This is a genomic window from Nostoc sp. (genome assembly GCF_036917815.1).
Taxonomy (GTDB): domain Bacteria; phylum Cyanobacteriota; class Cyanobacteriia; order Cyanobacteriales; family Nostocaceae; genus Nostoc.
Genome location: NZ_JBALEK010000010.1, coordinates 57672 through 115342 on the forward strand (window position 1 = coordinate 57672; position 57671 = coordinate 115342).

The window sequence follows — 57671 nt, forward strand, 5'->3', positions numbered from 1 at the left end:
CGTCTAAGAACGCTGATGGAAGGAGAAAGTTTATTTAATGATGGTATGGCGGTTGTGGCTTTTGGCTTATTAGTTGCTCTGCCATTAGGTAATGCCAAACTTGATTTACAGTCTGCTTTATTAGAATTTTTTCAAGTAGTAGGCATTGGTATCAGCGTTGGCGGATTAATTGGGTTTGGTATTTCCTATCTAACCCAACGTTTCGACTTACCATTAGTAGAACAATCTCTTACCCTAGTTTCTGCCTACAGCACTTACCTAATTACAGAATATTTGGGTGGTTCTGGAGTGATTGGAGTTGTCACCACAGCTTTAATTTTAGGCAACTTTGGCTCGCGCATCGGCATGAATCCGCGCACACGGATTATTGTTACTGAATTTTGGGAATTTCTAGCTTTTTTTGTAAATTCGATTGTTTTTCTCTTAATTGGCGATCAAATTCGCTTTGCTGTCTTAGGAGATAACCTGAAAACTATTGCCGTGACGATCGCAGCGATGATTGTGGCACGGGCAGTATCTATTTATGCTTTAAGTAGTCTCAGCAACTGGTTAGCTAAATCCCAAATTCCTTTATCTGAACAAACTGTCTTGACGTGGGGTGGGCTACGCGGCTCTGTCTCCATCGCCCTGGCCTTGAGTGTACCAGCCATACTCCCCCAAAGAGAAGAAATTATTGCCACTGTATTTGGAGTAGTTTTATTTACCCTGTTAGTACAAGGCTTAACCATCCAACCATTGTTAGAGAAACTCCAACTTTTAGGTTCGCAACCGCTAAGTCAAAAATACACCGAAGCAATTGCCCGTCAAGTTGCTCTCCAAAGGGTGCTGGAATATTTAGAAACAGCGCAAAAGCGTCCCGGCATTCAGCCAGAGTTTTATGACTACCAGAAGACGCTACTTTCAGGAGAAATTACCTTTTTGCAAGAAGAAATTGACAAGTTACTTGATGAATACCCAAATTTGCAAGAATTTTCAACCGAAGAACTGCGAAGGGAACTACTGGCAATTGAAGCTGATACTTATGCTGAGTTTGTCCGCGCAGGTAAGTTAAATAAAGAACTGTCACCTTTTTTACAAACAAACTATGACAGAGCAGATGGGAGGGAATAAGTGTATGCCTTTATAGACTCAAGTTTATTCCGCAACATGGTCGAATTCCTAAAGAAGAAAAACTCAGGCGTGTACTTGAAAATTTACTAACTGGCAATAATAGTTTCGAGGCGAAAACGCTTAAATGCTCTAGCTGCTTCAGGAATTAGCTCAATGTACCAATACCCATTCGTTTCATCAAAATTAATATAAATTTTTCCTGAGTTTATCCTAGATTTTTATTTATCAATTCACCTAGCAAATTTTAATCAAAATATCAGCCCCATCTTTCATAAAAACGTGATACTCAATATAGCAAATTAATTAAAATCAAGTGCAGATATGCAGAGGGTGAGATGATGACAACTCCAACCCAAGAAGAAATCAGATTAGCAGAAGCCCAAAATCAGATAGCCCATTGGCGCAGATGGGGACCTTATTTAAGCGATCGCTATCTAAATGACAAAATAGCCGAATAAACTCGGTTCTTCATCTATTAAATAAAGGAGTTCACAACCTCATGTCAATTCATAAGTTTACTCTCTCCCGCCAGTTATTACGCAACTTGTCCATCTTTTCGCTGACTGTTGTACTCCTATACAGTGCATCTCGTGTGATACTTCCTGCTCCCGCCACTGATATCTCGAATGCTGCACCGAAGGGAAAGCAAGTAGCGGTTTTCGCTGGTGGGTGCTACTGGGGAATGTCAGCAGTTTTTGAGCATCTCAAAGGTGTTTCTGATGTCGTTTCTGGCTTTTCTGGAGGCGATGCAAAAACCGCAGACTACGCAATTGTCAGTACTGGATTAACCAATCACGCTGAATCAGTGAAAATCACCTACGATCCATCAAAAATATCATATAATCAGCTTCTGAAGGTCTACTTTTTGGTAGCGCATGACCCAACAGAGTTAAATCGACAAGGCCCCGACTCAGGTAAGCAATATCGTTCGGCGATCTTTTTTGCTAACGATGAGCAGAAACAGGCTGCACAAAAATATATCGATCAACTCAGCAAATCGCGAATCTTCGACAAGCCGATTGTGACGGAATTAGATCCTTTGAAAGGTTTTTATCAGGCTGCGGCATACCATCAGAATTATATAGTGCATCATCCGAGCGATCCCTATGTGGTAGTGAATGACTTGCCGAAGCTGGCTAAACTTCAAGCAAAGTTCCCTGATATGTATAGCAAGTAAGGGGATTTACAACATTTGACTTTTAATAGATCCAACGTTTGTCACCGCAATTTCGTAAAAATTTAAAATAATAGCGGTATAAATTATTTACTTAAGTAAAAGACTAGAGAAACATACATTAGTGTGTCTCTCTAGCCTGGGGAACGCATAAATCATCTTTAAGATTTTCAAATAAAACCTGTAATAATACGTACAATATTTTGTCTGCTATAAACTTACTACCTCTTTGCCTGTTTGGGATAATCACAGAATAAATGTTTTAAACCAAGTCTTACCTCACCCAATCAGAGTAATTATTGATTACCCAGATGGTTCACCCGATTGGAGGAAGACAAATGATAAACATAACCTCAGATTGATAAGATTAGGAAAAGGTAAAGATTTGTACTATGACTATTCTTAACATTGCTTCTCCCCTAATTGCGATCGCAGCACAAACCCGCCAAGCTGCAAGTAAGCTAGCTATTCTCTCCACTGAGTCCAAAAATCAAGCACTTGCTGCGATCGCTCAAGCTTTAGAATCAGCTCAGGATGAAATTTTACAAGCAAATGTTGCTGATTGTGAAGCTGCTACTGCCGAAGGAATTCCCAAACCACTTTATAAGCGCTTGCAGTTGGATGAACATAAATTAAGAGATGCGATCGCTGGGGTACGAGATGTTGGTAAGCTAGCTGATCCTATTGGTAAAATACAAATTCACCGTGAAATTGACACTGGTTTAATTCTCAAGCGAATCACTTGTCCTTTAGGCGTTTTGGGGATTATTTTTGAAGCCCGTCCAGAGGCGGCGATTCAAATTGTTTCTTTAGCTATCAAATCAGGAAATGGTGTAATCCTCAAATGTGGAAAGGAAGCGGTGCGTTCTTGCGAAGCAATAGTTAAGGCAATTAAACAAGGATTATCTCATACTGCTGTTAACCCTGATGCAGTACAGTTACTCACAACTAGAGAAGAAACTCTGGAACTTTTGAAGTTAGATAAATATGTGGATTTAATTATTCCTAGAGGTTCTAATTCATTTGTTAGATTTGTTCAGGAAAATACACGCATTCCGGTACTAGGACACGCCGATGGAATTTGTCATATCTATATAGATAAAGCTGCTGATATTTCTAAAGCAGTTCCGATTACAGTCGATGCTAAAGCCCAATATCCTGCTGTTTGTAATGCGATTGAAACTTTGCTAGTTCACCAGTCGATTGCTACAGAATTTTTACCAAAAGTTGCCGAGGCTTTGCAAGAACGCCATGTAGAATTAAGAGGTGATAAACGCACCTTAGGAATCTTGCCTAATATTACAACTGCAACAGAAATAGATTGGGAAACAGAATATAGCGATTTTATTTTGTCGATAAAGATTGTAGACTCTATAGAAGATGCGATCGCTCATATTAACGAATACGGTTCTCGTCATACTGACGCGATTATTACTGAAGATTCAACATCTGTTGAAACTTTCTTTGGACTTATTAATTCAGCCAATATATTCCACAACTGTTCTACCAGATTTGCTGATGGTTTCCGCTATGGTTTCGGTGCAGAAGTAGGGATTAGTACACAAAAAATGCCTCCCCGCGGCCCCGTTGGTTTAGAAGGATTAGTCACATACAAATATCAAATGACTGGTGATGGTCATATTGTAGCTACTTACACCGGAGAGAATGCTAAGGCTTTTACTCATCAGGATTTAGTGTAAAACATTCTCAAAATTATATGCTCTAGTAATGCTAGAAATACACCGGATAAATCGGTGTATTTTTTATATTAATAGTTTTTCTGAGTTGTCAAAAGTTTGAATTTATCCATGCCATCGATATTACGGTTTGAACTATCTTAGGACTTACGCAAACAATAGCTAAAACCCCGATTTTTAGGTAGGGACAATTCATGAATTGCCCCTACAGCGTGTAGTTTTGCATAAGTCCCATATCTGTTAAACTAATGCTTTCAACAAAGCCTGAAGTTTAAGTTGTACCTCTGCAAATTCTTTGTCAGGATCAGAGCCAGCGACTATACCAGCACCAGCATACAATCTCGCGCGATCGCCATCAATTAATGCTGAACGAATTCCTACAATAAACTCGCAGTTTCCCTCAGAATCTATCCAACCTAGAGGCGCAGCATATAAACCTCTCTCAAAGCTTTCGTAACGACGAATTTCGGCACAAGCAACATCTCGTGCTGCCCCAGCAACGGCTGGTGTAGGATGCAATTGTCCGACAATCTTTAAGGGGTGGATGTTAGCAGGAACCACAGCACTTATTGGGGTCCATAAATGCTGGATGTTAGATAATTGTCGCAGTCGGGGTGCTAATATTTGGGGTAACAAACCTAGCTGAGATAAACGTTGAGTGATAAAATCAAGTACTAGTGAATGTTCGTGCTTTTCTTTTTCGCTATTGAGTAAGCGATTGGCATTAGCTGCATCTTCAGCAGGGGTTTTACCTCGTGGTGCAGAACCAGCCAAAGCATCTGTGATTAACTGTTGATTATTAATACTAATTAATCGTTCTGGACTGGCACCAATAAAGTTTTGTCCTTTGCCATTACTTGTAGAAAAAATATAACAATTAGGATGTATTTGCCTAAGATTATTTAATGATTTAACTAAGTCAAAGTGTTTTTTTGACTTGACATCTAATATATCTGCTAACACAATCTTACTTAAATGACTAGACCGAATTTTTTCCAAAGCAGACACTACTGAACGTTTAAATTGAGCAGCATTCGTGGCGGATTTTTTGTATAATTTTGCTGGGAAACAATCAAGACTAGCAGAGTAATATTCTAAAGATTGGATAAATTCAATTTTATTTTGCAGATTCTCCAATAATGTTTGAATATTGACATTTGCATTGATAATTATATTTGTTACTAATACACAACGTTGATTTTTTACAGCTACTTGCCAATGTGGAAGAAAGATGGTAGCAGATGGAAAGGGATAATCTATTTGGGCATTTTTATCAAAAAAGCTGAAATAACAAAAAAAGTGAGGCCCAGAAAAAGGTTGGTTAGCGTTACCAAAATTAATTATATTTGTTAGACAAGATTTGATAAAATGTTCTGCTTGGCTAAAACGGTCTGCGCCATCAATCTGTAATTTTGCTACAGAATCAATTGCCGCGATCGCTTCTCCTTTACCTTTGTCCTCAAAGTAAAAATTTATTTCATTTGCTTGTGTAAGTTGATCCAATACAAGTAAAGGGTCAACTAAATCAATCTCTTGGGAGATACTGACAATTTGCTTGCAATTATTTTTGAGACACTTTTGTTGCACTGCTACCAGAAATTGATATAAATCTTTGTGCTGTACAAATAAGTTACTACGACATGGTGAAACTGTCATGGATCTAAACGATAGTAAATTTTTTTTAAGTTAACTTCCTAAAGTGTAATTAATCGTGGTCGTATTTCTACAGGTAACATATTAAGTTGTCATTTCACCAGCGTAGGATTTGCCTTGTTTGTGGTGTTCTTAGACCCTCACAAGCCAGTTCCAGCCTTGGGCTGCAACATGAGGGTGGAGTGTTAACAACACCAGGTTAACGAGCCACACTAAAAGTGAGAGTTATTTTTAGCTCATGAATATCTAGCGTCTATTTAATTATAAAATCTTAAGTGTGAGTAATATTCCAGTAATTTAATTAATCACAACTGATGACTACCAAGCAAATTTTATATCCTAACAGTAAGTTATGGATGGCAGCGATTAAACCGCCAATGTATAGCGTTGCCATTATGCCCATTTGGGTAGGAACAGCAGTGGCATTTGCCGAAACTAAAACTTTCAATAGTGTAGTATTTTCTACTTTTGTAACTGCGGCAATCTTAATTCTTGCCTGGGAAAATATTAGTAATGATGTCTTTGATTCGGAAACAGGTATTGATCAAAATAAGCACCATTCTCTGGTGAACTTAACAGGCAATAAGCCATTAATATTTTGGATAGGAAATTTGTGTTTAGGTTTGGGGTTGCTGGGCATACTAGCGATCGCCTTTTGGCAACAAGACTTAACTGTGATCGGTATAATTTTGCTGTGCTGCGGTTTAGGCTACACGTACCAAGGTCCTCCCTTTCGCTTAGGATATCAGGGTTTAGGCGAGATTATTTGCTTTTTTGCCTTTGGTCCCTTAGCAGTGGAGGCAGCCTACTACAGCCAAACCCAAACTTGGTCAATAACGAGTTTAGCAGCTTCAGTGATTGTCGGCATTGCCACAACCTTAATTTTGTTTTGCTCACACTTTCACCAAGTTAAGGATGACATAGCCGCAGGTAAGCGATCGCCTATTGTCCGTCTGGGAACCCAAAAAGGTGCCCAACTCCTAGTTTGGTTCACGGGTAGTATTTATCCCCTCACCTTGCTATTTGTACTATTGGGAATTTCTCCAGTTTGGACATTGTTGAGTTGGGTGAGTTTACCCTTTGCTGTCAAATTATGCCGCCACGTCCAAGAAAATCACAACCAGCCGGATAAAGTTAGTAACTGTAAATTCATCGCTGTAGCTGTGCATTTCTGGGCTTGCTTGCTGTTGGGATTGGGATTTATGATTTAGCGCATTGGGCATGGGGCCTGGGGCATTGGAACAGAGGAAAATGACTAATGACTACAAATTGGAATTTCGTCCTTATCAGCGAAGATTTTTGCGATCGCTTACCACCAATCATGGTAAGTGGGATATTCGTGAAGGTATTATCCTCCGTCTTACCGATGAATCAGGTAAAGTCGGCTGGGGAGAAATCGCCCCCATTAGCTGGTTCGGTTCGGAAACCCTAGAACAAGCCTTAGATTTTTGTCGCCAACTCCCAGTGCAAATCACAGACGAGATAATTTTCTCCATCCCAGATGAGTTACCTGCTTGTCAATTTGGCTTTGAGTCAGCACAAGGGTGGGGGAGTGGGGGAGATAATTTTATAACTCCTAACTCCTCACTCCTCTTGTACAGCGCCTTGCTAGCATCAGGGGAAGCGGCTTTAAATCAATGGGAAACATTGTGGCAGCAAGGATATCGCACGTTTAAGTGGAAAATTGGTGTGGATGCGATCGCTCATGAACTAAAAATTTTTGAGTCACTGATACACACCTTACCAGCCTCTACGAAACTGCGATTAGATGCCAACGGTGGACTTAGCTATGAAGAAGCTAACTTATGGCTGTGGACTTGCGATAATCTCAAGGCAAATGGAGAACTACCCCTAGAAATTGAATTTATCGAACAACCGCTAGCTGTTGAGCAATTTCAGCAGATGTTGGAATTGAGTCTGAGTTATGAAACTGCGATCGCTTTAGATGAATCTGTCGCCACACTTAGGCAACTCGCTGCTTGTTATCAACAAGGTTGGCGAGGGATTTTTGTCATAAAGCCTGGGATAGTTGGATCACCATCTCGTCTGAGGAAGTTTTGCCACCAGCATCAAATTGATACTGTATTTTCATCAGTATTTGAAACTGCGATCGCTAGACTTGCAGCACTCCAGCTAGCAGCAGAATTATCCCGAAACAACAGGGCAATTGGTTTTGGCATCAACCATTTTTTTGAACAAGAAGAAACCTGGCTTCAAAGTTTATGGAAAGACCTTTAGACTGTCTTAATAACCTGATTCATGATGATTGGCTTATCGGTTACAACAGTCGTCACTTTCATCAAATAGCTCAAGAATTATATTTAGAACTAATACAATTATCAGCGTGTGGAACACCACCAAAAATCATCTTAGCTGAACGCGAGCCATTACGATTTTTAGCAAGCTTTATTGCAGCTTGTGCAGCCAACTGTCCAGTTTTTCTTTGTAACCCCGACTGGGGAATACAAGAATGGCAACAAGTATTTGATTTAGTACAGCCAGACATTATTTTGGGAAAACTCCCCCACTCCCCCACTCTCCCACTCCCCCACTCCCCACTCCCTACTCCCCACTCCCCACTGATTCTGATTCCCACAGGTGGTTCATCGGGACAAATTAAATTTGCCATCCACACTTGGGAAACTCTCGTAGCATCTGTACAAGGATTTACAGAATACTTTCAACTCAAGGAAGTCAATTCATTTTGTGTATTACCGCTATATCACGTTAGCGGTTTAATGCAATTTTTGCGCTCTTTCACCACTGAAAGTAAACTGGCTATTCTGCCATTCAAAGCAGTAGAAGCAGGTCAAATATTGAATATTAAACAATCAGAATTTTTCATATCTTTAGTACCAACGCAGTTACAACGACTCCTAGAAAATCCAGAATTAACTGAATGGCTCTCCCAATTTAATACTGTACTTCTGGGAGGTGCGCCAGCATGGAACGAACTACTAGAAAAAGCCAGATTTCATGGCATTCGGTTAGCGCTTACCTATGGTATGACAGAAACCGCATCTCAAATTGCTGCCCTAAAACCAGATGATTTTCTGAGTGGTAAAATTAGCAGTGGTCAAATTCTTCCCCATGCAAAAGTAACTATTCGCAATCAGGAAGGCGAAATTTTAAATTCCAATCAAATCGGAAATATCACCATTCATGCTAAATCTTTAGCCCTTGGTTACTATCCTATAACTAGAGAAAACCAAACTTATTTCCAAGTAGATGATTTAGGCTTTTTAGATGATGAAGGTCATTTAAACATAGTTGGACGTGACAGCGACAAAATTATTACAGGTGGCGAAAATATTTACCCAGCAGAGATTGAGTCCGCAATACAAGCAACTCAAATGGTTGCTGATATTTGTGTCATCGGCATTCCAGATAAACATTGGGGACAAGCCCTAACAGCAATTTACATTCCCAAACAATCAGATACCTCTGCCTTAAACATCCAAACCCTACTCAAAGACAGACTCAGCAAATTTAAAATCCCTAAATATTGGATTCCCCAGCAAAATTTACCCCGTAACTCTCAAGGTAAAATTAACCGCCAACAGTTACAGCAAATAGCCACAGAATTCCTTCAAAATTCCATCAAATAACTTCTCTAGACTTTCTTCTCTCTGCGCCCTCAGCGCCTCTGTGGTTCGTCTCCAACCACTGAACTATCTCATCAGGTAATTCCCGCTTACTTCTACTACTCACATCAATACAAACATGACGAGTAATAGCCTTAGCAACTACCACCTCACCCACAGTAATTTCATAAGTTATTTCAAACTTCTCAACACCTATTTTTTGGGGAATTAAGCTAATCAGCAACTTGTCCCCAACAAACATAGGGCGCAAAAAATCGACACTAGCATGAACAATGGGAAACCCCACAGATGGATTAATAAAAAAATCTTTGAGAATAATACTTGATGCTTCTAAAGATTCTTCATAAGCTTCATGGCAAATAGCCAAAACATTAGCAAAATAAACTACCCCAGCAGCATCAGTATCTTGAAAGCGAACCGTGCGGTTATAAGTAAAAGGCATTTTTGATAATTGAATATTAAATTGACTCCAACGGCGGAACCTCAAAGTCATTAAATGAGGAAACATTGTAAGACGAAGCGGCTATTGCTTTCACTAGCTTACCGTCGAGAGTCAGCAAAGTAGCACCTACCTGCTGTGAAAGTGCAACATAAGAGCCATCGTAGGCGGAGATTCCATAATTTAATGCGATCGCAACTGCATCCGCCATCAAGTCAGCCGTAGAGACGATTATTGCTCTTAAGAAGCAAAACCATAGATGTGCTTCCTGCGGGTTAAAGTTCATCGATGAAGAACGGGTTCACCTGCATCACATCGACGGAAATCACGCCAACTGGAAGAAGAATAATCTCGAAGCAATTCATCAGAGCTGCCACGATTACAAACACATGAGCAAAAGCGCAAGCTGAGAACATCGGAAGCTGGGTGCGATGAAAGTCGCACGCCCAGATTTAACTGAGAGGTGCGGGGAATAATATCCCCCATCGACTCAACCCAACAGCAAGTCTTCCAAGCAGGAATAGAACAAAAACCCGATGGCAGTTGGGGCAGCAAATTTACCATAGCCGCCCGCGACGGGATTTTCGAGGCAGTAATGCAAGTGCCTGGTTTTACAATTTTGCTTGACACCCCTGCCCTATTCGTCCAGCCAGAACAAGGACTGAATCGCCAAGATTGGCAAATCCAACCATACAAAACCCATCTTAAAAACTTACGTATCTGCCAAGTTCCCGGCAATCATTGGCCGTTTTTGACACAACCAGAGGCATTTAACCAAACTGTAGCAGGTTTCTTGGCAGAACACAGATAAAAAATCTCATGATTATTACACGGGATTATCATACAGCAACAGAAGAATTAATAGGGGTATTGGGCATTGGGCATGGGGCATTGGGCATTGGTTATTCTCCCTCGTCTCCCCCATCTCCCCCACTCCCTATTCCCCACTCCCTACTCCCCACTCACCATTCATGAGCCTTTGTATCAATCCCGTTTGCCCTAAACCAAATCACCCGAATAATCATCAAAACCGCTTTTGTCAAAGTTGTGGTTCCCATCTGGAATTGCTAGGGCGTTATCGGGTGGCGTGCCTGTTGAGTGAAAAAACAGGTTTTAGTAAAGTTTATGAGGCATACGAACAAGATACCCCCAAAATCCTCAAAATACTCAAAGAGAATTTATCAGGCGACGCCAAAGCAGTAGAACTATTTCAGCAAGAAGTAACCGTGTTGGGACAATTGAAGCATCCCGGCATTCCTAAAGAGGATAGTTACTTCCAGTATCAAACCCGAAATGGTTTAGTGTTGCATTGCATTGCAATGGAAAAAATCGAGGGCTATAACTTAGAAGAGTGGTTAAAACAGCAGAATCGCCCTATATCTCAAGAACAAGCCATAGACTGGTTAAGACAGTTGATAGAAATTTTGGATGTAGTGCATGGTAAAAAGTATCTACATCGAGATATTAAGCCATCTAACATCATGATTAGATCCCCCATTGAGAATGGTTGGGGAAAGCTAGTACTGATTGATTTTGGCACCGCCAGTGAAATTACTAAAACTTACCAAAACCAACTCAGCAACGGCGACAAGATGACAGCACTTATGTCATCTGGCTACAGCGCCGCAGAACAAATGAATGGTCAAGCAGCACCGCAATCAGATTTATTTGCTTTGGGACGCACCTTTATATTTTTGCTAACGGGATACCATCCTTTGGAAATGTATGATGTCCAGCACAATTTGCTGCACTGGCAGAACAATGCTATTGATATTTCACCCTTGCTGTTAAATTTCATTGATTGGCTAACAGCATCAGATATAGAAAAACGCCCTGCCAATACCCAGGAGATTTTGAATTACCTAGAAGAAATTGAAGCTCAACTTAGAGGAATCAATCATAAAGATCCTAATCCGCCAGAATTATCTCAAAGTGAACATTTAACTACGCCGATTAATAATAATTTATTATCTACACATAAGCAACCGGAAAAAGTGCCCCTAGTGGCATTTTTTGCAGCACTTCTACTGGCTTTAGGATTATTTAGCATCCTGGCTTTGACAGCGCAAACATCAGAAGTTTCTGGAATGTCAAATTACAAACAATATCCAATGAGAAAAGGCGGAATAGATTATTTCTCCTATCAAGAAGGCAGGGATAATCAGGGAAGGATAGCTAAGTTTAATATAGCAGTTTTATCACTAAAATATAAATGGCTTTTAGGTAGCAATTTTCAAATTAAAGATAATGATGAAATTATTAGTATTGACCTTTTGAAATTGAGCTTAGAACAAGAAAATATAGAGAAGATAATGGAAGCTCCTAGTGAGATTATCTCTTTAGGCACAGCTTCTTGTAAAGGTGATACAGCAGCTGAAGAACGTGTGGCTCTAGAACGTTCTCAACAAATACAACTTTTAGTGAAAAAATTATTTATTAATACACCAAGCGTCAAAAATTATCGCTTATTAAATTTGGGTCAATTTCAGCGCAGTAATTGTCAGGCAAATGAGGATGTAACTACATATCAAAGAAGTATTATAATTATTGGTGTTAAAAGAGAATCATCAGGTGTGATTATCGATGAGGCGCTACGGGATAGGTTAGAAAAAAAGCCTTTTGCTGATTTTAAACTAGAAGATTATTCTTTAGGTTCGGCACAGAAGTTTAAGACGATACCGAGCAATCTATAAAATCTCTAAGAGCATGTCTGAGAAGTATCAAATATTTGTTGATCCCCCCTAACCCCCCTTAAAAAAGCAGGGTGGTTTCATACGGAAAAAGAAAAATACATAAGTCTTGATTTCTCATGTATAACCATAGATTTTGACCCCTCTCCAAACCTCTCCCCGAAGCGGAGAGAGGCTTTAAAACCCAGTTTTAGTTTTTTTCTCTCGTTCTATGAAACCACCCTGCCTAACCCCCCTTAAAAAAGCAGGGCTGTTTCATTCGATCTCTTAGAGATTTTGTCAATAGTATAAGTCAGAAATTTGCTTGATTTGGTTATCGAAAAGATACCACCTCAACGAGTAAATTTCAGTGCGATGTCTACGACGGGCTACGCCTACGCGATTTTCTCGCCCAATCAGATTTTTTAGTCACCTGACTTTTTTGCTTGAAACGCTTGTAAATCAGAGCCTTTTAGGGAATGAATCAGCCCTGCCTTAAAAAAGGGGGAAATAAGAGTCTTAAAGTCCCCCTTTTTAAGGGGGATTTAGGGGGATCTCCAAGGGTTAGGTGTATACAAAAAAACTTTTCAGACATCCTCTAATACATCAGTGCATAGGCATAGCCCATCGTAGATATCGCCACTTTAGTCATAAACTACAACTATGGTCATCTACATTCCCTATGGCTAAAGCAGCAGATATTAGCACAAAGCGATTAATCAGCCTCGCACCAGAAAACTGGGTAAAATGGGTAACGCAAATTCCCAATATTGTAACTGGGGAAATTCTCAACTCCGAATTCCAGTGGATTAGCCGTGAAAGCGATGTATTAGTCCGCGCTACCAGTCCAAAATATGGCGAATTTCTTGTACTCAACGAGTTATAATTACGCTACAAACCGGAAATGCCCAAACGGATGCGGGCTTATACAGCACTAGCCGAAGAAAAGTACAATTTGCCCACCTATCCGGTACTAGTTAACATCCTCAAAGAAAGTGATATTGAAATACCCACTAGTAGTCCGTCAAGTTTAAATTGAGGGGTATTAATTTAGTTCGTAGTTGCGCTTTAGCGCTAAAGCGCAACTACGAACCCCTCAAAACTAGCTTGACAGACTACTAGCTATAAATCGGAATTTGCAGGTTTACAAGCGCGTCAAGACTACCGCGTTATCAACCTTTGGGAAGTCGATGTGGAAATTGTTTTTACTCAACCTGTTCCCTGCTTGCTTCCCTTTGTGCCAATTCTCAAGGGAGGTGCAGAAGAATCCACTGTGCAACGGGCATTGCAAATTCTTCGCGCTGATGAGCAATTGAGCCAGTTAGAAATTGTTATGGCTTTTTTTGCTACCTTCGTATTAGGGACTTCCAAATAAAAAAATACTCAAAAAACTGGCGAAAAAACTCTCTCCTCCTTATTCCTCTGTGTTCTCTGCGTCTCTGTGGTTCGTTTATTTGGATAATTTATTTCTTGGAAGTCCCTTAGACAGCGCTTTAGTTCAGCAAATCATGAGGTGGGATATGGCAGTGTTACGCGAATCTCCCTGGTATCAACAAATTTTCAGAGAAGGCGAACAACGTGGACGGCGAGAAGAGATACTGTCAGGTATTGAACTCGCTTTGGAGATAAAATTTGGCACTGAGGGATTGCAACTGATGCCAGAAATCTCTAAAATTTCAGATTTAGATAGATTAAAAGCAATTCAGCAGGGAATTAAAAGTGTGAATACTCTAGATAAATTACGGCAAATTATATAAATTGCTTATGCTCCCATCCCAGAGTACCGCTTTAAACCTGCACGCCAAAGAAAGCGATTCACACCCAAAAATACTAATATCCAACCTAGAATTGACCAAAATCCCCGTCCTATATCCACGGGTAGCCCTACCAAAAGACTCGCGGGAAAGTCAATTAAATAGGGAAAAGGCGTAAACATAACTATTTTCCGCACGGCTTCTGGAAAGACCTCTAAAGGTGCTATCAAACCAGATAAAAATAGATAAAATAACAACCAGAAATTTTCTAAAGCGCTAGCCCGCTCCGTCCAAAAAGCAAACATGGCAAAGGTGTACTGAATGGTAAATCGCAAAGCAAAAGCTAGCCCCACCGCCAATGTAAAGAGCAAAAATCTATCCCAACTAGGTACCCAAAAAGCTTGGGGATAGAGAATAAAAAATAATCCCACTAATAGAAAAGCAAAGCTTAAACGAGCAAATCTTTCAGAAATATGCCCCGCAACGTGATGCCATACTGGGTCGAGCGGTTGTAGTAACTTGGGTGAAAGCTTGCCTTCCACGACCTCCTTTTCAAAGTCCCAAATTACCCAAACAACTGTGAGTTGTCTGACAATAAAAACCGTGATGAAGTAACGGGCAAAATCCACAGGTGATAGCCCAAACTGTCCTCCTTGTGCCGCCTGTATCCAGGCACCCATAAGAATAATCGGCAAAGACCCAGCTAAAACCCATAAGATTAATTCTGCCCGATACTCAACCATATAGGCGTAGTATACTGACAGCAAAGTTAAGGCTTTTCTAATTATCCGCTTCATTTATTCAGTTCCCGCTACAAAAATTACCCAGAATTCTCCACTCTTGTACAGACGCGATTAATCGCGTCTGTACTACACAACACCTGCCTGAAAAACTCGTCCAATTACTTCTTCTACAGGCGGTTCGGTGACAGTTAAATCAATTACCTCCAAATCTGCCAAAATCTGAGATACTGTGCGGGTAAGCGCCTCTCGCTGTACCATAAAACGCACTGCTCGCCCTTCTAAGAGTTTCACGTCACCATAGGTCATAAGTTTTTCTATTGGTAGAGGTTGGGCTAACTCTATATAGACTTCTCGGTAAGGAGCAAAACTTTCCAGCAGTCCATTTAAGCTACCGTCATACATCAGCTTCCCCTCATGAATCAACAGCACCCGTTGACACAAAGCTGTGATGTCAGCCATGTAATGACTCGTCAACAGGACTGTAGCCTGATAACGCTGATTGTACTCGCGCAAGAATTCACGCACTGCTGCTTGAGCATTTACATCCAATCCCAGGGTTGGTTCATCTAGGAACAATACGTGGGGATGATGCAAAAGTGCTGCTAACAATTCTGCCTTCATCCGTTCACCCAAAGACAGTTTCCGCACTGGTTGGGTAAGTTTGCCTTCTAAGGAAAGCATCTCTGTTAATTCTCCTACCCGCCTCTGGAACTCTTTATCAGAGATGTTATAGACAGCAGCATTAATTTTCAAAGAATCGAGTGCTGGTAAGTCCCAAAGAAGCTGCTGCTTTTGCCCCATTACCAAGGTAATTTTTTGCAAAAATGCTTCTTTACGCTGAAACGGAACTTGTCCAGCTACTCTGACTTTACCGCTAGAGGGATGAATCAGCCCTGTGAGCATTTTGAGTGTGGTGGTTTTTCCAGCACCATTTGGGCCTAAAAATCCCACTATTTCACCAGGGGCAATTTCAAAGGAAACATCCTGAACTGCTTGAATTGAGCGGTAGGTGCGGCGAAAAAAGTGGGTAATTGTACCTTTAATTCCCGGATTTTTAACTGCTACTGGATAAGATTTACTTAGGTTTTCAGCAATGATGATTGACATATTTTTTAGATTAGAAGCACAGATGTAAGTAAGTGGGCAAGAATAAATCAAACTATTTTACGTAATATAAAATTAACTAAATAGTTTTTTAGTAAGGGCTGAAGCCCTTAAGAGGTTGTTTGAAAAGTAGTTAGGTGTGATTTTAGGCACTCGTTGATCCCCCCTAACCCACGCCAGTCGCTCTACTTGGGGAGACCCCAAGACCGCGCTGGCTCCCCTTAAAAAGCAGGGCTGATTCATTCCCTAAAAGACCTTAATTTACAAGCGTATCAGTCAAAAAAATCAGGTTTTTAAACACTCTAATTGGGTCAAAAACCAGGCGATCGCACTTAAATTTACCGATTGAAACAGTAATTTTTCGATTACCAACTCACTAAATTTTCTGGTTGATACTCTTGACAAAATTCTGATCTGAACGAATGAAACAGCCCTGCCTTAAAAAGGGGGGAACCGGAATCAAAGTACGCCTTTTTAAGGGGAGCCACTCTTGTTGCACGTGGCGTGGATTTAGGGGGATCTCCAAGGGTTAGGCGTATAAAAAAACTTTTCAAACAACCTCTAAGAGAGGGCTGAAGCCCTTACTACAAACCTTTAATTATTCACGCCTACTTACACAGGTAAACACACATAAATCATTGGCGTTTAGCGCTGTTTACAGGAGCAGTCATTCAATTTTAGATTTTTCCTTCAATCCAAAATTCAAAATCTAAAATGGTTTTACCGTAAACGTCCAGATCGCAGTGTACTGATAATTAACCACAAACCCAATAAACTAGCGACTGCAAACAGGATGGTACTTAAAAAAGATAGCTGAGTTGTCTGCGCTCTGGTGGAAATAATTGCTGCACCCATAATCAGCGAACCCACTAATATACTAAAAGATAGTCGGTTAGCGGCATCGTCCATAGTGCGTCGCACGCCATCTAACCCCCGCAGTGATAGATTCCACTGTAAGGTTTCTGAGGTAACTCGGTCTAATAACAGTTCGATTTGGCGGGGAGATTGGAGAGACAGACTTTTCAGATCCAAAGCTGTTCTCAGGAGCGATCGCACCGGATTATCCCCTATTAACTGACGGCGAAACAAGTCTGTAATTAATGGCTTGATTTCATCAATCAGATTAATCTCTGGGTTGAATGTCCGCGCCACACCCTCTAAGTTGGCTATGGTTTTGGCATACAAACCCATGTTGCTAGGTAGGCGTATTTTATTGTTGCGGGCAACTTGCAAAATTTCATAAATTATCTGACTGAAATTCATCTCAGTCAAGCTGACGTTGTAATACTTTCGTAGCATCCGGTCATAATCATTTTCCAGCCGCGACAAAATTACTGGTTGAGCCGAATCTGCTAGCTGCAAAGTTAACTGAGCGCATCTTTGAGCATCTAAATCAACGATCGCTAACAACATTTCTGTTAAAATCTGCTGTGTGCGGGGATCAAGTCTTCCCACCATGCCACAGTCTAAAAGGGCAACACGACCATCTTTGAGATAAAACAAGTTTCCTGGATGAGGATCAGCGTGAAAAAAGCCATCAATATATAGTTGTTGGAAAAATACCCGAAATAACAAAGTAGTTATTTCTTTACGCAGTACAGCAGGGTCTTTACCGTTGGTGTTACTATCCAAATCCGCCGACAAGAACGGCACCCCATCCAGCCATTCCATCACCAATAACTTTTCTGTGGTCAATTCCCAGTTGATTTCCGCAACTACTATTTGTGTGGGATCAAACCAACGACTTTTAGATAAGTTGCGCCGCAATTGGTCTGTAAAACCCGCTTCTCGTGTAAAATCTAACTCGGCTTCTAAGGCTTTGGTAAATTCTTCGGCGATGGATTTGATTTCGTAGGTTTGCCCAAACTCAGTCCGCGCCACTAAATCGGCAATACCTTGAATTAAAGCAATATCTTGGGCAATAGTCAGATCAATTCCCGGACGTTGCACTTTCAGAGCGACTTCTCGACCGTCTGCTAGTGTAGCTCGATGGGTCTGGGCAATTGATCCGGCGGCTACTGGGATGGGGTTAACTGTTTTAAAGGTTTCTGTTAATGGACGTTTTAATTCTTTGCGGAGGATTATTTCGATCTCTGACCAAGGAACTGCTGGTACTTCATCTTGAAGAGTTGACAGTTCTTCAATGTAGGCGGCGCTGAGTAAATCTGGACGGGTAGAGAGTAGCTGACCAAGTTTAACGTAAACTGGACCCAAGTCTACCAGGATATTTTTTAAAACCGCAGGTGTCGGTAGCTGGGGTTCATCAGCTTTGCCACCAGTAAGTAACCTTCGCATATAGTCCCAGCCATTGCGAAGGAAGACTTCAAGGATTTCTCGTTGACGGGGAACAGTTTGGGTCAGGAACATTTTGGGGAGTGGGGAGTGGGGAGTGGGGGAGATGGGGGAGTGGGGGAGATAGGGGAGTGGGGGAGATGGGGGAGAATTTTTCCAATGCCCCATGCCCAATGCCCCATGCCCAATGCCCAAAGTCAAGTTATAATGGAAAAATAGTCTTTTTCGCCTCTGCCAAGGGTTTTAAATTTTATAGCAGGTCGGTAAATCGGGAATCGCTTTGGAGAATTTTGAGGATCTGCTTGATTTCCTGGGTACGTTCTTTTTTAACAATAAGGGTGACATTGCGATCGCGCACAATCACCACGTCCTCTAAACCAATAGTAACAACTACATCCTCTGGATTTGAGGCATAAATAATCGCCCCCTGCGTGTCCAGCCCTACATGGGTAGCGAGTTCTACATTGGGAGTCTCTTCTGTCTTCAGTAAGCGTTCGATGGCATTCCAATCTCCTAAATCATCCCAACCAAAATCAACTGGCAAAACGTATGCTAGAGTTGTCTTTTCCATTAGCGCATAGTCTATACTCTTCTTAGGCAACTGGGGATAGATATCAGGGCCATGTTGTTCTAAAGGTTCGATAATTTCTGGCGCATGGCTATGTAGTTCTTTAAGAACAACCCCTGCCCGAAAAACGAACATTCCACTATTCCAGCTAAAACGTCCCGTAGATAAAAAAGTTTCTGCTGTTTCGCGGTTGGGCTTTTCAGTAAAGCGGTTGACGTGATAAGCTGGCAACTCATTAAAGCTACCTATCTTTTCACCTTGTTCAATGTAGCCGTAACCGGTTGATGGAAAAGTAGGCTTGATCCCCAGTGTAACGATCGCTGCTGTGCTTGTTGCCAGTTGCGTAGCCGCCCTTAATGTGTGTGCAAACGCCTCTTGGTCAGCAATCCAGTGGTCAGCAGGGAAAAAGCCAATCACAGCGTCTTCTCCATAGCGCTGTTTGATTTCTAAACTTGTCCAAGCAACGGCTGCGGCAGTGTCTCTTCCTTCCGACTCAATCAGTAAGTTTTCAACTGGTAGATCAGGTAATTGTTGTCGTACCCCTTCAGCTATCTGACTAGAAGTGATCACCCACAAGGTGTCCCAACTGCCTCCGAGTGCTAGTAAGCGATCGGCGGTTGCTTGTAATAGACTTCTAGAGCTACCATCAAGACTTAAAAATTGCTTGGGTCGGTCTTTGCGACTCAGGGGCCAAAAACGTTCACCTTTACCACCAGCAAGGATTACGGGGAACAATAAAGTATTCATGTTGTCATACACGCTTACCGAAGAACATTACAAGTTTACAGTGAGCTTTTCCACTGGCAATATTTGTAGCTTGGATTAACATACTTTTAGGGAGTGGTTGAGTGGGGAAATAATTGTGATAAAACAAATCGAATGGTCGGAAAATCCGGTTACATCTCAACAAGTAGTAGAGTTTGAAAATGAAGTGCGATCGCCGCAACTTCAACGAACGGAAAATCAAGTAACACCTGCACCAGTAGCCGATTCTGAGGAGGAGAATGTAGAACTAAACCAGCCAGCGAATCCAAACCGTAGCGTCGTCGAATCTGTGGGTGCGATTCCCAATCAGCTTTCTGAGAGACTGGGCTTAACCATGCCTCAATGGTTGCTGTGGATCACGACGATTGTCATCGGCGTTATCTTATCTGGGCTGCTGGTGTCAACGTTAGCGCTGTGGACTCCTTTGTGGAGCAATCTAGATCGAACAGATGAAGATTTAGGAACTGCTGGTAAAGACGAGCCAAAAATTCCACTACCAGGGGAATTATGGAGCAAACTCTCCCAGTACCAGCTTTCACGACCGATGAATATCTTAATCATGGGGATTGAACCAGTCAATGGTACTGTTGATGGCTCACCAGAAAGCTTTGCTGGCAAAAGCGACTCGATGCAGCTAGTACGGCTCGACCCTACTGAAAAATCTGCAAGGGTGCTTTCCATTCCCAGAGATACGATGATCGCCATCCCCGAAAAGGGAGAAAAGGGATTAACTAAGGTATCTGATGCCAATGCCAAAGGCGGACCAGTCTTGGCAGCACGGGTAGTCAGTCGTACCTTAAACAACGCCCCAATCGATCGCTACATCCGTATTTCTACCAGTGGTTTACGCCAGTTAGTCGATCAATTAGGCGGAGTAGAAGTCTTTGTTCCCCAATCAATGGAATATAAAGACTCCAGCAGTCGGCTATCGGTTAATTTAGTTAGTGGCTGGCAAACCCTCAACGGCGAACAAGCAGAACAGTTTGTCCGATTCCGCGAACCAGGTTTGGGAGATTTGTCAAGAGTGCAGCGTCAGCAAGCACTTATCGCAGCCCTGCTGCAACGCCTCAATAGTCCCACCGTTTTACCCAGGTTGCCTCAACTAACTCGCTTGATGCGAAAATACTTTGATACCAACCTGAAGATGGAAGAAATGATGGCGTTGGTAAACTTCGGCCTCAACTTAGATCGAGATAATTTCCAAATGACCGTGTTGCCTGGTACTTTTAGCCGTTTTAGCAAAGACCCTGATAGCTATTGGCTGAATATGACTGGACAACAGAGCCTGTTGAATGATTATGTTGGGGTAAATGTACCTGGTCTGAAGCCAGATATGCGTCAGGTTCCTAACCTCAAAATTGCTATTCAAAATGCTTCCAATCAACCTCAGCTAACTGAAAAAGTTATTGCTTATCTCAAACAGAAAGGCTTTACTAATATTTACAAAGTGCCTGATTGGCCAGATACCCAACGCCAAACTCAGATTGTTGTCGAAAAAGGCGATCGCCGAGTTGGAGTTGATTTGCAAAAAGTCTTAGGCTTGGGTCAAATCGAGGTGTCGGCCACTGGTGATTTAGAATCTGATCTGACAATCCGCATTGGTAAAGATTGGAAATAGTCATTAGTCATTAGTCATTGGTCATTGGTTAATGACAAAGAGAGAAGTTCTGAACGTCGGCTTCCGGCGCTTAGAACTTCTAGGACTACCGAAAAAAATAAAGTTATGAAAAAGATTTTACTCCGGTTTTTTGGTTTGATTGTGATTTTGACACTAGCATTTTTGTGGATAATACTTAATCCCAAGCCGGCTTTTGCTCAAGTCAACACAATCAATTACAACAATATAAATTTAGAAAATCGTGATTTTTCTCATGCTGATTTGGCGGGTGTGACTTTTGTAGCAGCAGAAATGCGGGGGATAAATTTCCAAGGTGCGAATTTAAGCAACGCAATTCTGACTAAGGGAGTTTTATTAAAGGCAAATTTGGAAGGTGCAAACTTGAGTGGCGCTTTAGTCGATCGCGCCACTATGGATAGTGCTAACCTGAAAAATGCCATTTTTACAGAAGCCACTTTGACGAGTAGCCGCTTTGACGATGCTGATGTTACTGGTGCTGATTTTACCGATGCTTTAATTGATCGCTATCAAGTCTCGCTATTGTGTGAAAGGGCTGATGGCATAAATCCGGTTACGGGTGTGTTAACGCGAGATAGTTTGGGTTGTCGATAGTAGGGTGTGTTAGTGCGGAGACACATGTACACTTTAGAATCAATCGTTAGGCTCGGCTTGCTGTAACGTACCCTACTAAACTAATTTGGCAGGTAATGCTTTATTTTCTCTTTTATAAAATCCGTGCTTCCAGAGTCAATGTTAGTATTTTTTGACTTAGCAATGTAATTTGCTACATCGGCCATACGAGCGTTCAATTTAGCTTTAAAATTACCATTAGCAATACAACATAAAACTTTATTGATTGCAAAAGGTATTTCTTCAATAAAATCAATATCTTCAACACATACTATAAGTTCATCTGTAAGTTCTCTGTCCGCACTAGTCCAATAAACAACAATTTTTACTTCTGACGAACTTGTGATAGAGTTATCTTCAATATGTAATTCATAATCACCAATACTATCAATTTGATTATCATCAATTGAATAAAACTTTACTGGAACATAAAAACTTAGTGTTCCATCTTCATCTACAAAGTTTACACTATAGCGGTTCCCATTCAGATGCGGTACAACATTATATCGCTAGGTGTAGGGGCACGGCAGTGCCGTGCCCTTACGGGTGTACCTAACTAGGTCGAGAAACGCTATATCTCCAGTTTCATCCTCAAACCAAGCATATTCAAAACCATAAAGGTTTAAGTGTTCAATAAGCTTTTGCTTAATTAATTCCTTAGACATGATTTAATTCTCCTTTGTTCACTATAAAATTATCAACGATTTTTGATATAAAATTTTCCATAGGGACATTATACCCCCGAAATTTGTATAAAAAACGTCATATTCAATTAATGATTGCAACACATCTTTGGGCAAAGACGCGATTCATCGCGTCTCTACAAATGGTCTATTTGTCGCATTATTTTTTCCAATTGGTATAATTATCGAAAATTCGCCTCTAATTACCGTTGGGAATTTTAATTAAAAACTCTGTTCCTTCTACTGGCGTGGAGGAACATTTAATCTGACCATGATGTTTTTCAACTATTATTTGATAGCTGATAGACAATCCTAAGCCTGTACCTTTACCTGGTGCTTTGGTAGTGAAGAAGGGGTCAAAAATGTGCGATCGCACTTCTTCTGTAATACCTAAGCCATTATCACCTATTCTAATTACAAATTGATTATTAACAACTTGTGTAGTAATCCAGATGGTCAAAGGAATCCTTGGGCATTTTTCTGCTGATTCCAAGTATTTATCCTGTATAAAATTGAACTTTTCTTCTAATGCATCAATGCTATTACTGAGGAGATTCATAAACACCTGATTTAGTTGCGCGGGATAGCATTCAAGCAAAGGTAAAGTACTATATTGTTTAATAATTTCAATGGGCGGTCGTTCATTATTGTTTTTCAAGCGATGCCCTAAAATCAGTAAAGTACTATCCAAGCCTTCATGAATATCTACTAGTTTCAATTCGGCCTCATCTGTACGAGAGAAGTTTCGTAGTGATAACACAATCTGACGAATACGCTGTGTTCCTACTTTCATGGACTCAAGGGTTTTGGGTAAATCTTCTATAATAAACTCCAAATCAACATTTTCAATTTTCTCTTGGAGAGTTGGCAATAGGGAAGAGTTTTGACGGTAATGCTTCACGACATTTAGCAGTTGTTGAGTATATTCATCTAAATGAACAAGATTGCCAAAAATAAAAGTGATAGGATTGTTGATTTCATGCGCCACTCCAGCAAGTAGTTGTCCTAAAGCTGCCATTTTTTCACCCTGAATTAATCGGCTTTGAGTCTGTTTTAATTCTTCCAGGGCTTGAGTAAGTTCTAAAGTTTGACGTTTAGTTTGTTCGAGTAATTCCGCTTGCTGAATCGCAATTCCAAATTGGACTCCGACTTGAGCCAGTAAATTGATTTCTTCCTCTTGCCAATAACGCGGTTGCGAATTTTGATAAGCAACTAATAATCCCCATAATTTTTCACCTTCCCGAATCGGAACAAAGGTTTCATTCCGGGGAAGTTGGTTATCGTCGTCTGTGTTCTCAGAAGTTTCTATAATCATTGGTGGAGTTTGTGTAACAGGTTTCCAGTCATCTTTAAAGGAATCTGCCACAAATTTACCACTCCAATCTGAGTTAAAGCGGTAGATTGCAACTCGCTCGACTTCGAGCAACTCTCGCACAGCGTGGGTAGTAGTTTTAAAAATAGTTTTAATATCAAGTGATTGGCGAATTTTATCAATGGTTGTAGCCAGCAATTCTTGCCGTTCCATTGCTTTCTGGCGTTCAGTAGCTTCTGTTAACTGGACAGCTTGCATTTGAACTTGTCTTAAATAAGAATCTTGTTTTAATGCAACTCCCAACTGCTCGGCAATTTGAGTAGCAAATTCAATTTCTGATGGTTGCCATTGACGAGGAGCATTGCATTGGTGAAGACAGAGTAATCCCCAAAGTTCACCTTCTTTTAAAAGTGGAGCGACCATATTAGCCCGGACTTGAAATTCTTCTAGTATTTGCACATAACAGTCTTGAAAATTTTCTTGATAAATGTCAGCGATCGCATTGACTCGACCTTGAGCATAAAGCGGTGTAAACATTTTACTAAAGCAGTGGTCATAAACTTTTTCTGCGATTACCGAATTCCAACCAGGAGCTACGTCTTCATAAACAAATTCTCCTTCCCAGTCTTGTTGAGGATTAAAGCGGAATACCCCTACTCGGTCGGCTTTCAGAAGTTGCCGCATTTCAGTAACACAAGTTTCAAAAATTGTGTTTAAATCTAAAGACTCGCGAATTCGGGTAATAATACTAGTTAATATTTTTTGTTGCTCTGCTTGATATCGGGCATCATGCAAGAGTTTGTTGTGTTCGAGAGCAACCCCTAAATTTACAGCAATTTGGCTGACAAATTCAATTTCCGAAGGCTGCCAAATTCGAGAATTGCTGCATTGATGAACACACAATAACCCCCATAATTTGCCTTGCTTCAATAGGGGAACCACGAGATTAGCCCGCACTTGAAATTTGCCCAGAATCGCAGCATGACATTCACTTAATCCAGCATCGTAAATATCTGCTACTGCTTGCACCCGACCTGCTTGATAATCAAGAGCAAACTGTTCGCCAAAACAGTGGTCGTAGACTTTAGCGGCGATTACTGAGTCCCATTCCGGTACAACATCCTCAGAAATAAATTCTCCTTCCCAATCTTTTTGAGGGTCAAAACAAAAGACTGCTACTCGATCTGTTTGCAGCATTTGTCGCACCTCGGTAACAGTAGTCTGGAAGATTGTATCTAAATCTAAAGACTCCCGAATTCGGGTAATGACGCTAGTTAATGTCTTTTGTTGCTCTGCTTGGTACTGAGCGGATGCCAGCAATTTATAATGTCGCAAGGCTACACCAATTTGTGTACCGATTTTGCTCAGTGATTCGACTTCATAAGATTGCCACTGTCTGGGTGAAGCATTTTGATAGGCAGCAATGATTCCCCAAAGTTGATCTCCTTGGAGAATGGGGGCAGTTGCAAAGGCTTTTGCCTGGAATTGCTCTAACAAAGTTATATGACAGTCTTTTAATTCGGCTTGATAAATGTCATTAACTGTAAATGTCTGGTTGTTAAGGTAACGTCCGCCTTGCGTCTGTTGTAAATAAGTATCAAAAACCGTCGTCTGAACGCCAACTAAGGGATTACAGCCTTCGGTAAATGATTCAGCAACAAAGTTACCACTCCAATCTGGATTGAAGCTAAAGATGGCGACTCGATCAGCTTGCAGCAGCTTGCGTATTTCTTGAGTTGTTATTTTAAAGACGGTTTCAATATCAATGGGTGAGCGAATTTCATCGACGATTTGAGCTATTACTTGGTCGCGTTGAGCCGTCTGAGCTAATTTTGCAGCTTGCAATTGGACTTCATGGAGATGCTTCGCTTGTTGAATGGCAACCGTCAGATGGTCAGCAATTTGACGAATAAACTCGATTTCCGATTCCTTCCAGTCACGAGGCTCACTGCACTGGTGAATGCAAAGCAATCCCCACAGTTCTTTCTGCCGCAATAGAGGGACAACTAGATTGGCCTGTACCTGAAATTTACTCAAAATTTCGGCATGACAATCACTCAGTCCTGCCTTATAAATATCTGCTACGGCTTGGACTCGACCTTGTTGATAACTGGCAGCAAATTGTTCTCCAAAACAGTGGTCATAAACTTTTACTGCTATTGCTGAGTTCCAGCCGGGTGCAACATCCTCAGAAACAAATTCTCCTTCCCAATCTTTTTCTAGGTCAAACTGAAAAACTGCTACACGGTCAGCATTTAGCAACTGACGCACTTGTGTAACGGTCGTTTGAAAAATTGTTTCTAAGTCAAGAGACTCGCGAATGCGGACAATTACACTAGCTAGAGCCTTTTGTTTGTCTAGTTGCTCTTGAAGTTGAGCGCTTGACAAGAGAAGTTGATTTTCCGTGAAATTTGAATTTGGTTCCATTGCTCTGGATTATGTCGTTTTTATATATAGTTCCCATTTCTGGATCTATCCAATGGGTTAAAAATAATTTTGGCTACACAACAGAGCAAATGACCAAGTTAGCGTTGTCGGGATAAATCAGCAAAGCCATTGAGTTGGTAGCGATCGCATTGTCCCTAAGACCGCGATAAAATTCTCAAGCACGATAGCGCACTCCATACCAATGCAAATTAACTGGCAAACTGCCAAAACCTACGAATACATCCTGTATAAAAAAAACGATGGTATGGCGAAAATTAGCATCAACCGTCCCCACAAACGCAATGCCTTTCGTCCTAAAACTGTTTTTGAACTCTACGACGCTTTTTGTGATACTCGTGAAGATACTACTATTGGCGTAGTACTATTTACTGGCTATGACCCACACACGGATGGTAAATATGCCTTCTGTTCTGGTGGCGATCAAAGTGTAAGGGGACATGCGGGTTATGTGGATGAAACTGGTATCCCCCGCTTAAATGTGCTGGACTTACAACGCCTGATCCGTTCCATGCCCAATGCCCCTCACATCTACATCAACTCCATCTCCCGCAAGCCTTGACGTAGTCTCTTCGCTTCTTCGGGATTATATCTTTCATGAAGAGCGATCGCTTTTTTAAAAGCTGTTAAACTATCTTGGTGATTGCCAACTTTGAGCAACACTACCCCTAAATTTTGATAAGCTTCGGCATAGTTGGGATTTAACGCGATCGCATTTTGATAAGATGCGATCGCATCTAGAAATAAACCCAAAGCTTTAAATGTCATCGCCAAGTTATAATGCCCAAAAACAAAATTCGGGTCAATTTTCAAAGTTGTGGCGTAAGCAGTTTTCGCACCGTTGAAATCTCCTGCGGCTTTGAGTAAGTTACCCAAGTTATTGTATGCTCCTAATTTGAGCATGGGATAAATTGGCAATTTGATGGCAGCTTGATAATGAGAAATAGCCTGTGGGGATTTTTGTAACCGACTGTAGGCAATGCCTAAATGATAGTGGAGTTCATATAAAATATCGTAGTTTTCTTCAACAACGGTGATTCCATGTCTGAGCAACTCCATACCTTCGGTAATTTTCCCAGTCTCTACATACAATGCCCCTAATTTACTGCAAACATAAGGGTCATTAGGATGAGTTGCCAGAAATCCTGACATCGCTGTTGCAGCTTTCGCATATTTGTTATTTTGAGCGATCGCACTTTTTTGATATCCTGTGTGTAAAAGTGCCACCCCTGGTAAATAACCTACTTGCCAATGGGGTTCTTTGGTTAAAATTGCTGACACACTATCATCCACTAAGGCATGGTAAGGACGGTCAAAATGAATATCTGGATGATTGCGGAATAGTCTGGAAACCAGAGAATAGGGGGATTGTTCTGCACCAACTTCCTGGCGGACGAGATTGATTAGCAGATATTCATCTCTGGCGATCGCTTCTCGTAACTGCGGTACAATTCCTGGAGTTAGAGTTTCATCAGCATCTAATACTAAAATCCAATCACCAGTCACATATTTTAGAGCGGCATTGCGGGCAGCACTGAAGTCATTACACCATTTAAAATGATGGACTTTTGCACCGAGTTGTTGGGCAATATTAGGAGTGCGATCGATTGAGCCTGTATCCAACACTACCATTTCATCCACCACTTTTCTGACACTGTTCAGGCATTTAGGCAGTGTTGCTGCTTCGTTTTTTACAATCATGCACAGACTCAAACTCATAATTTAAAAATGGGGAGTGGAGAGTGAGGGATATTCCCTTGTTTTTGAAATAGGTTAGCTGCTTTCTGTGAATCTGCGTAGATGGTTGTTCATGCAGAGAAGCAATCTTATATTATCTCGAATCCCGTGAGTTGTCTTTGAATAAAAAAGTCCCCAGGTTGATGATGCTAGGGACTAAGTGCGTTATGGTCGTAAACTGATTTACTGGCTTAGTAGTCCAATAGCCATTTCAAGGTAAATTTTAGCTTTGTGCAAGTTCAGTAAGTTCTCTTGATCCCATCGGTCAGGGTAATTCATCACCTTGCCTTCCATTGTTAGCTTAATCAACGCCGCTTGCTCATCAGTCGGTGAGTTCATCTCATCTACCACCCCTTCAAGGAACTGGATAATGCTAAAGCCTGGTGACTTCAACCCTCTTGCCTGCCTTACTTGAGAAAGTGCTATCTGTGGGAATGCCATCAAGGTAACAATCCAACTAGTCTTATACCCTGCATTCCCAGTAGGCTTTAATCCGTAACGCTATGAAGGAAGAGATACAGCAACAAGATGATCCTCCTGAATTTTGTAGAGAGGCAATTCAGGAGAAGCTAGACAGGAATAAAGAGAAGTAATCTAAAGTTCTTGAGCTATTAGTCTAACAACTACAAAAATGCCCTCTTAACAGGAGGGCATTGTTATTGCTAAATCGAAAAGGTGGAGTGAAAAAGTTGGAGAGTTGCTAAATTCTCCTCACAAATAACAACTAACTAAATACGCGACTTGACAAACTTCTCTAATCTATCCATTCCCTTTTCAATTGTCGCCATATCTGTGGCGTAGGAAAGGCGAATGTTGTCATCAGCGCCAAAAGCAATTCCGGGAATGACTGCGACTTGATATTTTTCCAGCAAAGCGTCACAAAATTCTAGTGATTTTAGACCGGTTTTGCTGATATCAGGGAACAGATAAAAAGCGCCATCTGGTTTGGCGGTACTCAATCCGGGAATAGCGTTGAGTCTGTCTAACATTACCTGGCGGCGTTTGGCGAAGGCTTGACGCATTTCTTCGACACAATCTTGAGAACTTTGTAGCGCTGCGATCGCACCATATTGGGCAAAGGTACACACGTTAGATGTACTATGCCCTTGGATGGTACTTGCTGCTTTAATGATTTCCACTGGCCCTGCTAAATAACCAAGTCTCCACCCAGTCATGGAATAAGCTTTCGCAAACCCATTACTGATTAAAGTTCGGTCAAAAATTTCCTTCCCAAGAGAACCGATGCTGATATGTTCTGCACCGTCGTAGAGAATTTTTTCATAAATCTCATCAGAGACGACAAAGATATCTGCATCAACTACTACCTGCGCCAGTGCTTTGATTTCATCTGGCGTGTAAACCATCCCTGTAGGATTAGATGGAGAGTTGAGGATAAATAACTTTGTCTTCGGCGTGATTGCTTTACGCAGTTGTTCGGGAGTAATTTTATAACCCGTCGTGGCATCTGTAGGGACAATTACCGAAACTCCACCGACCAAAGTCACCATTTCGGGATAACTTAACCAGTAGGGTGCAGGGATAATTACCTCATCACCTGGATCGATCAACGCCACTATTAGATTGTACAGAGAATGCTTACCACCATTGGTGACGATGACATTTTCTGACTTGTAATCAAGACCGTTATCAATTTTAAGCTTGTGGGCGATCGCTTCCCTTAACTTTGGTTCTCCGGCGGCGGCACCATATTTGGTTTTGCCTTCATCCAAAGCTTTTACTGCTGCGGCTTTAATATGGGCTGGGGTATCAAAATCTGGTTCTCCAGCACTAAAACTACAAACATCTATTCCCTCTGCCTTCAGTGCCTTAGCCTTGGCTGCGATCGCTAAGGTTAATGAAGGTGTTACCTGACTTACTCTTGCTGCCAGCTTCATTCTTACTATATTTTGGCAAATCTTTCACTTACTTAAGAATATCCCAGAATTCCCATCAAGATTTGCTTTTTCTGAATTTGTTGGGGAATTGGGAATTAGGAATTGGGAAGAATTTTTGACTATTGACTCTTAACAATGTCTTTTGTATAAACTTAATTTTAGAGTAATTTAAGTGTTTATATGCAGATTAAGAAACTTCTCATTGCGTCTTCTCTGTTCATTACTGCTCTTTTTATACCTAATCCTGCCATTGCTCAAAATCGCGGTACTCCGGGTAAATTTGACTTTTATGTACTAACACTTTCTTGGTCGCCAGATTATTGTGCAGCAAATGGCACCCGTGACCCGCAGCAGTGTGGTTCTGGAAGGAAACTTGGTTTTGTACTACATGGTTTGTGGCCACAATACCAAGCTGGTTATCCTGCTAATTGTTCTACGCAAAAATTACCGTCGGAAGTAAAGCGGCAGTTCCCCAATTTGTATCCTAGTAAGAAACTTTACGATCATGAATGGGAAAAACATGGTACTTGTTCGGGGAAAACTCCTGCGGAATACTTGGGATTGAGTAAAAAGTTAAAAGATGCGATCGCTATTCCCCCAGCTTATAATCGTCCTGATAAGCCCTTGCGTACCACAATTACAGATTTTAAAAATTCATTTGTGAGTGCTAATAATCAAATTACTGCTGATGGTGTAGCACCCTTTTGTTCTGGTTCAGGAAGATTTCTGCAAGAAGTCTTCTTTTGTTATTCCAAAAACGGTCAACCTGGTATTTGTAGCGCCGAGATTTTGAAGCGATCGCAAAAAAGTTGTGGTCAACCAAATTTCTTACTGAGAAACGTTAGATAAAAATGGGTATGGGGCATGGGGCATTGCTTATTCTCCCCCACTCCCCACTCTCCACAACAATGATTTGAAGTACTTTAATCTATTCTTTACTATTACTTAGTTATTTCTTAACTTATCTATTCTAATCTTCAAGTGTAATTAGAATCCATTCTTATTTCGAGATAATAGACGCAATCAGAGAATCTGTTTAGAGAAAGGTTGTATTTATAACCATAATTTCTTGAGTAGTTCACTGAATTGCAATAATCCCAGGCTTTTTCCTAGTTTTAATAGTTTTTTTGTAACCAACTTGTTTTTGTCAAACTGCATTCTGTCTTTTATTAGGAGTGCTAAGTGGAATATTTATTTCTGGCTTTGGCGCTGGGTCTAGCACTCGGCTTTGAATTTGTCAATGGTTTTCATGATACTGCCAATGCAGTTGCTACAGTCATTTACACCAACACGCTGAAGCCAAACATCGCCGTCGTTTGGTCAGGTTGTTGGAACCTAATTGGTGTGCTGACATCGACTGGAGCCGTTGCTTTTGGGATTATTGCCTTGCTTCCCGTTGAGTTGGTAATTAATGTTGGCTCAAGTGCAGGCTTCGCAATGGTCTTTGCACTTTTGATTTCGGCAATCATGTGGAACTTGGGAACCTGGTACTTGGGCTTACCTGCATCCAGTTCACATACGCTGATTGGCTCGATCATGGGTGTTGGTTTAGCAAACTCAGTGTTATCTTCGGGTCATGTCTTTGGCGAGGGCGTGAATTGGTCAAAGGTGCAGGAAGTTTTCACATCTCTACTGGTTTCGCCAATTATTGGATTCACCTGCGCCGCAGTGCTGTTAATCCTGGCTAAGAGACTGATTAATCGACCAGAGTTGTACCGTGCGCCAGATGGGAGTAAGCCCCCCCCACCTTGGATACGTGCTTTGTTAATCTTGACGTGTACTGGTGTGAGCTTCGCCCACGGTTCAAATGATGGTCAAAAAGGTATGGGTTTGATCATGCTCATCTTGGTGGGCATCATACCAGGTATGTTTGCACTGAATATGGATACTGATGCAGCTGCGATCGCTCAGTTGTCCGCTACATCCAACTCTGTAATTACAGTGCTGCAACAACAAGCACCTGGGACATTCTCAAACGGTCAAAACGTCACAGATGAGCTTTCCAACTTCCTCAAACCAGCTGCCGAAGCTAACGAAAAAACATTCACAGCCCTTGCTGTCCAAAGTCGTGTAATTGGAGATAAGCTTGCTGCTAAGACTAGTTTCAAGCAGCTTTCCAAAGATGAGCTTGGCTCATTACGAACCGATATGTATCTAGTAGCTGGAACAATTGGGAAGTTGGACAAGGAGAAAAAATTAACCGATGCCAAACAAAAAGAGGTGCTTACCAGCTATAAGACGCAGTTGGATAAAGTAACCAAATTTATTCCCAATTGGGTAAAATTTGCCGTTGCCATTGCACTCGGTCTTGGCACAATGATTGGTTGGAAGCGCATCGTGGTGACAGTGGGTGAAAAGATTGGTAAAGACCATCTTACCTACGCTCAAGGAGCTTCCGCCGAGTTAGTAGCTATGACAACTATTGGTGCTGCGGATTACTTCGGTCTACCAGTCAGCACCACTCACGTCCTGTCATCTGGTGTCGCGGGTACAATGGCGGCAAACCATTCTGGTTTGCAAATGGACACCCTGAGAAATCTGCTGCTAGCCTGGGTACTGACCCTACCAGTTTGCGTACTGCTGGGTTCTGCTACATACGCAGGGGGCTTGTATCTAGTCTTGAATATTCTGGGTTTGAAGTAGGAAATGGGGCATGGGGCATTGGGCACTTGTACTGAGCGAAGCCGAAGTATTGGGCATTGGGTATTGGGCATCGGGCATCGGGCATCGGGCATTGGTTATTAATTCTTCTCCCCCTGCTCCCCCTGCTTCCCCTGCTCCCCCTGCTTCCCCTGCTCCCCCTGCTCCCCCTGCTCCCCCTGCTCCCCCTGCTCCCCCTGCTCCCCCTGCTTCTTCCCCACTCCCTAAGCTATCGTCACATCTGGCGACAAATAAACATCCTGAATGGTATGAAACAGTTTTACACCTTCCTCAAAGGGACGTTGGAAAGTCTTTCGCCCAGAAATTAATCCTGAACCACCAGCGCGTTTGTTGATTACAGCAGTGCGAACGGCTTCCGCGAAGTCATTTTTACCAGTCGCACCACCAGAATTAATCAACCCCACACGCCCAGAGTAGCAATTTAGTACTTGGTAACGAGTTAAATCAATTGGATGATCGGTTGTCAGTTCTGTGTAAACTCGCTCATCGGTTTTGCCGTAACTCTTACCAGTAGCTTTGGCAACTGCACCGTAACCATTGTTATTTTCGGGTAACTTTTGTTTGATAATGTCGGCTTCAATGGTTACACCCAAATGATTCGCCTGTCCGGTGAGGTCAGCCGCAAGGTCGTAATCTTTATCTTGTTTAAAAGCGTTGTTACGCAGATAGCACCAGAGAATAGTTGCCAAACCCAGTTCATGGGCGCGTTTAAAAGCTTTGCTGATTTCCTGGATTTGTCTGGTAGACTGCTCTGAACCAAAGTAAATTGTCGCACCTACCGCCGCCGCCCCTAAATTCCAAGCTTGTTCCACATCCGCAAACAATACCTGGTCAAATTGATTGGGGAAAGTCAGCAATTCGTTGTGATTAATTTTGGTAATAAAGGGAATTTTGTGGGCATATTTGCGCGAAACTATACCTAATGTCCCCAAAGTGGTAGCAACAGCATTGCAACCTGCGGCGATCGCTAGCTTGACAATATTTTCTGGGTCAAAGTAAATCGGATTGGGCGCAAAAGACGCACCTGCTGAGTGTTCAATCCCTTGGTCTACTGGTAAAATCGAGAGATAACCAGTGTTTGCCAAACGACCAGTAGAATAAAGTAACTGGAGATTACGCAATACTTGAGGATTGCGATCGCTATTGAGCCAGATTCGATCTACAAAGTCTGACCCAGGTAAATGTAGTAAATCACGAGAAACTTTTGCTTTGTAGGTAAGTAAGTCTTCTGCCTCTTTACCTAGCAATGACTCAATAGAATTAGGCTCTTTAAGCGTTGTAGTCATAGTATTATCCTCAAAAATTGAGCAAATGACCTTGCTTTTAAGATAGCATTTTAACACTGCTAACCTGGTTGTACGGTCATTAATTATGTGTATTCTTTTTGAATATATAGCAATCTTCTTTGATAAATGAAAACCAAAAGGCTGAGATTTCCCACTTATTTCAAGAAGTCGAGAATCTTGTGATGAATGATTAAGTAAGGCTATACTACCGGAAGTATTAAATCAACTTTCGGAATTGATATTTTCAACTTCAGTTACCAACATCAAACAGTACAAGCATACTATATTTGGCTCATAGCTGAAAATTGAAAACCTATCTTTCCCCGATTGTGGTAATAAATTTGAACAGAATAAATACAATTGTATGAGTAACTTTCAAATCGATATCGACTTTAGCAATATAGATTTAGCTTCCCTTGAGACAGAAGAAGATTTTCAACGAGAGGCAAAAATGTTACTCCCAAAGGCACTGGTCAAACTAGGTGAAAGTGTGGGTGAAAAGACTTGGGAAGAATTACAGGTAAAACTGCAAGCAACTGGAGGTAAACTCAAATCTTCTCCAAGCGAGAAACGCAGGTTTATTCAAGAAACCGGAAGAACTTATCAACGCAATGCTAGTAACAGAGAAAAACAAGAACTAGAAGACTACATAGTAGAGCAATTACGCCAGCGCAAGTAGTAAATATCTACAGTAGCCCTTTCAAGGTGACTCAGAATATCTCTGATTTCCTCTCTGCGCTGCGCCAGTTGCTTCTCGCAAGGGGAGACGCGCAAGGGACAAGTCGGGAAACCGCAAGGGCGCACTGGCAACTCTATTGCCTCTGCGGTTTAAAAGTAATTTATCTAACCACAGAGGCGCAGAGAACGCAGAGTAAAGAGGGATTCTTTGACCAAAATTTTTACCCACCTTGAAAGGGCTAATATCTATAGTTAATTTACTGGACATCATTCAAACAAACCACCGCCGAATCAACTCCACCTGGAAGCCATAGCCGTCGTCAACTTCCTCAATTAACTCACGTTGCAACAGCAAATTGAAAGTAATATCAGCATCCGGGAACTGTTGCAATAGAGTTTGGCAGCTAACTATAGCCCCTTCCCCTAGAGCTGCGATAAAACGTAGAATAGCTTGTCCAGTTGCATCAACTTGGTTGTTTTGAATGTCAGCAAAGAAAAAGCCACCGCTTTTCAAAGCTTCTGGTATTGCTGCTTTCACATCTGCTAAAGTTGCCAATCGCCGGATAGAGGGGTCTTGCTCGTTTTTGAGGACGATAATTTCTGCACAGAGTAGTTGGACTAAGAATGGGTGACAACGGGTGAGTTGTAGCACTCTTTCAACGGCGTTAGGTTCATAGCGGAGAGTAAAATCTTTGACGGGACGTTCAATTAATTGTCGTGCTTCTGCTTCTTTGAGGTAGGAGATATGCACTACTTGGACATTAATTAGATAACTAGCCCAGCGCTGATATTCTTCGATAGTATGGGAGCCAGCCAGTAACACCTTGAAACGGGGACGATGTTGGATGAGGTGACGCAGCATACCTAAAACATCCTGTTCATCAAAGCGACCTTTGGCTATGGCGTTGTCTAGCACCTCGAATTCATCTAGCGCTAGTAAGGCGGTATTTTGTTCTAGAGCGAGTTCTACTTTATCTAGCCATTCATCGAAATAGGTGAAAGGGTCAGATTTTAACACTTCACGGGCTAGGGACGGTAGAGTTACACCTTGCTTTTTCGCTGCCACGCCGAACGCCACGCCCAACGCTACGGCTGCCACGCCTCCCTCCAAGGCTTCCGCCACGGTTCTCGCCACACTGGACGCCATACTGGACGCCATACCCAACGCCATACCAAACGCCACGCCTCCGGCCACGGCTTCCGCCTTGCCTTCCGCCATACCTAACATCAGTCCGAATACCACGCCTAACGCCACACAAGACACCACATCAGCAAGTATGCTTGCGATTGGTTCACCCAATATCCACAGCACTAAGCCCAGCAGTAAGTTAGCCAAGATAGATAAGGTAAAGTACCCCTCAATGAGCAGCCGCCATCGCCCTCGTCTCAAAAAGCTAATTAAAGAGGAGTCTGATTCTAGGTCAGGATCAATGTGCTTGAGGTGATTACGCCATGCTGAAGGGTGGAAGAAAAGCCAGAAAAGCAGTTGCAGGCTACCAAGGATTAAGTTGGGGTGCTGCTGGGGTGCATCGGTGTAGGCGTTAGGGGGTAGTTGTGGTGAGGTCAACGTTTCTGCACTCCTATTTAATACTCGGCTTTGCTGAATCAGGATATTAAAGAGCTTCATGCAAAGGCGCAAAGAAGAATTCATAGGTTAATTGACCAACACCAACTTTTCTTTCAGTTTTTGAAAGTTTGCACCCCAGGATATGCCAGAATTTTGGCATCAACAGTTAGTAAAGGAGAGTTGTAAATTCTGGCAGTGGCTACAATAACTTGGTCAAATGAATCTCGGTGAAAACCTGTGAGTTTGGTTGATTCAACGATAATTGGAATTGTCACTTCGAGTAGCTGCACTCCTGGATAAGCTAAAGCTGCTGCTAACCACTCGTCAACTGAAATTGAAAAAGCAAGTTTGCGATTCTCAACCAGTTTGGCGACTTCCCAACAAGAAATAATGCTGACTCCTAATCCTTGAGATTGATATTCTTCAATCCAATCTCGATATTTCTGGTTTAGTCGTTCATTATTATCTACCCACCAAATCCAAATATGGGTATCTAAGATTATCATTGCAAGACTTCCCAATCCTCTATAGGTACAGCAGGCTCAAAAGGATCATCATAGTGAATAACTGTTCCCCGTAAAGGATAAGGATTAGATTCTGAAGATTGGGGAAAACGTTCTAAAACAATGATTTCAACTGCTTCCCCAGCCTGAAACGGTAAATCCTCAAGAATCAAGGTTCCGTTTTTAGTTAACTTTGTTTCAATTCGGTGTGCTTTCATAGTTACTCTGCTAGTTATGAATCTAAGAAATCAGCAAACCGTTTCATTTGTCGTAAGCCTTCCTCACGCCAATTATCATCATTCTCCCCTTCTTCTAAGTTAAATAACCTTTCTCTGCACAGAATTTGTAACAACAGTGGCCAGCAGCAACTTTGTGTCAAAATCCACTCCACATCTTTATCAGTAAAAGCAATGGGCGAACTCACTATCAATTCCCACGCTTCTTTCTCAGTCAATGCTCCCAGATATGCGGTGTAGCCGAAAATATTGAAAAAGGGTGAACTGTGTCCTGTGTTGTGCGCCATTTCAATCGGTGATTCGTGGGTAGCCAAGACAAATGCTAGATTCCCCCCTGTATGGTTAGTCGCTAAAGACCGCAAACTTTCCCAAAAGCCATCATCTAATTCTGGACAGCGTTGCAAGCCAACGCCAATCTCATCCAATAAGATGACTGTGGGATAATGCAAATTATCGCTGACTACATCCATGAAACGATCTAAATCGCAAGGTGTCGGCACTTGCATCTTCAGTGATTCTAGGATGTACTTTAGCAGCCCTTCTCGGCTTTGCATTCGTGCATCTTGCAAGTCTACGAAAATCCAATGGTAATTTTCTGGATGCGGTAGCCAGTCAGATTTTTGCTCAGGACGCAGCTGTTCTGCTGGGGTGGTGGTGATATTTTTGAGATAGTGCAGCAGGGATGTTTTTCCACTGCGCTTTTTCCCGATAATGGCGGAGTTTTGCAGGGGATGGCGTTTGAGTAAGTTGAAGAGGCGTTTTAATTCTTTTTCGCGCCCAAAAAAGTAACGCGGTTGGGTGATGGGTGCGCCAATGATGAAGGGTGATGCTTCCCCGTTAGGTGGCTGAGATTTAGGCGGTTGAGTTTCTGGTTCTTTGTATGCAATGTCTTGCCACTCTAACCCCAATTTTTTGCTAAGTTCTACAAAATTTAGATAGTCAACAGGTTTGCCAGTGAGAAAGCTTTTGACTGTGGATAAAGAAAATCCTATATCAGTAGCCAACGACTGTTGGCTGGGATAGCCGTTACGCGGAGGTGCTGACTTGACTTTTTCAATATACTCTGGGGCTACTCGGAGCGATCGCGCCATTACTCCTTATATGAAATACTACTTAATATTCTAGCTCTTTTAAGAGACTCAAAGTCAACAATAAATCAGCTAGAAGTCAACTATTTATCAACGCATAGTCAATATTGCTACTCAGCCAGATGCCAATCTAGCTTACCAAGACCGCTACAACAGCGTACCAACTGGCCAAATGTGTTGGGCATTTAACTTGATTTGGGGACTGAGGGGAATACTGCATTGGTAGGTAAGCTCAAGTTTACACCAATAGCTGTGTTGCATCCGATTATGAGGAGTATAAATTAAAAAGGAGTTAGGAATAAATAACTCCTAATACCAATTCTCTAAGAGGCTGCACAAAATCAGGCTTGGTAAGACTTGGGGCTTGAGCAAATTGTTCTATGCAACCTCACAGGTAATCGGTATAACTCTTAACTCCTAACTTTGAACTTTTTACAACGCACAAGTCAACTCGCCCGCTTTTTGACTGAAGCGGTGATTCTCCCGATAATCTACGGGACAATCTATCACGGCGGGTACATCTTGAGCGAGGGCTTCTTTCAAAGTAGGAATCAAATCTAAAGCCGATTCAACTCGGTAGCCTTTTAAACCCATGCTTTCGGCGAATTTAACAAAATCAGGATTGCTAAAATGCACAAAAGCGGAGTTTCCTTTGCCAAATTGATTTTCTTGCTTCCACTCAATTAACCCATAGCCACCATCATTAAAAATTATGGTGACAAAGGGCGTACCAACACGCAAGGCTGTTTCTAATTCTTGAGAATTCATCATAAAGCCGCCATCGCCTGTGACAGCAACGACTTTGCGCTGAGGATGAACGAGTTTTGCTGCTAAAGCGCCAGGAATAGCAATACCCATAGCCGCGAAGCCGTTGGAAATTATGCAAGTATTAGGGCTATGGCAATGATAATGACGCGCCATCCACATTTTATGTGCGCCAACATCAGAGATGACGATATCATCTGGCCCCATCACTTGCCGTAAGTCATAAATTAACTTTTGTGGCTTAATGGGAAATCCGTCATCATGGGCATACTGTTCGTAATCAGCCCGAATCTCTGACCTTAAGCTAATAGCAAAGGGATCGGGTTTACCTTGTCTGTCTGCTAATTTTAAGATTTCATAGAGGGAATCGGAAATATCTCCCACTACTTCGGCGTGGGGAATATAACTACTATCAATCTCCGCCGGACTTACCCCAATATGCACTATGGGAATTTCACCATTCCGATTCCATTTCTTCGGGGAAAATTCAATCAAATCATAGCCGATGGCAATTACTAAATCTGTGTTATCAAAGCCACAGGTAATAAAATCTCTTTGCTGTAATCCTACTGACCACAATGCTAATTGATGTGTGTAGGGAATCACGCCTTTACCCATGAAGGTATTAGCAACAGGTATATTTAACAAGGTGGCAAATTGCGTTACTGCATCACTTGCATGGGCGCGAATTGCCCCATTTCCGACTAAGATTAATGGGTTAACTGCTTGGCAAATTGCGGCTGCTGCTGCCCGAATGCTAGCAAAAGATGCATAAGTTTTTTCGCTATTATCCTTACGTAAAGGTTTGCCTTCTACAGGCATGGCAGCAATATTTTCTGGCAAATCGATGTGAACTGCACCAGGTTTTTCTGATTGCGATCGCTTAAATGCTTTTCGGACTACTTCTGGTGTAATACTCGGTCGCACAATCTGCTTATTCCACTTGGTAACAGGTGCAAACATTGCTACCAAATCTAAATATTGATGGGATTCAATGTGCATTCTATCTGTTCCCACTTGACCGGTAATTGCCACTAAAGGCGCACCATCGAGATTAGCATCTGCTACCCCAGTCATCAAATTGGTTGCCCCAGGACCAAGAGTAGAAAGACATACTCCGGCTTTTCCTGTTAGGCGTCCGTAGACATCGGCCATGAATGCTGCACCCTGTTCATGACGAGTTGTAATAAATTTAATCGATGAATGTTTTAGCGCTTCCAAAACGTGCAGATTTTCTTCCCCAGGGAGTCCAAAAATATATTGCACTCCTTCATTTTCTAGGCACTGCACCAATAATTCTGCTGTATTCATTTTATTTCCCGACAACTCTATTAACGAATAAGACTTTTGTTCTTTGTCATTAGTCATTTGTCCTTTGTCTGACCAATGACCAATGACTAATGACTAATCATTTAACCCACACGGTTTTAACATTGACAAACTCATGTATACCCTGGATACTCAATTCTCTGCCATATCCAGAACGCTTGATGCCACCAAAGGGCAACTGAGGATCAGATTTGACCATACTGTTAATAAACACGGCACCGGCTTCAATTTCTTCAACCAAGCGATCGCTCTCTTGGTCGTTGGTTGTCCAAGCACTTGCACCTAATCCAAAGGGGCTGTCATTAGCGAGTTTAATGGCAGCATCGATATCAGGAACCCTGAATAACAAGGCTACCGGGCCAAAAAATTCTTCTTTGGCAATTGGTGTGTCAGTGGGGATATCTATGATAATCGTTGGCGGATAAAAGTTACCGGGACGATCTGATAAAGGATATCCACCGGTGAGGACTTTACCACCACTGCTGATGGCAGCTTGCACTTGTTTATCTAAATCCTGGAGAATACCAGGAGTTGCCAGTGGGCCTAAATCGGTATCTGGTTGCATGGGATCGCCTACTTTTAGCGCCTCGAATTTTTCTAAAAGCAATTTTTCAAATTTGTCTGCGATCGCTTCTGCAATAATAAAACGTTTCGCTGCAATACATGATTGCCCGTTATTCAACATCCGCGCTGTAGTAGCGGTGACAACTGCTGTCTCTAAGTCAGCACTTTCTAACACAATGAATGGGTCACTTCCTCCTAATTCCAAAACGGTTTTTTTAATTTGTTTGCCGGCGGCGACGGCGAGGGATATACCTGCTGGTTCGCTTCCTGTCAAGGTAGCAGCTTTTACCCGATCATCAGCCATTAAATCGGCGACTTTGGCAGCGCCTATTAATAGGGTTTGAAACGCACCTCCAGGAAAACCCGCCCGTCGGATAATCTCTTCAATTGCCAAGGCACACTGCGGCACGTTGGAAGCGTGTTTGAGTAAGCCGACATTCCCCGCCATGAGTGCCGGTGCAGCAAAGCGGAACACTTGCCAAAAGGGGAAATTCCACGGCATCACCGCGAGAATCGCACCCATTGGTTGATAACGCACAAAACTTTGGCTGGCATCCGTTTTTACACTGACATCAGCCAAAAAACTAGAGGCGTGTTCGGCATAATAGCGACAGACGACGGCGCATTTTTGGACTTCAGCGATCGCAGCTTTGAAAGGCTTACCCATTTCTAGAGTCATCAACTTAGCAAATTCTGCTTTGTCTTGCTCTAAAATATCAGCAGCTTTTTCTAGCCATTGCGATCGCTCAGAGAAACTAGTCTGACGATACTTTTCAAAAGCCTGATTAGCTAAATCGAGTTTAGCGATAATTTCTGCATCATTGAGTGGCTCAAAGGTTTTGAGCGTTTCCCCAGTGGCGGGATTAATGGTGGCGATCGCCATTACCTGACCTCCCGTTAAAAAATAGCTTGAAGTTGGCTTCCTAATGTTATACATATAAATTGAGGAAGCTACCATCCAAATTCTAGTCTTTTAGCCAAAAATTAGCTGCTGAATATTACGATCTCGCAATTTTAATTGAATTAAAGTATACCAATCAATAAGTATTAATATTGATGAATTAAATACAAGTAAAGTTGCTATAATTTGCACAATTGAGGAATCAAGCTATGACTCAAGTCTTAGGCAAAGTAGTTACATTCGATGAATTCGTTGCTAAATATCCAGATAACACAGGACAACGTTACGAACTATATGATGGAGTTGTAGTAGAAATGCCCCAACCAACAGGGGACCATGAAGAGATTGTTGTATTTTTATCGACAAAAATCACTTTAGAATATAGTCGCCTCGGATTGCGGTATGGTATACCAAAAACAGTATTAGTTAAACCACTTGAAAACGAATCAGCTTACTCGCCAGATTTGCTACTCCTAAATCTTACTAATTTAGTTAATGAATCTTTCTGGAAAAAACAATCAACTGTTACTCAAGCAGCATCAATTCCTTTAATAATTGAGGTGGTAAGTACAAACTGGCGTAATGATTATCTCAAAAAATACGCTGATTATGAAGAAATGGGAATTCCTGAATACTGGATTGTAGATTATGGTGCATTGGGCGGTAGAGAATTTATTGGCAAGCCCAAACAACCGACTATTTTAGTTTGCTGTTTAGAAGAAGGTGAGTATCGCGTTAGTAAATTTCGACGAAATGACCGTATCCAGTCGCCAACTTTTCCAGAGTTAGATTTGACAGCAGAGCAAATTTTTAGTGCTGGCACAGTCAGGTAATAGCTAAAGGTAGATTCTGCATAAAATAAACTTTATCCTTGATGCTGATACCAATTTTATGTAAAGCTGCATAAAAACAATCTTTATCTAGTAATCCAAGCCGCGTAATATCCAACTTGGGTTAATAACTAATAATTGTTGGCACTTGCTGCAAATTTGTCTGATAAATCTTAACTAATCGCTCAATACCTTTGAAACGATAATCTCCCATTTCCTGAAAGTCTGAGGATTGTAAAAGCATTTTATGAGTAACTTCACTAATCACACATTCACTAGGAGGACAAACTGCTTCCATCCGAGCAGCAAGATTAATCGTCGCGCCTAATGCTGTGTAATCTACCCTTTGGGAACTACCGACATCTCCCACCACAGCCTTACCGCTATTAATCGCAATGCGTAATTGTAGCGGTTCGTGCCAAAAACCGTTGGCATTAAGATGTTCGAGACGAGTCAGCATTCCTTTGGCAGCAGCAACAGCGCGATCGGCGTGATCTGGCTGCGGTTCTGGAGCGCCAAAAAATGCCATAATACAATCTCCAATATATTTATCTAAAGTGCCGCCGTAGGTAAACACTTCTTTTAGCATCTCTTCAAATAAATTATTTAATAGTTGAGCGATCGCAGTTGGTGTTAACCGTTCAGAAATTGCCGTAAACCCAACCAAATCCGCAAACAAAATACTGATTTCGCTCTCGGTGGGAGCTAAACGACCACCTGGTAATCCGCCTACAGAGATCAACTGCTGTACAACTGCTGGAGAATGATAACGTTCTAATCGGTGACGAATCATCTCTTCAGTTTTGAGTTTCTCTACCAATAGCCAGCGCTGCACACTCGAAGCTACAAGGTTTGCTAAAGCTGAAAAAAAGCTCAATTCTTCCTCGCCTTCATTTGCCCAATGATAAGAAGAAAAATTGGCATCGGCATAGAGTACGCCCACAACTTTATTTTCATCCCATAAAGGCACCGCCATCGCGCTGCGAATGCCTTTGAACAAAATACTCTGTTCACTAGCAAACCGTTCATCCTGATGAGTATCACCGGTTTGAATGACCACTTTTTCGTCAAATACCTTTTGACAGATACTACGACTAATCCAACTACCATCAGAGGGAAGATGTTTCTGTTGGGAAATATTTCTAGTCGCAGCATTCACTAATTCCAACTGGCCGCAACCATTGACATCAATTAACAATGCCAAGCGATCGATACTATCAAGGTAACGAAAAACTACTTGCTGTACCTGAGAAAAAATCTCTTCTATGGAGGCTGCTGCACAAAGATTTTTCGCTATGTCCACTAAGTCTTTGAGACGGGCAATAGTTTTATCCTTATTGCTGATGTTGTCATCCCTACTATCAGCTGCAATCCATTGCTGTTGTAATTGTTCGACATTGTGAAGGATTGTTCTTTGCTCATTAATATCCGAAGTTCCAGGATATTCAGGTAGAGGTTGGGAAACAAGGCTTGTTAGCAGCACTACTATGCTAACATTGCCCAGTAAAACGATATCGCCGTGATGTAACTCTTGGGGATAGTTAACCAGATACTTATTGACTTGTGTCCCGTTTTTGCTGCCCAGATCCTCAATAGTCCACACACCATCAGCCGTTTTGAGCAGGCGAGCATGGTTGCGGGATATTCCAGCAAAAGGTAAGTATAAGTTACATTCCGGTAAACGACCAATTGTAAATACATCTTGATCAACTGCGATCGTTGTCTCCGTATCTCCCTCTTGTAGGCGTAGCGTGAGTTCAGTCATGAGTGTGATATGATCCATCGAAGCTAGAGGTCAAGCAACTCTAAGGTAAGTTATACCCTACAAGTTAACCTTCACCTTTTCTTTATGACACCGTTAACTGCATTCCGACAACTATATGTGACAGATATTACATTATTTCACGGAATTTTAGATTTTAAATTTTGGATAATGGAATTGAAGATTCAAAATCGGTCTTGGAAAGTTTGCTCAAGTCAAGCCACTCCGTTGCGGGGGTTCCCCCCGTTGTCGGAAGTGGCGCAGCAGAGCCGCCCCCGAATTTAAATGCGAGAATAAATCTAAAATCCAAAATTAATTGACAGAGCCAATGACTTTAGGTGTGGGGTCAATCTAAAATCCAAAATTGTGTCACCCTTACTTAATTGGGTGGCAATTCTAAACTCATTTCACCCAACAACCCCTTGCGAAAATCTGTTAAAAGTTGCCTTGCAGCTCGCTCTACATCACCTTTATAACGATGTTCCGCCAAGGCGTGTAAATAGGTATCTCCGGTGTCGGATATAGAATCGAGTTGGTAACGAGACTGTAATGGTTTTTTTGGTAATAAATCTGTGGCTACAGCTTCTAAATAGTTGAGTAAATCCACTAGGGCTGCTGCTACTAGCTGATTATCATAAGATGCTTCACCAATATCATCACAAATAGCTAATTTTAATGCTGCGTCTTGGTCTTCTAATCTTAGAGGGATGACACCAGGAGCATCTAGCAATTCCAAATAGTCGGAAATTCGCACCCAGCGTAGTTGGCGAGTTACTCCAGGGCGGGCTGCACTTTCCACTACTCGCCGTCCCAATAGGCGGTTAATCAAAGCTGATTTACCGACATTGGGAAAACCAATGACCACAGCCCGCACTGGACGGGGTAACATCCCGCGATCGCTTCTTCTTTGATTAAGTTCTACCCCAGCCGCTTGCGCTGCCCGCGCCACTTCTGCTATACCTTTACCATGTTGAGCGTTAGTAAAATAAGGGACTTCTCCTTGACGTTTAAACCAATCTATCCACAGCGATCGCATTTGCGGCGTAATCATATCTACTCGGTTAAGTATCAACACCCGTGCCTTACCCTCCACCCACTCCGCGATTTGCGGATGGTGAGTCGCTAAGGGAATCCGCGCGTCTCTGACTTCAAACACCACATCTACACGCTTCAGCTGTTCTTTGAGCTTCCTTTCAGCTTTAGCAATGTGACCTGGATACCATTGAATCAGGTTTAATCTATAGTTTTGAGTTATGGCCATTTTTTATTATTAACTATCAATTACTTAATTATCGCCAATAAAAGGCATTGGGCATTGGGCGAGAATAATAACTCCTGTAGAGACGCGATTAATCGCGTCTCTACTCCCAACTCCTAACTCCTAACTCTCTTTGGCTTGATGTAAAATCAGACGATTGCCATCAGGGTCATAGGCATAAATTTCTCTCCCGTGGGAAGCAATGGAAATGTTTCCTGGCGGGGGATAGCCCAAAACAGTTAGGTGAGCGATCGCATTTTCCAAGTTACTCACCTCTAAACACAAACTCATCTTACTTTTGGTATACACAGAAAGCTGGTTGTCGTTAGACATCGCTTCAAATTCAGATTCATTTGTGTTCTTTGGTTTAAAAATACCTAATCGCATACTAACTAGATTAAACTCAGCATAGACATTGGGAATCAAAAAAACTGGCTTTTGCTCCAGCAATTGAATGTAGAAATTCACTAACTTCTCAAAATTCACCGATGCTATAGTGACAAATGCGTTAGTGTACTGAAAAACCATATTTGCCTATTGCCCTTTGAATTTTTAGCATACATAGCATAGGCTGGTGAGATGTCAAACTTACAGAAATTTTATTTTATATCACGTCCGGGTAATTAGTTATGAGGGAGCATCCCAAATGTACAAAAACCTTGATAGCCCTCATCCCCTAACCCCTTCTCCCAAAGATGGGAGAAGGGGAACTAGAATTATGTCTCCCCTCTCCCATCTTTGGGAGAGGGGCTGGGGGTGAGGGAAAAGATTTAAGCTCTCATTGGGATGCTCCCAGTTATGATTCCCGTAGTCATTGCCCCCCACACGCCAGTCATCTAAAATCTAAAATCCAAAATTGAGCGATCTATGAGGGAACCAAATAAAAATTTTGAAACCTTGCTCACCAAAGAAGCTCCGCCAGTTGTTGAACGTATGGGGCTAACCTGGCTAGTTGCAGCTGCGATCGCAACTGCTTTACTGTGGCAATTACCAGGAGGTGATTATATCTTATACCCATTCACGATCCTGGCAACCTGGTTTCATGAAATGGGTCACGGCTTAATGGCACTCCTATTAGGGGGACAGTTTCAGAAATTAGAGATTTTTAGCAATGGTTCCGGTGTCGCAACTTATGGCATCCAGTCGTCATTAGGGCCAATTGTCCCAGCAATCATCGCCGCAGCCGGGCCAATGGGGCCGCCTCTTGCCGGTGCAGCTTTGATTCTGGCTTCCCGCAGTTTTACAGCAGCAACCCTCTGTTTAAAAATATTAGGGAGTTTTTTGCTATTTTCCACATTAATTTGGGTACGTTCCTGGTTTGGATTAGTGGCAATTCCCTTACTGGGTTTAATCATCTTGGGTATCACCCTGAAAGCACCTCGCTGGGCGCAAGGGCTTGTCATTCAATTTTTGGGTGTACAAGCTTGTGTAAGTACGTACCATCAACTTGATTATCTATTTAGTACTTCTGCTGGTTCCCTTGGACTCTCTGATACAGCGCAAATGCAGAGGTATTTGCTTTTACCTTACTGGTTTTGGGGCGGATTAATGGCGATCGCATCTCTGGTGATTTTAGTCCAAAGTCTCCGCCTTGCCTATCGTTCGGAGTGATGAGTAAGAAGCACCATCAAAAGGCGATTGAATCTTTAGCTAAAAGAATTACTGAACATCAAGAAAAGATTAGACTGGAATCAGAGAAAAGTTTTCCTGACGAAGGTTTAATTAAGCATTGGGAAAAAGAGATTCGTGCTTTTGACAAGGCAATCCAACAAGCGCGTAAAAGATTGGGACAATAAATATGCAGATTAGCCATCGCCCTCTTGCAGTTACCAATTCAACCCTCAGTACCTTGATTGATGAATTAGGTACAGAGTGCCTGAAAGTACAAGCTTTAGTTAACCAGTTACAGTTAACTAGTTTAACTGCTAACCAACAAGCTGAAATTCTAGCAGAACTCCTAGCTGCTGCGGTTCATCTGCATAATCATTGTAACGAAGATTTTCAGACGCTAATTAGTGAGGAAATGGAAAATTTGCCTGATGACGAGGATTAAAGAAGAATTCGGAAGTCAGAATTCAGGAGTGGAGCCGGAGACGCTCCGCCTGCGTTCAGAATCAAGAGCGTTTATCAGTATAATAGCCTGGATATTGTTAAAAAAATCGCTGCTAATAACTCTTTCCTTAGTTAGCGTCCTTCTCGGTTCCATACCCTAACCATGTCCACTCAACCCACAATTCAAAGCATATACACCGATGGTGCTTGCACTGGTAATCCTGGCCCTGGCGGTTGGGGTGTAGTCGTCTACTTCAGCGATGGCTCAATCCATGAAATGGGCGATGCATCCCCTCATACCACTAATAATAAAATGGAAATGCAAGCTGCGATCGCCGCCTTAGAATTTCTGCAAACATCTCAACAAACCCAAGCCATCACCCTTCATACCGATAGCGAATACCTGATTAACTGCGTTACCAAATGGGTGAAAGGCTGGAAAAAGAAAGGCTGGAAAAAGTCAGATGGTAAACCCGTCCAAAACCAAGACCTTTTAGAAATCTTGGATGAACTCAATACCCAACAGGTAAAATGGCAACACGTCCGAGGACATTCTGGTAACATAGGTAACGAACGTTGTGATGTGATCGCTCGCACATATAGCAGTGGCAAAACCCCTTCCCTACAACAATTATCTCCTAGAGATTTTTACAAATCTTTACCTTCCCCAAATGAAGTAAATGTAGCAAAAGTAACTGATTATGAAAAAAACTCTCGAATAATTAACCAAAGTCCGCAAAAAATCAGTACTTCTGCACTAGAAATAACCGTTATGGAACCATCAACTGGGCCAACTGCGGCCGCAACCGATGAAAAACCCCCAGAAATGAGGGTTTTGCAACTCCGCAGCTTGGTCGAAACTCTACGTATCGCTGACGAAATTTCTGAACAAGGCTACTTAATCACCAGTTCTGAATTAGCAGACTTGATGGATGTTCACGCCAGCGCTGTTACCAGTCGGGGAGATCAATGGCGCTGGCGAAACTGGATAGTGTCACGGGTACGCCGTGAAGGAAATCAAATTCTTTGGGAACTGGAACGCGGGGATCAAGTAGGAGGGGAAGAGGAGTAGGGAGGAGGAAGTGGGGAGTGGGGAGATGAGGGAGCAGGGAAGAATAACTATTGCCCCATGCCCCATGCCCAATGCCCAATGCCCAATGCCCAATGCCCCATGCCCCATGCCCCCCCCTTATATATACTTGCGTCCTCGCCACTCGCGCGGGGTGTGGAACGCAGATAAGAAGATTCTCAGCACGGCTAAGGGATCAGCCAAAGGGGAAAGCCAGAATAACCAGCTGCCTTTAGCACTTGTGCGATCGTAGGAAGGTGCGATCGCAATCAGCATAGCAAAGCGAATCACCAGCAGAAATAAATTCAGTCCCAGCAACAGCAGTGGGGGAGTAGGCGAGTCTGATAGTGGGGGAGAAACCAACAAAAAAGTGAAGACAATTAAAAGGGGTAAACCCTGAACAGACGTGAGTAGCCATAAATCTCCCCACAACTGAGAACGAGAAGTTGCATCTTTGAGATCGAGACTCCGCCCCCATTCCTTCCACGTCTCCATCGCCCCTTCATACATCCTTACCTTCAACACCTTTGCACCGTCTAAAAAGCCAACCTTATACCCTTGAATAGCAATATTCCGAGCCAAGGTGACATCATCACAAAAAGAACTCCTTGCACTGCTATAACCACCCACAGCAGCTAAAACAGAGCGACGACACAAAAAACACTGCCCATTTGCCATCACCCGTTCTGGCTGATCTGTATTGATCCCGGCTGGGTCAAATCGGTAAAGTAGAGTCATCAACAAAGCCGGTTGTAGCCAGCATTCCCCAGGATATTTGAGAATGAATTGGGGTGAAAGGGAAACAAGATCATAACCTTGTGCTTCAGCCGTCTTTACCAAACCAGCAACTAAACCAGGATGTGGTTCGATATCAGCATCCAGCCCCAGAAACCACTGACTAGCCTCTGAGCTATAGAGAAAACCGTTATGCAACGCCCAAGGACGTCCCACCCAACCAGGGGGTAAGGGATCATCTGTCATCAGACGAAAGCGCGGATCTTTCTGCTGTGAGGCTTTTATCAAGTCGGGGGTGCCATCACTGGACTTGCTATCTACAACCATAATTTCTCGAACTTCATAGCTTTGCTGACTTAAACCAGCCAACAGAGGGCTAATGCGAAGCGCCTCGTTCAGTGTGGGAACGACGACGCTAACCTTACCTAAAAGATCCGGTGTCGGCTGTTGGGGTTCTATTGGCGGATGCCGTCTTGGCCCCTTTAACAGGCGTGAAAACAGAATCGCTGTTGCTGGTACTTGGATAAGTAGCAATAAAAGAGAGATGGCGCTTTCTACAATCAAAGTCATTGGGAATGGGGCATTGGGCACTTGTACTGAGCGTTCGCGTAGCGTCTCCAAGAGTTGCCGTTGGCGCAGCCTCTCCAAGAGTTGTATTGGGAATGGGGCATTGGGCATTGGGTGGGTTATTCTCCTAGTCTCCCCAGTCCCCAATCCCCAGTCCCCAATACTATTTCAAGGCAACTTCAACCTTTGCTACTGATACTTCTTTGCTTACTGGTTCAACAGTAACTTGAGCAGGTGTGGTTGAACTCCTTAACCACAGCGCCACAGCCGGAGTCACACCTAGCAATAAGCCGAGCAACACAGGGACAGAGAACCCAGCAGCCAAGCTGAGTCCGGCGGCGAATGCAAAATTAGTTAAATAAACGACTAAGGGCAGATTAAGTTGCGATCGCTCTAATTTAATCGAGGTATTTCTCCACAATAATCCTGCCACACTCATAAACAGAGCGCTAGTACCAAACCAACCTGCATAGTTTTGGTAAGGTGTCCCAAAGAAAGCTCCTGGTTGTTCCCAATACCAGAAGGGCAGAGAAGTTTGGCTCATCGCTGGTTCAAGGGCAAAGTCCCAGCAAGTGAAGAGCAAAGCACCAACGGCTATCGCCGCAATATGGCGACCCCAACTGGGTTTTTGAGCCACTTTCAAACCAGTTCTAGCAATTAAGTAAGACGACAGCCCAACATAAAACCAAGATAAAGGAATTGTGAAAGGAACTAACCCCCCAATCTTATAACCCAAGCCACTCAAGTAACTATAATCACCAAATGGAAAACCTGTGCTAGTTCCCAGTAATTCACTCCCCAAAGAAATAAACATAGCCGGTAGCATAAATGCTAGCCAAGTCCTTAATCCCAACGTCCGGTAGGCATAGATAGAGACAGCTACTGTCCCCAAGATGATATCAACTACACCGCCGCCAGCCAGACTTAACTGTATGGCGGTTTCTCCAACCTGCGATAAGTTTAAAATTATTTCCGAATTAGGTACGACCAGTAGCATCCCTACCAGTCCAAAGGCTTTTGACACGATATGACCAATGAGGCATACGCGTTCAGCAATAACAAGTTGTCTCATGATAATTCCTTAACAAGATGTGACACGCGGCTACTCGGCTGCTAATAGTTTACAAATGTTTAACAACACATTTAACTACTTTGTACCGCAATTCTCGACAAACTTGTTTGGCTGACTTGGGAACAGCATAACAGCCTATTGATTGAAGCTATAAGAAATATGATGATAGACTTACTACTTTAAGCGATATAGTCAGAATCTGCATAATTTCATCTGCAAGAGCTTCTGGTTTTTTGTCTCATTGATACCCACATCGTGAAAAACTCCTTTTATACTGAGATATCGTTGAGAGAGGACAACCATCATCAACTGAGCAAACCCTCAAGCAAAATCAAGTCTTTAGTCACTACACTTAGTTATGGAATAAAACCTTGACCCTGTACTAGGAATACCAACCCATGTCAATTTTGAAAAGAGTTCCTTGGGTGTCCCTGGCGCTAGTACTGCTTAGTTACAGTACTTTGGGCTGGGTAATATCTGAAACACACGCTCCTGAGTTTGTGTGGCTGGCAACTGTAATTGCTATCTTGCTTTTAATCGTAACGTTGACCGCCCCTTGGCCAAAGATGACATATTACTACAGTATTTTGCTTAAATCAAATACTAGGACTTTCGGCGTTGCCGTCTTAGCAGCTTTCTTATTCTTTCTCATGATTGCCTGGTTTCAGGTATTTCTTGATACCTTACTCATCATTTCAGCGACTATATTAGTTAGGATAGACTTTCAAAGAGCAGGTCTTAGGGAAGGGCTAGCTTTTTCCACTGCGTCTATCTTTTCATTGGGAGGTTTAGCTTTGGGTGCGCTAACCTATAAGTTAATATATTCTCAAATTCCGCTAACTTTATGAAGTATACCCAAAAAAGCTAGCGATGCCTGGGTTGGGCTACGCCAACGCTTCACAACCAATATTGCTTACCCACAACTTCCTTTTTAGCTCAAATTCTCAACTTATTAAAAAAGTCGGGAATTTTGTTCTTCAATACTTGGGTTTAAAATGCAGGCTGTTCAAACAGCAGTAGAGAGAGGAAAAAATCCATGATAAAAATTGACACCCAACTAGTAACAACTGCTTTTGTTGCAGATTCTCCTACTTCCTTTGCTCCCCCTCTAGTAGTTAAACCCCAACTACAGCCAATGACAGCAACCAGCACTCCAAAAATAAACCCTTTTAGCAAAATAATAAACAAATCTGACGGTTCTAAAAAATCTCTGATTGATTCTAAAAATGTTTCAGGAATAATTTGGTAAAACTGGGAGGCGGCAAAAATTCCACCGATGATGCCCGTAACTAAAGCCAAAATCGTCATCAAAGGCACCATCAAGCAACAAGCAATTACTCTAGGAAGTACTAAATAATCAATTGGATCAGTTTTGAGCATATAAAGTGCATCAATTTGTTCGGTGACTCGCATTGCACCTATTTCTGCTGCAAAAGCAGAACCAACTTGTCCCGCCATAACACTAGCGGTCAAAATTGGAGCCAATTCTCGACAAAAAGCTAAGGCAAAAGCACCTCCCACAGCATTGACAGCCCCAAATCGGACTAATTCCCTCGCCGTTTGAATAGTAAAAATCATTCCGGCGAAACCGCTCACAAGGAGAACTGGAAAGATAGAACCTGGTCCAGCCGTCACTAGATGTTGCAGAATCTTGCGATAGTAAGTTTTTCCTTGGAGTAAATGCAGCCACACTTGACCAAAGAGCAGTACTGCTGCAAAACAGCGTACAATCCAAGATTGCTCAAAATTTGTTTTTGGTTGCAATTTTATCGTCCTTGAGACTGACTTTTTTGCACATATTGTGATATCAATTCTCCAAAATAAGACTACAGATACAAATGGTGGAAACCCAGCCAGATGTAATCTGACTTTCTCAATTACGTAGACGCACAAAGGGGGCTTCCCGCAGGATATTACGAATTGGTATTAGGGTATGGTACATGAACAGACGCACTAGTACCGCTTCGCAAAATTCAAAATTCAAAATTCAAAATTCAAAATGTCTATGCCGTAAGCTTTTCGCCTATTCTGAATGGTAACTTTATTTCCGGCATGGCGCACTAGATATTTACCCGCAGGTCTTTGGGCATATTTCAACTCATGATATGCAGCTTTTTTAATTTTTCTCGGCGGTAAAGACGCGCCAGATAATGAAGATGGTGAAACCTAGATAGGCTAATACTGTTAGCCATTCTTGCCAGCTACTAAATGCATTGTTCATCAGCAAAAGCCAGAAAATTAATATTTATCAATCCTACAGGCTGATGCTACCAGTCGGTTGGTGTATTTTCAGAGACAAAGGAAGGCTAGTCAAAAATTATTAGCTAATTTTCCGGAATTGATCGCAACTGGGTAGTAGTACATATCAGAGCATCGATATTATACTGAACCTCTATACCTAACCTTCGGGGAATATAGCCCCATTGTTTCCGCTCGAAAGCCCGGTCTTCAAGACCGGGTTTTTGATTCATTACACATTCAGCAGCGTCCCTAGTACAAGAAGGCAAAAGTAAAAAGGCAAAAGTAAAAAGAAAGAATGCTTATTTTGTAGGCTTTCTGGCTATTTAAAATGGTTGCTTTATTTCCGCCGTGTTGTACTAGTAAAAATAAGTTGCGTAACTTGGCATAAGAGAAAGATCGGTTCCCATAAATCCTATGCTTTTAGATCAAAAGATGAAACTATTAATTTCACATTTATAGCATTTCCCAAGCTAGTAAGGTACACCCGTAGGGGCACGGCACTGCCGTGCCCATACACCTTGCGATATAATGTTGTACCTCATCTGAATGGGAACAGCTATAAAGGTTTAGACCAGCACTGTTATGATATAGACGTTAATAATGTAAATTGGAAAGCAACAGGCGGTAATATTAACTCGCATGCTACTTTGTCTATAGATGATAAATGCACTAACATTACTATTACTGCCACTGCTGAAACAATTAATAGCTTTGCTCATGTTAGTGTAGTTAAAGTACCAAAGCTCACCAGGCAATTCAACGCCCTGCAAATCCATCTGTCCTACCCTACAATTCCTCTTCTAAAGCTTTGCGTGCAATCTGGGTGACATAAACTGTAACGATGACTGTCGCAAACAAACCCAATATGCGAATTGCCCATTGTAAAGTAGGGTTGGTAAGTTGAGTCTCAGTGCCAATCATGGCAAGATTACCTGCAAGGGAACCAAGATAAACATACATGATGGTTCCAGGAATCATGCCCACAGAGCCGATAAAGTAATCTTTGAGCGAAACTCCTGTGATGCCAAAGGCATAGTTCAATAAATTGAAAGGAAATATGGGAGATAGTCGCGTTAACAGCACAATTTTTAATCCTTCTCTTCCAACCACTTGGTCAATGGCGGCAAATTTTTTGTTATCGGCGATTTTATGAGCAATCCAGTCCCTTGCTAAATAACGTCCGACCAGGAAAGCAGTTGTAGCGCCAAGGGTTGCACCAATGAACACGTACAAAGAACCCCAAATTGCACCAAAAATCACACCACCTCCCAAAGTGAGAATAGAAGCTGGGAAAAAAGCAACGGTAGCGATAATATAAAGAGCAATAAAAGCTATGGCTCCCACCGCACCCAGCTTATCAATCCAGTGCAAAGCGTCCGGTAAAATTGCTTGGGGATTGAAAGAATTTGGATTTGCAGATTCTTGTGCCAAAGCCAGGTCTGTGTTTAATGAGAAAGCAAAGCTAAGTACTAGTAATATTAATACAATAAATCTAAAAAACTTCCGTAAGTCTCCACGATTAAATCGATTTATGATAAATTGCTTGTTCATAACTTCGACGGATAAGAGAAATTTTTAATTTACCTACTTAAATTTTTCTTGGCGATACCAGCTACGAATTCGCTCAGGTGAAACGCCGAGTAAATAAGCAATAATTACTATTTGATTAAGTAGCGTAGTTTTGAATACTCCTTTTTGCAACCATCTACGGGCTGAGGTGACAACTGGTGTGGGGATAATTACAATGCGTCCAAGGCGTTTTAAACGACGGATGAATTCAAAGTCTTCCATGATGGGCAATTGGGGAAAGCTGCCTATTTGCTCAAATACTTCTTTTGTGACAAAAATTGCTTGGTCGCCATAAGGTATTTGGTAAAAATGCGATCGCATTTTCACTCCCCACTCTACCCATCGTAAACTCAAAAGTGACGCATCAATCCGCAAGTTAAATGCACCAGCCACAGTCCCAGGTTGTTGTAGTGCTGTGCGAATCATGTCATCAAACCCAGTTGGCAAACGAGTATCTGCATGGAGAAACAGCAAAATATCACCGCTAGCAGCTACAGCACCCGCGTTCATTTGCACAGCACGACCCGGAGATGATGAGATAACTTTGACATTTAAAGACTGAGCGATCGCTACAGTATGATCACTAGAGCCACTATCTACTACAATCACTTCTATATTTATACTGCCTTGAGTAGTAGCAATGGCTTCTTTGATATTCCCCGCTTCATTAATAGCCGGAATAATAATAGAAATTTTGCCAGCACCAATATTCTGACTCATAATTGCGGAGTTTTCTTTTCCGGTTGGTCAGAAAATGAACACTCTACCGTTATCTTAAGATTGCTTTCAGCCGTGCCTTTAGTCATGTAAGGTATACCTGCTTCACCGCCAACTTTGATGCCAAATTCTAGAGTGACTTTATCAATATTAGCAACAGGGATTTTCTTAAAAGCATTGAGTGAATAAACAGTGTAAGCCCGAATTGTACCTTCAATTGCTTGGAAATTTTGCACTATTTGTTTTTGTGCAGCATCAGCATCCCATCCCTTATCAATTGACCGCTTAAAATGTCTCAACGCACCAGCTACCGATGGTGAAGCGATCGCTCAAATCTTACAACAATATGGTGAAGTAAGACAACAAATTGTAATTTTGGATTGCTGCTATAGCGGAGAGGTGCTAAATTTCGCAGAGGCAGATCCAGGCGATCGCAGCAAACAAAAACTAACCCGGAAGCAGCTTTTGCGAACCCGGAAGCAGCTTTTGCGAACCCGGAAGTAGCTTTTGCGAACCCGGAAGTAACTTTTGCGAACCCGGAAGTAACTTTTGCGAACCCGGAAGTAACTTTTGCGAACTCTTGCATATAATCTGAGAAAATGGCATCAAAGAGCGATGCCTGCTGCGGGCTACGCCAACGCCTGACTCATACCTTGTTCAGTCAAGTAGGAAAATTCCAGCCCCATCAAATCTAATAGTTTAAGAAATACATCAGGCTCCATTTCCATCATTTCTGCGGCTTTTTTCAAACTAATAACTCTCGAAAATAACTCCCCGATCGCAAACAAAAATGTTTCTTTTTGCTCAATATTATTAAATAATGGAATTTCTGAGGCAACACTTCTTAATTCTTCCTTACTAGTCATAGGTATTTCAAGCTACCGACTGAATATCTTCTAGATGATCCCAAACTTCTGCAAGCGATGTCTAACGACAAGCGAAATGGGCGGTTAGAAACCGCACGCCAGTTGCTAAAGAGCGGGAACGCTAAGAGGATGTTTGAAAAGTATTGGGCGAATAGCATCGCTACTACACAAAACTTAGTCCACGAAGGTGGACTAATACAAAATCAAGGATTTTTAACCTGCGGAGGCGGGTTTTGCTTTCTAGGTTATCCCAAATATCGTAAAAATTAAGGCACGAACGCCAACACCCCTACAGGAGAACCAGAACCACCACGTAATCTCAGAACTGCGATCGCTAGAGTAGTACCTTTTGGTGGCAGTTGATCCAAATTTGTCAGATTCTCCAACACAATGCGCGGTTGTTCTAAAACTAGGCGGTTAATCGCAAAACTGTTATCCTGTCCAGGGTCTACACCATGAGTATCAATTCCTACTCCAGCTATTTGCCGTTCATTCAGTAAAAATTGAGTCGCATCGCTGCCAAACCCTGGAAAGTGAGCAATTCCTTGAGCATCATGATTCAGGAATGCACTTTTATCAAACCACTTTTTTTGCCAGCCAGTATGCAGTATAACTACGCAGCCATCAGAAATCTCACCATATTCTTCTTCCCAAGCCAGGATATCAGCAATAGTCAGAGCATAATCAGGATTAACCTCTGTGGCTTGGCAAATATTTATGACCACCGCAGGTACAACCAAAGACTGGGCTGAGTATTGGTCAATTCCCACAGCAGAACTATGAAAACTGTTAGGGGCGTTGATATGGGTAGCGCTATGTTCCCCCAAAGAGAAACGCCGGAGATAATAGCCATCATTATTTAGTTCCGCCACAGTTTCAAATTCTACTGTGGGATCTCCAGACCATTGGGGAATATCTAGGTCAATTACATGACTTAGGTGGATAACGCGTGTGTAGGTGATACTATTTTGACTTTGGGGTTGTATCATCCCAGCCTTGTATTTTTATTTGTACTCAGGGATTTTTTCAAGGGTACGATGCCTGGGTTGGGCGACGCCTAAGCAAACATATTACTACCATTACAACGTTTTTTAATCGATTCAACTCCAACATTGCTACTCCTAATTCTTTATACTAGGAAAAACAATCCCCCCAACCCCTGTAAATTCTAGGTTATTGAGGGGGTTCAAATGTTGCAGCAAAAGGTGGATTGATCTTAGTTAACAACCAATCGGTTAACTTTTAATTAAGTTTAGATCAAGGTTGTGTGATAAGTAGTCAAACAGAATTAATTACACAATGTCATTGGGAAGGTCGCAAAGCGGAATGAAGCAATTCGCTTGCGGCTGGGATTACTTTGCTTCGCTCTCTACGAGACGCTGTTCGCGTTCGCAATGACTGTAAATATTTTTGTCCGACTATTTATCTAAGTTAAGGCTTGCTTTTCTAGTGGAATCACGAT

The 57671-nt window shown here is 42.1% G+C and carries 52 protein-coding genes and 5 pseudogenes (2 of these 57 cut by a window edge); 24 read left to right on the forward strand and 33 right to left on the reverse strand.

What is annotated here, in order from left to right:
• From V7K97_RS03135 to V7K97_RS03150, 4 genes are all read left to right on the forward strand, one after another.
• Positions 1–1110, forward strand: the 3' portion of a protein-coding gene (locus V7K97_RS03135; RefSeq protein WP_334799242.1) for a Na+/H+ antiporter. 462 nt of this gene lie to the left of the window's left edge; only the last 1110 of its 1572 coding nucleotides appear in the window; the start codon falls outside the window, past its left edge; its stop codon occupies positions 1108–1110.
• Positions 1111–1445: 335 nt separating this feature from the next.
• On the forward strand, positions 1446–1568 hold the full coding sequence (locus tag V7K97_RS03140) for a hypothetical protein (protein WP_334799243.1): 123 nt from the start codon (positions 1446–1448) through the stop codon (positions 1566–1568).
• A 41-nt stretch (positions 1569–1609) separates the two neighbouring features.
• The gene (gene msrA / locus V7K97_RS03145) at positions 1610–2287 is read left to right on the forward strand and encodes a peptide-methionine (S)-S-oxide reductase MsrA (RefSeq protein WP_334799244.1); all 678 of its coding nucleotides are present in this window, start codon (positions 1610–1612) and stop codon (positions 2285–2287) included.
• Positions 2288–2676: 389 nt separating this feature from the next.
• Positions 2677–3984, forward strand: coding sequence for a glutamate-5-semialdehyde dehydrogenase (locus V7K97_RS03150; RefSeq protein WP_334799245.1), 1308 nt, complete (start codon positions 2677–2679; stop codon positions 3982–3984).
• A 237-nt stretch (positions 3985–4221) separates the two neighbouring features.
• Here V7K97_RS03150 and V7K97_RS03155 read toward each other — a convergent pair whose 3' ends face one another.
• The gene (locus tag V7K97_RS03155; RefSeq protein ID WP_334799246.1) at positions 4222–5637 is read right to left on the reverse strand and encodes an isochorismate synthase; all 1416 of its coding nucleotides are present in this window, start codon (positions 5635–5637) and stop codon (positions 4222–4224) included.
• Between the two features lie 311 nt (positions 5638–5948).
• Between V7K97_RS03155 and menA the strand changes: the two genes are divergently transcribed.
• Genes menA through V7K97_RS03170 form a run of 3 tightly spaced genes read left to right on the forward strand, consistent with a single transcriptional unit; the run spans position 5949 to position 9242 of the window.
• On the forward strand, positions 5949–6845 hold the full coding sequence (menA, locus tag V7K97_RS03160; protein WP_334799247.1) for a 2-carboxy-1,4-naphthoquinone phytyltransferase: 897 nt from the start codon (positions 5949–5951) through the stop codon (positions 6843–6845).
• Positions 6846–6885: 40 nt separating this feature from the next.
• Entirely contained in the window at positions 6886–7872 is a 987-nt protein-coding gene (locus V7K97_RS03165; RefSeq protein WP_334799248.1) for an o-succinylbenzoate synthase, read from the forward strand.
• Positions 7857–9242, forward strand: coding sequence for a 2-succinylbenzoate--CoA ligase (locus V7K97_RS03170; RefSeq protein WP_334799249.1), 1386 nt, complete (start codon positions 7857–7859; stop codon positions 9240–9242). The genes V7K97_RS03165 and V7K97_RS03170 overlap by 16 nt, the downstream gene beginning before the upstream one ends.
• Here V7K97_RS03170 and V7K97_RS03175 read toward each other — a convergent pair.
• Positions 9235–9681: an acyl-CoA thioesterase gene (locus tag V7K97_RS03175; protein WP_334799250.1), complete on the reverse strand. Its 447-nt coding sequence runs from the start codon at positions 9679–9681 to the stop codon at positions 9235–9237. The genes V7K97_RS03170 and V7K97_RS03175 overlap by 8 nt on opposite strands.
• 16 nt (positions 9682–9697) lie before the next feature.
• Positions 9698–9964 carry a type II toxin-antitoxin system VapC family toxin gene (locus tag V7K97_RS03180; RefSeq protein WP_334799251.1) on the reverse strand — a complete coding sequence of 89 codons (267 nt, stop codon included), beginning with the start codon at positions 9962–9964 and terminating at the stop codon, positions 9698–9700.
• Between V7K97_RS03180 and V7K97_RS03185 the strand changes: the two are divergent.
• The 5 genes and pseudogenes from V7K97_RS03185 to V7K97_RS03210 form a co-directional block, all read left to right on the forward strand.
• Positions 9903–10088 (forward strand): annotated as a pseudogene (locus V7K97_RS03185) (HNH endonuclease); the annotation flags it as partial. The gene V7K97_RS03180 and the pseudogene V7K97_RS03185 sit on opposite strands and share 62 nt — an antisense overlap.
• Positions 10089–10174: 86 nt before the next feature.
• A pseudogene (locus V7K97_RS03190) lies at positions 10175–10489 on the forward strand (alpha/beta fold hydrolase); the annotation flags it as partial.
• Positions 10490–10649: 160 nt separating this feature from the next.
• Positions 10650–12371, forward strand: coding sequence for a serine/threonine-protein kinase (locus V7K97_RS03195; protein WP_334799252.1), 1722 nt, complete (start codon positions 10650–10652; stop codon positions 12369–12371).
• Between the two features lie 658 nt (positions 12372–13029).
• A pseudogene (locus V7K97_RS31890) lies at positions 13030–13707 on the forward strand (Rpn family recombination-promoting nuclease/putative transposase); the annotation flags it as partial.
• Between the two features lie 124 nt (positions 13708–13831).
• A pseudogene (locus tag V7K97_RS03210) lies at positions 13832–14104 on the forward strand (transposase); the annotation flags it as partial.
• Positions 14105–14109: 5 nt separating this feature from the next.
• Here the strand turns inward: V7K97_RS03210 and V7K97_RS03215 are convergent.
• The 4 genes from V7K97_RS03215 to V7K97_RS03230 all read right to left on the reverse strand — a co-directional run bounded on the left by V7K97_RS03215 (position 14110) and on the right by V7K97_RS03230 (position 19555).
• Positions 14110–14898, reverse strand: coding sequence for an ABC transporter permease (locus tag V7K97_RS03215; protein ID WP_334799253.1), 789 nt, complete (start codon positions 14896–14898; stop codon positions 14110–14112).
• A gap of 72 nt (positions 14899–14970) precedes the next feature.
• Positions 14971–15951, reverse strand: coding sequence for an ABC transporter ATP-binding protein (locus V7K97_RS03220; protein ID WP_334799254.1), 981 nt, complete (start codon positions 15949–15951; stop codon positions 14971–14973).
• A 717-nt stretch (positions 15952–16668) separates the two neighbouring features.
• Positions 16669–18315: an ABC1 kinase family protein gene (locus V7K97_RS03225; protein WP_334799255.1), complete on the reverse strand. Its 1647-nt coding sequence runs from the start codon at positions 18313–18315 to the stop codon at positions 16669–16671.
• A gap of 175 nt (positions 18316–18490) precedes the next feature.
• Complete coding sequence (locus V7K97_RS03230; protein ID WP_334799256.1) at positions 18491–19555, reverse strand: mannose-1-phosphate guanylyltransferase; 1065 nt, start codon at positions 19553–19555, stop codon at positions 18491–18493.
• Positions 19556–19670: 115 nt separating this feature from the next.
• Between V7K97_RS03230 and V7K97_RS03235 the strand changes: the two genes are divergently transcribed.
• Together V7K97_RS03235 and V7K97_RS03240 are read left to right on the forward strand one after the other, a co-directional pair.
• Positions 19671–21191, forward strand: a complete 1521-nt coding sequence (locus V7K97_RS03235) for an LCP family protein (RefSeq protein ID WP_334799257.1) — start codon at positions 19671–19673, stop codon at positions 21189–21191.
• A gap of 105 nt (positions 21192–21296) precedes the next feature.
• Positions 21297–21803 carry a pentapeptide repeat-containing protein gene (locus tag V7K97_RS03240; protein ID WP_334799258.1) on the forward strand — a complete coding sequence of 169 codons (507 nt, stop codon included), beginning with the start codon at positions 21297–21299 and terminating at the stop codon, positions 21801–21803.
• A 527-nt stretch (positions 21804–22330) separates the two neighbouring features.
• Here the strand turns inward: V7K97_RS03240 and V7K97_RS03245 are convergent.
• Together V7K97_RS03245 and V7K97_RS03250 are read right to left on the reverse strand one after the other, a co-directional pair.
• Positions 22331–22486, reverse strand: a complete 156-nt coding sequence (locus tag V7K97_RS03245; RefSeq protein ID WP_334799259.1) for a hypothetical protein — start codon at positions 22484–22486, stop codon at positions 22331–22333.
• A gap of 217 nt (positions 22487–22703) precedes the next feature.
• Complete coding sequence (locus V7K97_RS03250) at positions 22704–26243, reverse strand: GAF domain-containing protein (RefSeq protein WP_334799260.1); 3540 nt, start codon at positions 26241–26243, stop codon at positions 22704–22706.
• Positions 26244–26445: 202 nt separating this feature from the next.
• Between V7K97_RS03250 and V7K97_RS03255 the strand changes: the two are divergent.
• Positions 26446–26778 (forward strand): annotated as a pseudogene (locus tag V7K97_RS03255) (enoyl-CoA hydratase-related protein); the annotation flags it as partial.
• Positions 26779–26792: 14 nt separating this feature from the next.
• On the opposite strand, the gene V7K97_RS03260 reads toward V7K97_RS03255, so the two are convergent.
• From V7K97_RS03260 to V7K97_RS03270, 3 genes are all read right to left on the reverse strand, one after another.
• A complete protein-coding gene (locus tag V7K97_RS03260; RefSeq protein ID WP_334799261.1) occupies positions 26793–27962 on the reverse strand; it encodes a glycosyltransferase in 1170 nt (389 codons plus the stop codon).
• Positions 27963–28181: 219 nt separating this feature from the next.
• A complete protein-coding gene (locus tag V7K97_RS03265) occupies positions 28182–28439 on the reverse strand; it encodes a hypothetical protein (RefSeq protein WP_334799262.1) in 258 nt (85 codons plus the stop codon).
• Between the two features lie 287 nt (positions 28440–28726).
• Positions 28727–29893 carry a pyridoxal phosphate-dependent aminotransferase gene (locus V7K97_RS03270; RefSeq protein ID WP_334799263.1) on the reverse strand — a complete coding sequence of 389 codons (1167 nt, stop codon included), beginning with the start codon at positions 29891–29893 and terminating at the stop codon, positions 28727–28729.
• A gap of 180 nt (positions 29894–30073) precedes the next feature.
• On the opposite strand from V7K97_RS03270, the gene V7K97_RS03275 reads away from it, so the two are divergent.
• Positions 30074–30742, forward strand: coding sequence for a ribonuclease T2 family protein (locus V7K97_RS03275; RefSeq protein WP_334799264.1), 669 nt, complete (start codon positions 30074–30076; stop codon positions 30740–30742).
• 333 nt (positions 30743–31075) lie between these two features.
• Positions 31076–32536, forward strand: coding sequence for an inorganic phosphate transporter (locus V7K97_RS03280; protein WP_334799265.1), 1461 nt, complete (start codon positions 31076–31078; stop codon positions 32534–32536).
• Between the two features lie 221 nt (positions 32537–32757).
• On the opposite strand, the gene V7K97_RS03285 is transcribed toward V7K97_RS03280, so the two are convergent.
• Entirely contained in the window at positions 32758–33840 is a 1083-nt protein-coding gene (locus V7K97_RS03285) for a class I fructose-bisphosphate aldolase (RefSeq protein WP_334799266.1), read from the reverse strand.
• Between the two features lie 364 nt (positions 33841–34204).
• Here V7K97_RS03285 and V7K97_RS03290 point away from each other — a divergent pair, with 364 nt between their 5' ends.
• On the forward strand, positions 34205–34519 hold the full coding sequence (locus tag V7K97_RS03290) for a hypothetical protein (protein WP_334799267.1): 315 nt from the start codon (positions 34205–34207) through the stop codon (positions 34517–34519).
• A 270-nt stretch (positions 34520–34789) separates the two neighbouring features.
• Here the strand turns inward: V7K97_RS03290 and V7K97_RS03295 are convergent, their stop codons facing one another.
• The 6 genes from V7K97_RS03295 to V7K97_RS03320 all read right to left on the reverse strand — a co-directional run bounded on the left by V7K97_RS03295 (position 34790) and on the right by V7K97_RS03320 (position 41453).
• Complete coding sequence (locus V7K97_RS03295; protein ID WP_334799268.1) at positions 34790–36169, reverse strand: hypothetical protein; 1380 nt, start codon at positions 36167–36169, stop codon at positions 34790–34792.
• A 29-nt stretch (positions 36170–36198) separates the two neighbouring features.
• Positions 36199–36591, reverse strand: coding sequence for a type II toxin-antitoxin system VapC family toxin (locus V7K97_RS03300; protein WP_334799269.1), 393 nt, complete (start codon positions 36589–36591; stop codon positions 36199–36201).
• Positions 36588–36806, reverse strand: coding sequence for a hypothetical protein (locus tag V7K97_RS03305; protein WP_334799270.1), 219 nt, complete (start codon positions 36804–36806; stop codon positions 36588–36590). The genes V7K97_RS03300 and V7K97_RS03305 overlap by 4 nt, the downstream gene beginning before the upstream one ends.
• A 14-nt stretch (positions 36807–36820) precedes the next feature.
• Complete coding sequence (locus tag V7K97_RS03310) at positions 36821–37915, reverse strand: ATP-binding protein (RefSeq protein ID WP_334799271.1); 1095 nt, start codon at positions 37913–37915, stop codon at positions 36821–36823.
• Between the two features lie 429 nt (positions 37916–38344).
• On the reverse strand, positions 38345–39988 hold the full coding sequence (locus V7K97_RS03315; protein ID WP_334799302.1) for an acetolactate synthase large subunit: 1644 nt from the start codon (positions 39986–39988) through the stop codon (positions 38345–38347).
• A 97-nt stretch (positions 39989–40085) separates the two neighbouring features.
• Positions 40086–41453 carry an NAD-dependent succinate-semialdehyde dehydrogenase gene (locus tag V7K97_RS03320; protein ID WP_334799303.1) on the reverse strand — a complete coding sequence of 456 codons (1368 nt, stop codon included), beginning with the start codon at positions 41451–41453 and terminating at the stop codon, positions 40086–40088.
• Positions 41454–41680: 227 nt separating this feature from the next.
• Between V7K97_RS03320 and V7K97_RS03325 the strand changes: the two genes are divergently transcribed.
• Positions 41681–42304 carry a Uma2 family endonuclease gene (locus V7K97_RS03325; RefSeq protein ID WP_334799272.1) on the forward strand — a complete coding sequence of 208 codons (624 nt, stop codon included), beginning with the start codon at positions 41681–41683 and terminating at the stop codon, positions 42302–42304.
• Between the two features lie 121 nt (positions 42305–42425).
• Here V7K97_RS03325 and V7K97_RS03330 read toward each other — a convergent pair whose 3' ends face one another.
• The 3 genes from V7K97_RS03330 to V7K97_RS03340 all read right to left on the reverse strand — a co-directional run bounded on the left by V7K97_RS03330 (position 42426) and on the right by V7K97_RS03340 (position 45849).
• Entirely contained in the window at positions 42426–44066 is a 1641-nt protein-coding gene (locus tag V7K97_RS03330) for an adenylate/guanylate cyclase domain-containing protein (RefSeq protein WP_334799273.1), read from the reverse strand.
• 376 nt (positions 44067–44442) lie between these two features.
• The gene (gene ylqF / locus V7K97_RS03335; RefSeq protein ID WP_334799274.1) at positions 44443–45324 is read right to left on the reverse strand and encodes a ribosome biogenesis GTPase YlqF; all 882 of its coding nucleotides are present in this window, start codon (positions 45322–45324) and stop codon (positions 44443–44445) included.
• 120 nt (positions 45325–45444) lie between these two features.
• Positions 45445–45849 (reverse strand): VOC family protein, encoded by a 405-nt coding sequence (locus V7K97_RS03340; RefSeq protein ID WP_334799275.1) that lies wholly within the window; start codon positions 45847–45849, stop codon positions 45445–45447.
• Positions 45850–46188: 339 nt separating this feature from the next.
• Here V7K97_RS03340 and V7K97_RS03345 point away from each other — a divergent pair, with 339 nt between their 5' ends.
• The 4 genes from V7K97_RS03345 to rnhA all read left to right on the forward strand — a co-directional run bounded on the left by V7K97_RS03345 (position 46189) and on the right by rnhA (position 48445).
• On the forward strand, positions 46189–46932 hold the full coding sequence (locus V7K97_RS03345) for a M50 family metallopeptidase (protein WP_334799276.1): 744 nt from the start codon (positions 46189–46191) through the stop codon (positions 46930–46932).
• On the forward strand, positions 46932–47117 hold the full coding sequence (locus tag V7K97_RS03350; RefSeq protein WP_334799277.1) for a hypothetical protein: 186 nt from the start codon (positions 46932–46934) through the stop codon (positions 47115–47117). The genes V7K97_RS03345 and V7K97_RS03350 overlap by 1 nt, the downstream gene beginning before the upstream one ends.
• Positions 47118–47119: 2 nt before the next feature.
• On the forward strand, positions 47120–47374 hold the full coding sequence (locus V7K97_RS03355) for a hypothetical protein (protein ID WP_334799278.1): 255 nt from the start codon (positions 47120–47122) through the stop codon (positions 47372–47374).
• 162 nt (positions 47375–47536) lie between these two features.
• Positions 47537–48445, forward strand: a complete 909-nt coding sequence (gene rnhA, locus V7K97_RS03360) for a ribonuclease HI (RefSeq protein WP_334799279.1) — start codon at positions 47537–47539, stop codon at positions 48443–48445.
• Between the two features lie 117 nt (positions 48446–48562).
• Here the strand turns inward: rnhA and cruG are convergent, their stop codons facing one another.
• Both cruG and cruF read right to left on the reverse strand, forming a co-directional pair.
• The gene (gene cruG, locus V7K97_RS03365) at positions 48563–49747 is read right to left on the reverse strand and encodes a 2'-O-glycosyltransferase CruG (RefSeq protein WP_334799304.1); all 1185 of its coding nucleotides are present in this window, start codon (positions 49745–49747) and stop codon (positions 48563–48565) included.
• A gap of 160 nt (positions 49748–49907) precedes the next feature.
• The gene (gene cruF, locus V7K97_RS03370) at positions 49908–50816 is read right to left on the reverse strand and encodes a gamma-carotene 1'-hydroxylase CruF (protein WP_334799280.1); all 909 of its coding nucleotides are present in this window, start codon (positions 50814–50816) and stop codon (positions 49908–49910) included.
• A 398-nt stretch (positions 50817–51214) separates the two neighbouring features.
• Here cruF and V7K97_RS03375 point away from each other — a divergent pair, with 398 nt between their 5' ends.
• On the forward strand, positions 51215–51664 hold the full coding sequence (locus tag V7K97_RS03375; RefSeq protein ID WP_334799281.1) for a hypothetical protein: 450 nt from the start codon (positions 51215–51217) through the stop codon (positions 51662–51664).
• A 142-nt stretch (positions 51665–51806) separates the two neighbouring features.
• On the opposite strand, the gene V7K97_RS03380 is transcribed toward V7K97_RS03375, so the two are convergent.
• The 9 genes from V7K97_RS03380 to V7K97_RS03420 form a co-directional block, all read right to left on the reverse strand.
• Positions 51807–52580, reverse strand: a complete 774-nt coding sequence (locus tag V7K97_RS03380) for an MlaE family ABC transporter permease (protein WP_334799282.1) — start codon at positions 52578–52580, stop codon at positions 51807–51809.
• Between the two features lie 560 nt (positions 52581–53140).
• Positions 53141–53287, reverse strand: a complete 147-nt coding sequence (locus tag V7K97_RS03385) for a hypothetical protein (RefSeq protein WP_334799283.1) — start codon at positions 53285–53287, stop codon at positions 53141–53143.
• Positions 53288–53843: 556 nt separating this feature from the next.
• Positions 53844–54608, reverse strand: coding sequence for a TVP38/TMEM64 family protein (locus tag V7K97_RS03390; protein WP_334799284.1), 765 nt, complete (start codon positions 54606–54608; stop codon positions 53844–53846).
• Positions 54609–54641: 33 nt separating this feature from the next.
• The gene (locus V7K97_RS03395; protein WP_334799285.1) at positions 54642–55346 is read right to left on the reverse strand and encodes a TIGR04283 family arsenosugar biosynthesis glycosyltransferase; all 705 of its coding nucleotides are present in this window, start codon (positions 55344–55346) and stop codon (positions 54642–54644) included.
• On the reverse strand, positions 55343–55642 hold the full coding sequence (locus V7K97_RS03400) for a CU044_2847 family protein (RefSeq protein WP_334799286.1): 300 nt from the start codon (positions 55640–55642) through the stop codon (positions 55343–55345). The genes V7K97_RS03395 and V7K97_RS03400 overlap by 4 nt, the downstream gene beginning before the upstream one ends.
• An 8-nt stretch (positions 55643–55650) precedes the next feature.
• Positions 55651–55929 carry a hypothetical protein gene (locus V7K97_RS03405; RefSeq protein WP_334799287.1) on the reverse strand — a complete coding sequence of 93 codons (279 nt, stop codon included), beginning with the start codon at positions 55927–55929 and terminating at the stop codon, positions 55651–55653.
• A gap of 43 nt (positions 55930–55972) precedes the next feature.
• On the reverse strand, positions 55973–56209 hold the full coding sequence (locus tag V7K97_RS03410; RefSeq protein WP_334799288.1) for a hypothetical protein: 237 nt from the start codon (positions 56207–56209) through the stop codon (positions 55973–55975).
• A gap of 266 nt (positions 56210–56475) precedes the next feature.
• Positions 56476–57198, reverse strand: coding sequence for a cyclase family protein (locus tag V7K97_RS03415; RefSeq protein WP_334799289.1), 723 nt, complete (start codon positions 57196–57198; stop codon positions 56476–56478).
• Positions 57199–57635: 437 nt separating this feature from the next.
• On the reverse strand, positions 57636–57671 hold the end of the coding sequence (locus V7K97_RS03420) for a PAS domain-containing protein (protein WP_334799290.1). The gene runs 3330 nt beyond the window's last position; the window shows 36 of its 3366 coding nt (coding positions 3331–3366); its start codon lies beyond the right edge, outside the window; the stop codon is at positions 57636–57638.

Excerpts from the sequence above, each read along its gene's own strand:
- V7K97_RS03390 (WP_334799284.1), bottom strand. The coding sequence starts at position 54,608 with ATGAACAAGCAATTTATCATAAATCGATTTAATCGTGGAGACTTACGG.
- cruG (WP_334799304.1), bottom strand. The coding sequence starts at position 49,747 with ATGACTTTGATTGTAGAAAGCGCCATCTCTCTTTTATTGCTACTTATC.
- V7K97_RS03385 (WP_334799283.1), bottom strand. The coding sequence starts at position 53,287 with ATGAATCAAAAACCCGGTCTTGAAGACCGGGCTTTCGAGCGGAAACAA.
- V7K97_RS03395 (WP_334799285.1), bottom strand. The coding sequence starts at position 55,346 with ATGAGTCAGAATATTGGTGCTGGCAAAATTTCTATTATTATTCCGGCT.
- V7K97_RS03180 (WP_334799251.1), bottom strand. The coding sequence starts at position 9,964 with ATGAACTTTAACCCGCAGGAAGCACATCTATGGTTTTGCTTCTTAAGA.
- V7K97_RS03250 (WP_334799260.1), bottom strand. The coding sequence starts at position 26,243 with ATGGAACCAAATTCAAATTTCACGGAAAATCAACTTCTCTTGTCAAGC.
- V7K97_RS03150 (WP_334799245.1), top strand. The coding sequence starts at position 2,677 with ATGACTATTCTTAACATTGCTTCTCCCCTAATTGCGATCGCAGCACAA.
- ylqF (WP_334799274.1), bottom strand. The coding sequence starts at position 45,324 with ATGGCCATAACTCAAAACTATAGATTAAACCTGATTCAATGGTATCCA.
- V7K97_RS03295 (WP_334799268.1), bottom strand. The coding sequence starts at position 36,169 with ATGAATTCTTCTTTGCGCCTTTGCATGAAGCTCTTTAATATCCTGATT.
- menA (WP_334799247.1), top strand. The coding sequence starts at position 5,949 with ATGACTACCAAGCAAATTTTATATCCTAACAGTAAGTTATGGATGGCA.
- V7K97_RS03215 (WP_334799253.1), bottom strand. The coding sequence starts at position 14,898 with ATGAAGCGGATAATTAGAAAAGCCTTAACTTTGCTGTCAGTATACTAC.
- msrA (WP_334799244.1), top strand. The coding sequence starts at position 1,610 with ATGTCAATTCATAAGTTTACTCTCTCCCGCCAGTTATTACGCAACTTG.
- V7K97_RS03340 (WP_334799275.1), bottom strand. The coding sequence starts at position 45,849 with ATGGTTTTTCAGTACACTAACGCATTTGTCACTATAGCATCGGTGAAT.
- V7K97_RS03345 (WP_334799276.1), top strand. The coding sequence starts at position 46,189 with ATGAGGGAACCAAATAAAAATTTTGAAACCTTGCTCACCAAAGAAGCT.
- V7K97_RS03265 (WP_334799262.1), bottom strand. The coding sequence starts at position 28,439 with ATGGCATTCCCACAGATAGCACTTTCTCAAGTAAGGCAGGCAAGAGGG.
- V7K97_RS03300 (WP_334799269.1), bottom strand. The coding sequence starts at position 36,591 with ATGATAATCTTAGATACCCATATTTGGATTTGGTGGGTAGATAATAAT.
- V7K97_RS03410 (WP_334799288.1), bottom strand. The coding sequence starts at position 56,209 with ATGACTAGTAAGGAAGAATTAAGAAGTGTTGCCTCAGAAATTCCATTA.
- V7K97_RS03415 (WP_334799289.1), bottom strand. The coding sequence starts at position 57,198 with ATGATACAACCCCAAAGTCAAAATAGTATCACCTACACACGCGTTATC.
- V7K97_RS03220 (WP_334799254.1), bottom strand. The coding sequence starts at position 15,951 with ATGTCAATCATCATTGCTGAAAACCTAAGTAAATCTTATCCAGTAGCA.
- V7K97_RS03225 (WP_334799255.1), bottom strand. The coding sequence starts at position 18,315 with ATGTTCCTGACCCAAACTGTTCCCCGTCAACGAGAAATCCTTGAAGTC.
- V7K97_RS03240 (WP_334799258.1), top strand. The coding sequence starts at position 21,297 with ATGAAAAAGATTTTACTCCGGTTTTTTGGTTTGATTGTGATTTTGACA.
- V7K97_RS03230 (WP_334799256.1), bottom strand. The coding sequence starts at position 19,555 with ATGAATACTTTATTGTTCCCCGTAATCCTTGCTGGTGGTAAAGGTGAA.
- V7K97_RS03320 (WP_334799303.1), bottom strand. The coding sequence starts at position 41,453 with ATGGCGATCGCCACCATTAATCCCGCCACTGGGGAAACGCTCAAAACC.
- V7K97_RS03355 (WP_334799278.1), top strand. The coding sequence starts at position 47,120 with ATGCAGATTAGCCATCGCCCTCTTGCAGTTACCAATTCAACCCTCAGT.
- V7K97_RS03170 (WP_334799249.1), top strand. The coding sequence starts at position 7,857 with ATGGAAAGACCTTTAGACTGTCTTAATAACCTGATTCATGATGATTGG.
- rnhA (WP_334799279.1), top strand. The coding sequence starts at position 47,537 with ATGTCCACTCAACCCACAATTCAAAGCATATACACCGATGGTGCTTGC.
- V7K97_RS03315 (WP_334799302.1), bottom strand. The coding sequence starts at position 39,988 with ATGAATACAGCAGAATTATTGGTGCAGTGCCTAGAAAATGAAGGAGTG.
- V7K97_RS03350 (WP_334799277.1), top strand. The coding sequence starts at position 46,932 with ATGAGTAAGAAGCACCATCAAAAGGCGATTGAATCTTTAGCTAAAAGA.
- V7K97_RS03405 (WP_334799287.1), bottom strand. The coding sequence starts at position 55,929 with ATGCAAGAGTTCGCAAAAGTTACTTCCGGGTTCGCAAAAGTTACTTCC.
- V7K97_RS03275 (WP_334799264.1), top strand. The coding sequence starts at position 30,074 with ATGCAGATTAAGAAACTTCTCATTGCGTCTTCTCTGTTCATTACTGCT.
- V7K97_RS03290 (WP_334799267.1), top strand. The coding sequence starts at position 34,205 with ATGAGTAACTTTCAAATCGATATCGACTTTAGCAATATAGATTTAGCT.
- V7K97_RS03175 (WP_334799250.1), bottom strand. The coding sequence starts at position 9,681 with ATGCCTTTTACTTATAACCGCACGGTTCGCTTTCAAGATACTGATGCT.
- V7K97_RS03195 (WP_334799252.1), top strand. The coding sequence starts at position 10,650 with ATGAGCCTTTGTATCAATCCCGTTTGCCCTAAACCAAATCACCCGAAT.
- cruF (WP_334799280.1), bottom strand. The coding sequence starts at position 50,816 with ATGAGACAACTTGTTATTGCTGAACGCGTATGCCTCATTGGTCATATC.
- V7K97_RS03165 (WP_334799248.1), top strand. The coding sequence starts at position 6,886 with ATGACTAATGACTACAAATTGGAATTTCGTCCTTATCAGCGAAGATTT.
- V7K97_RS03375 (WP_334799281.1), top strand. The coding sequence starts at position 51,215 with ATGTCAATTTTGAAAAGAGTTCCTTGGGTGTCCCTGGCGCTAGTACTG.
- V7K97_RS03155 (WP_334799246.1), bottom strand. The coding sequence starts at position 5,637 with ATGACAGTTTCACCATGTCGTAGTAACTTATTTGTACAGCACAAAGAT.
- V7K97_RS03270 (WP_334799263.1), bottom strand. The coding sequence starts at position 29,893 with ATGAAGCTGGCAGCAAGAGTAAGTCAGGTAACACCTTCATTAACCTTA.
- V7K97_RS03260 (WP_334799261.1), bottom strand. The coding sequence starts at position 27,962 with ATGATTGTAAAAAACGAAGCAGCAACACTGCCTAAATGCCTGAACAGT.
- V7K97_RS03140 (WP_334799243.1), top strand. The coding sequence starts at position 1,446 with ATGATGACAACTCCAACCCAAGAAGAAATCAGATTAGCAGAAGCCCAA.
- V7K97_RS03305 (WP_334799270.1), bottom strand. The coding sequence starts at position 36,806 with ATGAAAGCACACCGAATTGAAACAAAGTTAACTAAAAACGGAACCTTG.
- V7K97_RS03325 (WP_334799272.1), top strand. The coding sequence starts at position 41,681 with ATGACTCAAGTCTTAGGCAAAGTAGTTACATTCGATGAATTCGTTGCT.
- V7K97_RS03330 (WP_334799273.1), bottom strand. The coding sequence starts at position 44,066 with ATGACTGAACTCACGCTACGCCTACAAGAGGGAGATACGGAGACAACG.
- V7K97_RS03285 (WP_334799266.1), bottom strand. The coding sequence starts at position 33,840 with ATGACTACAACGCTTAAAGAGCCTAATTCTATTGAGTCATTGCTAGGT.
- V7K97_RS03245 (WP_334799259.1), bottom strand. The coding sequence starts at position 22,486 with ATGTCTAAGGAATTAATTAAGCAAAAGCTTATTGAACACTTAAACCTT.
- V7K97_RS03310 (WP_334799271.1), bottom strand. The coding sequence starts at position 37,915 with ATGGCGCGATCGCTCCGAGTAGCCCCAGAGTATATTGAAAAAGTCAAG.